55 protein-coding genes, 1 tRNA gene and 1 pseudogene (1 of these 57 only partly in view) are annotated in these 54,665 nt (G+C 64.9%); 23 read left to right on the forward strand and 34 right to left on the reverse strand.

Going from position 1 to position 54,665, the window contains the following annotated elements; all coding sequences use genetic code 11:
- A protein-coding gene (locus U5919_RS12140) for a formate/nitrite transporter family protein (protein WP_336024649.1) crosses the window boundary here: on the forward strand, positions 1-678 show its 3' portion. 168 nt of this gene lie to the left of the window's left edge; 678 of the gene's 846 nt are visible here — the last part of the coding sequence; its start codon lies off the left edge, out of view; its stop codon occupies positions 676-678.
- A gap of 128 nt (positions 679-806) precedes the next feature.
- On the opposite strand, the gene U5919_RS12145 is transcribed toward U5919_RS12140, so the two are convergent.
- Complete coding sequence (locus U5919_RS12145; RefSeq protein ID WP_336024651.1) at positions 807-1,997, reverse strand: ABC transporter substrate-binding protein; 1,191 nt, start codon at positions 1,995-1,997, stop codon at positions 807-809.
- A 217-nt stretch (positions 1,998-2,214) separates the two neighbouring features.
- On the opposite strand from U5919_RS12145, the gene U5919_RS12150 reads away from it, so the two are divergent.
- Entirely contained in the window at positions 2,215-3,468 is a 1,254-nt protein-coding gene (locus tag U5919_RS12150) for a tRNA (N(6)-L-threonylcarbamoyladenosine(37)-C(2))-methylthiotransferase (protein ID WP_336024653.1), read from the forward strand.
- An 8-nt stretch (positions 3,469-3,476) separates the two neighbouring features.
- On the opposite strand, the gene U5919_RS12155 is transcribed toward U5919_RS12150, so the two are convergent.
- From U5919_RS12155 to U5919_RS12175, 5 genes are all read right to left on the reverse strand, one after another.
- Complete coding sequence (locus U5919_RS12155) at positions 3,477-4,544, reverse strand: cation diffusion facilitator family transporter (protein ID WP_336024655.1); 1,068 nt, start codon at positions 4,542-4,544, stop codon at positions 3,477-3,479.
- 439 nt (positions 4,545-4,983) lie between these two features.
- Positions 4,984-5,565: an HIT family protein gene (locus tag U5919_RS12160; protein ID WP_336025586.1), complete on the reverse strand. Its 582-nt coding sequence runs from the start codon at positions 5,563-5,565 to the stop codon at positions 4,984-4,986.
- A gap of 11 nt (positions 5,566-5,576) precedes the next feature.
- Positions 5,577-6,467, reverse strand: a complete 891-nt coding sequence (gene map / locus U5919_RS12165; protein ID WP_336024657.1) for a type II methionyl aminopeptidase — start codon at positions 6,465-6,467, stop codon at positions 5,577-5,579.
- Between the two features lie 136 nt (positions 6,468-6,603).
- Positions 6,604-7,254 (reverse strand): alpha/beta hydrolase, encoded by a 651-nt coding sequence (locus tag U5919_RS12170; protein WP_336024659.1) that lies wholly within the window; start codon positions 7,252-7,254, stop codon positions 6,604-6,606.
- Positions 7,251-8,285: a ring-cleaving dioxygenase gene (locus tag U5919_RS12175; protein WP_336024661.1), complete on the reverse strand. Its 1,035-nt coding sequence runs from the start codon at positions 8,283-8,285 to the stop codon at positions 7,251-7,253. Before U5919_RS12175 ends, U5919_RS12170 begins: the two co-directional genes overlap by 4 nt.
- A gap of 50 nt (positions 8,286-8,335) precedes the next feature.
- Between U5919_RS12175 and U5919_RS12180 the strand changes: the two genes are divergently transcribed.
- Positions 8,336-8,791 (forward strand): winged helix-turn-helix transcriptional regulator, encoded by a 456-nt coding sequence (locus U5919_RS12180; protein ID WP_336024662.1) that lies wholly within the window; start codon positions 8,336-8,338, stop codon positions 8,789-8,791.
- 31 nt (positions 8,792-8,822) lie between these two features.
- Here the strand turns inward: U5919_RS12180 and U5919_RS12185 are convergent, their stop codons facing one another.
- Entirely contained in the window at positions 8,823-9,479 is a 657-nt protein-coding gene (locus tag U5919_RS12185; RefSeq protein WP_336024663.1) for a DsbA family oxidoreductase, read from the reverse strand.
- Between the two features lie 139 nt (positions 9,480-9,618).
- Between U5919_RS12185 and U5919_RS12190 the strand changes: the two genes are divergently transcribed.
- The 3 genes from U5919_RS12190 to U5919_RS12200 all read left to right on the forward strand — a co-directional run bounded on the left by U5919_RS12190 (position 9,619) and on the right by U5919_RS12200 (position 12,393).
- On the forward strand, positions 9,619-10,479 hold the full coding sequence (locus tag U5919_RS12190) for a hypothetical protein (RefSeq protein ID WP_336024664.1): 861 nt from the start codon (positions 9,619-9,621) through the stop codon (positions 10,477-10,479).
- Positions 10,480-10,650: 171 nt separating this feature from the next.
- A complete protein-coding gene (gene icd, locus U5919_RS12195) occupies positions 10,651-11,913 on the forward strand; it encodes an isocitrate dehydrogenase (NADP(+)) (RefSeq protein WP_336024666.1) in 1,263 nt (420 codons plus the stop codon).
- A 165-nt stretch (positions 11,914-12,078) separates the two neighbouring features.
- Positions 12,079-12,393, forward strand: a complete 315-nt coding sequence (locus U5919_RS12200; RefSeq protein ID WP_336024667.1) for a thiamine-binding protein — start codon at positions 12,079-12,081, stop codon at positions 12,391-12,393.
- Between the two features lie 11 nt (positions 12,394-12,404).
- Here U5919_RS12200 and U5919_RS12205 read toward each other — a convergent pair whose 3' ends face one another.
- Both U5919_RS12205 and U5919_RS12210 read right to left on the reverse strand, forming a co-directional pair.
- Complete coding sequence (locus U5919_RS12205) at positions 12,405-13,514, reverse strand: thiamine ABC transporter substrate-binding protein (RefSeq protein ID WP_336024668.1); 1,110 nt, start codon at positions 13,512-13,514, stop codon at positions 12,405-12,407.
- 83 nt (positions 13,515-13,597) lie between these two features.
- Entirely contained in the window at positions 13,598-15,373 is a 1,776-nt protein-coding gene (locus U5919_RS12210) for an asparagine synthetase B family protein (RefSeq protein ID WP_336024669.1), read from the reverse strand.
- A 129-nt stretch (positions 15,374-15,502) separates the two neighbouring features.
- Between U5919_RS12210 and U5919_RS12215 the strand changes: the two genes are divergently transcribed.
- Positions 15,503-16,042 (forward strand): DUF5817 domain-containing protein, encoded by a 540-nt coding sequence (locus tag U5919_RS12215; RefSeq protein WP_336024671.1) that lies wholly within the window; start codon positions 15,503-15,505, stop codon positions 16,040-16,042.
- A gap of 6 nt (positions 16,043-16,048) precedes the next feature.
- On the forward strand, positions 16,049-16,429 hold the full coding sequence (locus U5919_RS12220; RefSeq protein ID WP_336024673.1) for a hypothetical protein: 381 nt from the start codon (positions 16,049-16,051) through the stop codon (positions 16,427-16,429).
- Between the two features lie 11 nt (positions 16,430-16,440).
- On the opposite strand, the gene hmgA is transcribed toward U5919_RS12220, so the two are convergent.
- Positions 16,441-17,700, reverse strand: coding sequence for a hydroxymethylglutaryl-CoA reductase (NADPH) (gene hmgA / locus U5919_RS12225; RefSeq protein ID WP_336024674.1), 1,260 nt, complete (start codon positions 17,698-17,700; stop codon positions 16,441-16,443).
- Between the two features lie 137 nt (positions 17,701-17,837).
- On the opposite strand from hmgA, the gene pyrF reads away from it, so the two are divergent.
- Positions 17,838-18,644, forward strand: a complete 807-nt coding sequence (gene pyrF, locus U5919_RS12230; protein WP_336024675.1) for an orotidine-5'-phosphate decarboxylase — start codon at positions 17,838-17,840, stop codon at positions 18,642-18,644.
- A 39-nt stretch (positions 18,645-18,683) separates the two neighbouring features.
- On the opposite strand, the gene U5919_RS12235 is transcribed toward pyrF, so the two are convergent.
- Positions 18,684-18,872, reverse strand: coding sequence for a zinc finger HIT domain-containing protein (locus U5919_RS12235; RefSeq protein ID WP_336024677.1), 189 nt, complete (start codon positions 18,870-18,872; stop codon positions 18,684-18,686).
- 125 nt (positions 18,873-18,997) lie between these two features.
- Between U5919_RS12235 and U5919_RS12240 the strand changes: the two genes are divergently transcribed.
- The 3 genes from U5919_RS12240 to U5919_RS12250 all read left to right on the forward strand — a co-directional run bounded on the left by U5919_RS12240 (position 18,998) and on the right by U5919_RS12250 (position 19,932).
- A complete protein-coding gene (locus U5919_RS12240) occupies positions 18,998-19,243 on the forward strand; it encodes a glutaredoxin family protein (RefSeq protein WP_336024678.1) in 246 nt (81 codons plus the stop codon).
- The gene (locus U5919_RS12245) at positions 19,240-19,773 is read left to right on the forward strand and encodes a cob(I)yrinic acid a,c-diamide adenosyltransferase (protein WP_336024679.1); all 534 of its coding nucleotides are present in this window, start codon (positions 19,240-19,242) and stop codon (positions 19,771-19,773) included. The genes U5919_RS12240 and U5919_RS12245 overlap by 4 nt, the downstream gene beginning before the upstream one ends.
- 84 nt (positions 19,774-19,857) lie before the next feature.
- Positions 19,858-19,932: transfer RNA gene (locus tag U5919_RS12250), tRNA-Val, on the forward strand.
- Positions 19,933-20,186: 254 nt separating this feature from the next.
- On the opposite strand, the gene U5919_RS12255 is transcribed toward U5919_RS12250, so the two are convergent.
- The gene (locus tag U5919_RS12255; RefSeq protein WP_336024680.1) at positions 20,187-20,483 is read right to left on the reverse strand and encodes a hypothetical protein; all 297 of its coding nucleotides are present in this window, start codon (positions 20,481-20,483) and stop codon (positions 20,187-20,189) included.
- 242 nt (positions 20,484-20,725) lie between these two features.
- Here U5919_RS12255 and U5919_RS12260 point away from each other — a divergent pair.
- Positions 20,726-21,510: pseudogene (locus U5919_RS12260) on the forward strand (IS5 family transposase).
- A 227-nt stretch (positions 21,511-21,737) separates the two neighbouring features.
- Positions 21,738-23,798: a PQQ-dependent sugar dehydrogenase gene (locus tag U5919_RS12265; RefSeq protein ID WP_336024681.1), complete on the forward strand. Its 2,061-nt coding sequence runs from the start codon at positions 21,738-21,740 to the stop codon at positions 23,796-23,798.
- Between the two features lie 93 nt (positions 23,799-23,891).
- Here U5919_RS12265 and U5919_RS12270 read toward each other — a convergent pair whose 3' ends face one another.
- From U5919_RS12270 to U5919_RS12285, 4 genes are all read right to left on the reverse strand, one after another.
- Positions 23,892-24,137, reverse strand: a complete 246-nt coding sequence (locus tag U5919_RS12270) for a hypothetical protein (RefSeq protein WP_336024682.1) — start codon at positions 24,135-24,137, stop codon at positions 23,892-23,894.
- A 144-nt stretch (positions 24,138-24,281) separates the two neighbouring features.
- Positions 24,282-25,217, reverse strand: a complete 936-nt coding sequence (locus tag U5919_RS12275) for a PD-(D/E)XK nuclease family protein (protein ID WP_336024683.1) — start codon at positions 25,215-25,217, stop codon at positions 24,282-24,284.
- A gap of 143 nt (positions 25,218-25,360) precedes the next feature.
- Entirely contained in the window at positions 25,361-25,939 is a 579-nt protein-coding gene (locus tag U5919_RS12280) for a hypothetical protein (protein WP_336024684.1), read from the reverse strand.
- Between the two features lie 357 nt (positions 25,940-26,296).
- Positions 26,297-27,163: a tyrosine-type recombinase/integrase gene (locus U5919_RS12285; RefSeq protein ID WP_336024685.1), complete on the reverse strand. Its 867-nt coding sequence runs from the start codon at positions 27,161-27,163 to the stop codon at positions 26,297-26,299.
- 377 nt (positions 27,164-27,540) lie between these two features.
- Here U5919_RS12285 and U5919_RS12290 point away from each other — a divergent pair, with 377 nt between their 5' ends.
- Positions 27,541-28,104, forward strand: a complete 564-nt coding sequence (locus U5919_RS12290) for a hypothetical protein (RefSeq protein ID WP_336024686.1) — start codon at positions 27,541-27,543, stop codon at positions 28,102-28,104.
- A gap of 165 nt (positions 28,105-28,269) precedes the next feature.
- The gene (locus U5919_RS12295) at positions 28,270-29,064 is read left to right on the forward strand and encodes a CBS domain-containing protein (protein ID WP_336025587.1); all 795 of its coding nucleotides are present in this window, start codon (positions 28,270-28,272) and stop codon (positions 29,062-29,064) included.
- A gap of 14 nt (positions 29,065-29,078) precedes the next feature.
- On the opposite strand, the gene U5919_RS12300 is transcribed toward U5919_RS12295, so the two are convergent.
- On the reverse strand, positions 29,079-30,224 hold the full coding sequence (locus tag U5919_RS12300) for a cobalamin-independent methionine synthase II family protein (RefSeq protein ID WP_336024687.1): 1,146 nt from the start codon (positions 30,222-30,224) through the stop codon (positions 29,079-29,081).
- A gap of 172 nt (positions 30,225-30,396) precedes the next feature.
- On the opposite strand from U5919_RS12300, the gene U5919_RS12305 reads away from it, so the two are divergent.
- From U5919_RS12305 to U5919_RS12320, 4 genes are all read left to right on the forward strand, one after another.
- Positions 30,397-30,618 carry a DUF1328 domain-containing protein gene (locus U5919_RS12305; protein ID WP_336024688.1) on the forward strand — a complete coding sequence of 74 codons (222 nt, stop codon included), beginning with the start codon at positions 30,397-30,399 and terminating at the stop codon, positions 30,616-30,618.
- Positions 30,619-30,776: 158 nt separating this feature from the next.
- Positions 30,777-32,084: a DUF389 domain-containing protein gene (locus U5919_RS12310; RefSeq protein WP_336024690.1), complete on the forward strand. Its 1,308-nt coding sequence runs from the start codon at positions 30,777-30,779 to the stop codon at positions 32,082-32,084.
- Between the two features lie 100 nt (positions 32,085-32,184).
- Positions 32,185-34,416: a hypothetical protein gene (locus U5919_RS12315; protein ID WP_336024691.1), complete on the forward strand. Its 2,232-nt coding sequence runs from the start codon at positions 32,185-32,187 to the stop codon at positions 34,414-34,416.
- Positions 34,417-34,724: 308 nt separating this feature from the next.
- Positions 34,725-35,027, forward strand: coding sequence for a DUF8011 family protein (locus U5919_RS12320; protein WP_336024693.1), 303 nt, complete (start codon positions 34,725-34,727; stop codon positions 35,025-35,027).
- 20 nt (positions 35,028-35,047) lie between these two features.
- Here U5919_RS12320 and U5919_RS12325 read toward each other — a convergent pair whose 3' ends face one another.
- From U5919_RS12325 to U5919_RS12360, 8 genes are all read right to left on the reverse strand, one after another.
- Positions 35,048-35,656, reverse strand: coding sequence for a translation initiation factor IF-2 subunit beta (locus U5919_RS12325; protein ID WP_336024694.1), 609 nt, complete (start codon positions 35,654-35,656; stop codon positions 35,048-35,050).
- 80 nt (positions 35,657-35,736) lie between these two features.
- The gene (locus tag U5919_RS12330) at positions 35,737-36,894 is read right to left on the reverse strand and encodes a deoxyhypusine synthase (RefSeq protein ID WP_336024695.1); all 1,158 of its coding nucleotides are present in this window, start codon (positions 36,892-36,894) and stop codon (positions 35,737-35,739) included.
- Between the two features lie 75 nt (positions 36,895-36,969).
- The gene (locus U5919_RS12335; protein ID WP_336024696.1) at positions 36,970-37,740 is read right to left on the reverse strand and encodes a Nif3-like dinuclear metal center hexameric protein; all 771 of its coding nucleotides are present in this window, start codon (positions 37,738-37,740) and stop codon (positions 36,970-36,972) included.
- Between the two features lie 36 nt (positions 37,741-37,776).
- The gene (locus tag U5919_RS12340; protein WP_336024698.1) at positions 37,777-38,619 is read right to left on the reverse strand and encodes an arginase family protein; all 843 of its coding nucleotides are present in this window, start codon (positions 38,617-38,619) and stop codon (positions 37,777-37,779) included.
- Positions 38,620-38,625: 6 nt separating this feature from the next.
- The gene (locus tag U5919_RS12345) at positions 38,626-39,000 is read right to left on the reverse strand and encodes a translation initiation factor IF-5A (RefSeq protein WP_336024699.1); all 375 of its coding nucleotides are present in this window, start codon (positions 38,998-39,000) and stop codon (positions 38,626-38,628) included.
- A gap of 126 nt (positions 39,001-39,126) precedes the next feature.
- On the reverse strand, positions 39,127-39,579 hold the full coding sequence (locus U5919_RS12350; protein WP_336024700.1) for a DUF5518 domain-containing protein: 453 nt from the start codon (positions 39,577-39,579) through the stop codon (positions 39,127-39,129).
- A gap of 135 nt (positions 39,580-39,714) precedes the next feature.
- Positions 39,715-41,397, reverse strand: coding sequence for an ABC1 kinase family protein (locus U5919_RS12355; RefSeq protein ID WP_336024701.1), 1,683 nt, complete (start codon positions 41,395-41,397; stop codon positions 39,715-39,717).
- Between the two features lie 7 nt (positions 41,398-41,404).
- The gene (locus U5919_RS12360; protein WP_336024703.1) at positions 41,405-41,773 is read right to left on the reverse strand and encodes an Hsp20/alpha crystallin family protein; all 369 of its coding nucleotides are present in this window, start codon (positions 41,771-41,773) and stop codon (positions 41,405-41,407) included.
- 210 nt (positions 41,774-41,983) lie between these two features.
- Here U5919_RS12360 and U5919_RS12365 point away from each other — a divergent pair, with 210 nt between their 5' ends.
- Positions 41,984-43,354 (forward strand): molybdopterin molybdotransferase MoeA, encoded by a 1,371-nt coding sequence (locus U5919_RS12365; RefSeq protein ID WP_336024705.1) that lies wholly within the window; start codon positions 41,984-41,986, stop codon positions 43,352-43,354.
- Positions 43,351-45,297: a molybdopterin biosynthesis protein gene (locus tag U5919_RS12370; RefSeq protein ID WP_336024707.1), complete on the forward strand. Its 1,947-nt coding sequence runs from the start codon at positions 43,351-43,353 to the stop codon at positions 45,295-45,297. The genes U5919_RS12365 and U5919_RS12370 overlap by 4 nt, the downstream gene beginning before the upstream one ends.
- Before the next feature lie 27 nt (positions 45,298-45,324).
- Here U5919_RS12370 and U5919_RS12375 read toward each other — a convergent pair whose 3' ends face one another.
- The 8 genes from U5919_RS12375 to U5919_RS12410 all read right to left on the reverse strand — a co-directional run bounded on the left by U5919_RS12375 (position 45,325) and on the right by U5919_RS12410 (position 51,617).
- Positions 45,325-46,041: an HAD family hydrolase gene (locus U5919_RS12375; RefSeq protein WP_336024709.1), complete on the reverse strand. Its 717-nt coding sequence runs from the start codon at positions 46,039-46,041 to the stop codon at positions 45,325-45,327.
- Positions 46,042-46,125: 84 nt separating this feature from the next.
- On the reverse strand, positions 46,126-46,503 hold the full coding sequence (lwrS, locus tag U5919_RS12380; RefSeq protein WP_336024710.1) for an LWR-salt protein: 378 nt from the start codon (positions 46,501-46,503) through the stop codon (positions 46,126-46,128).
- A gap of 11 nt (positions 46,504-46,514) precedes the next feature.
- Complete coding sequence (locus U5919_RS12385) at positions 46,515-46,790, reverse strand: 4a-hydroxytetrahydrobiopterin dehydratase (RefSeq protein WP_336024712.1); 276 nt, start codon at positions 46,788-46,790, stop codon at positions 46,515-46,517.
- Between the two features lie 78 nt (positions 46,791-46,868).
- Positions 46,869-48,236 (reverse strand): glutamyl-tRNA reductase, encoded by a 1,368-nt coding sequence (hemA, locus tag U5919_RS12390; RefSeq protein WP_336024714.1) that lies wholly within the window; start codon positions 48,234-48,236, stop codon positions 46,869-46,871.
- Positions 48,221-49,012: a precorrin-2 dehydrogenase/sirohydrochlorin ferrochelatase family protein gene (locus U5919_RS12395; protein ID WP_336024716.1), complete on the reverse strand. Its 792-nt coding sequence runs from the start codon at positions 49,010-49,012 to the stop codon at positions 48,221-48,223. Before U5919_RS12395 ends, hemA begins: the two co-directional genes overlap by 16 nt.
- 28 nt (positions 49,013-49,040) lie before the next feature.
- Positions 49,041-50,111: a siroheme decarboxylase subunit beta gene (gene ahbB / locus U5919_RS12400; protein ID WP_336024717.1), complete on the reverse strand. Its 1,071-nt coding sequence runs from the start codon at positions 50,109-50,111 to the stop codon at positions 49,041-49,043.
- A 46-nt stretch (positions 50,112-50,157) separates the two neighbouring features.
- On the reverse strand, positions 50,158-51,099 hold the full coding sequence (locus U5919_RS12405; protein ID WP_336024718.1) for a methyl-accepting chemotaxis protein: 942 nt from the start codon (positions 51,097-51,099) through the stop codon (positions 50,158-50,160).
- Positions 51,100-51,218: 119 nt separating this feature from the next.
- Positions 51,219-51,617, reverse strand: coding sequence for a DUF5778 family protein (locus U5919_RS12410; RefSeq protein WP_336024719.1), 399 nt, complete (start codon positions 51,615-51,617; stop codon positions 51,219-51,221).
- 79 nt (positions 51,618-51,696) lie between these two features.
- On the opposite strand from U5919_RS12410, the gene U5919_RS12415 reads away from it, so the two are divergent.
- Positions 51,697-52,605, forward strand: a complete 909-nt coding sequence (locus U5919_RS12415) for an MBL fold metallo-hydrolase (protein ID WP_336024720.1) — start codon at positions 51,697-51,699, stop codon at positions 52,603-52,605.
- Between the two features lie 47 nt (positions 52,606-52,652).
- Here U5919_RS12415 and U5919_RS12420 read toward each other — a convergent pair whose 3' ends face one another.
- On the reverse strand, positions 52,653-54,590 hold the full coding sequence (locus tag U5919_RS12420; RefSeq protein WP_336024721.1) for an aldehyde ferredoxin oxidoreductase family protein: 1,938 nt from the start codon (positions 54,588-54,590) through the stop codon (positions 52,653-52,655).
- Between the last annotated feature and the right edge of the window lie 75 nt (positions 54,591-54,665).

The following is a 54,665-nucleotide window of genomic DNA, read 5'->3' on the forward strand; positions in this document are numbered from 1 at the left end:
GGGATGGCGCTAACGTTCTCCGGCGGTTTCGAGTCGACGCTCGTTCAACAGCTCACTCTCGGTGGCGTCTCCTCGATCGCGTTCTTGTTCGTCGTCATCGGTCAAACGGAACTGTTCACGGCCCATTCGACGATGGCGATTTTGCCGGTACTCGACGGCAGAGCCTCGTTGAAAGAACTCGGACGCGTGTGGGGTGTAACGTACACGTCGAATCTCGTGGGCTGTGCGCTATTCGCTGGCCTCATTACGATCCTCGGGCCAGCGCTCGGAATTCTCGACGCGGACGCGTTCGGCACGTTGGCCTCTGCGCTGCTTCCGTTTCCGTGGTGGGTGATTTTCCTGAGCGGTGTGATCGCCGGCTGGCTAATGGGCCTTGTCACGTGGCTCTCTGCGGCCAGTCGCGACACCGTCAGTCGGGTTCTCTTCGTGCTGATCGTCACGGCCGTAATCGGTTTCGGACCGTTCCACCACAGCATCCTCGGAACGACGGAGGTCCTTTCAGCGATGTTTCTGGGCCAAGGCGTCGCTCTCGGGGAGTTTGGCCACTTTCTTCTCTGGACGACAATCGGCAACATCGTCGGTGGAGGTGTCTTTGTCGGCCTGCTCAACTATGGCCACGTTGCGTTGGCCGGGGAGAAGCAGGACGTCGACTTCGAGGCCGCAGATACGAACGAGTGAGTGGTCACGGAACGAGACACCGTCGCTCGCGCCTTCGCGAACGTGACGCTCTGAACAGGCAGTTGCAAAACGTGTCGGCGTGCCGTCCGATTGACCGCTTCGCGTGAGTGGGTTCTTTCAGTACGTCCTCAAATCGCTCCGTTGACGATATCTGCCACCCGCTGTCGGTCGAACAGCTCCGAATCACTCGTCACTGCGCCGAACACGTCGGGATAGAGCTGCTTCGCCGCCCGTTCGGTCAGGAACAGGTTGTGGATCGGTCCCTGATTGAGGTAGCCACCGCGGTAGACGCGTGCGTTCTTCACGGCGGTTAGTTCACCGCCGACCGGGTGGTCCTGCATATACGCGAGCACCGTCTCGCGGAACTCGGATGCCGACTTCCGTTCGTGTCCGCGAACGAGGATGACGTCCGGACCGACCTCCAGCAGATTCTCGTAGTCGAGTTCGCCGCGATTCGTGGTGCTGAGGTTCTGGATGTCCGTTCCCGCCAGTGCGTCGCTGACTCCGAGGTCGCGCCACTGCTTCTTACTCGTGCCCTTGTCGTTGAGGCGGTACGGCGAGAAGGTCTCGGGTTCGGTGGTCCCCTCGTAGGTGAGAAACACGTTCGGTCGCTCATCGACCGGTGGTAGCTGTCGTTGAATCTCCGCGATGAAGTCGTCGTGGAGTCGCTCGAACGCTTCGTAACGCTCCTGCTCTCCGAACACCTCCGCTACCTTCTCGAAGGCCTCATACAGGGTGTAGTACCGATAGTCGTGCCATCCATCCGACCGGCGGAAGATCAGGTTGCCCAGAAACGGGGCGACGTTGTCGGCGATCTCCTCGACGTCTGACTGCCCCCAGTCGAACCAGTGGACGAGCATGTTCGGATCATACAGGTGGACGTCGTTGTCGAGTTCGTAGAACTGCTCTTTCGTCCGTACCTCGGGATTCGCCTCGATTCGCTCTCGGTCCACGCTTACGCCGGGAAGTTCATCGTAGACGTAGGTGTAGTAGCGGTCGGCACCGCCGATACCCGTTATTCCGTCTCCTTTGCCGAGTGCGACGCCCATATCGGCGTAGCCTCCGTCGTACGCGATCCACCGCTTAGGGACCGACTCGAATGTCACAGTTCCAACTGGCTCCATCGAGACGGTGTAGGACTGATCGTCGGCTGTCGGTTGTGCGGTCTCCTCGGCTGAGGCGTCGGTCTCGGTCGACGCCGTACTCGCTCCCGAACCACCGGTGCAGCCGGCGAGTAGTCCGCCACCGACGACTGCGCCGCCGTATCTTACGTAGTCACGTCGCGTCAGTGCCGCGTTCCGCTTCGGTTTACGGTTCACATTTTTAGGCCTACCTAATACTACAAATGGCTTCCTATTTTTAGGTGTGCCTAAACAGGCTGCACGTGCCCCATCTGTAGCCTCCTGTAGCGGGAGCATCGCGGACTGTTCTGGCGGGGGCTGCACTGTGCTGGGTCGCCTGCTCCCGCGTTCGCATCCGAACTCCGCTCGAACCGTCGCGCTTTTGCCCGCGGATCGGATACCTCATACCGACTGAATGGCCCGATACCACATCGAGACGTACGGTTGCACCTCCAACCGCGGCGAGAGCCGGCAGATCGAGAGCGCGCTCCGCGACGCCGGCCACTACCCCGTCGACGGTCCGGAGGCGGCCGACGTCGCCATTATGAACACCTGCACGGTGGTCGAGAAGACGGAGCGCAATATGCTTCGTCGGGCCAAAGAACTGCAGTCGGAGACGGCTGATCTCATCGTCACGGGCTGTATGGCGCTCGCACAGGGCGAGGAGTTCCGCGAGGAGGGTGTCGACGCACAGATCCTCCACTGGGACGACGTCCCCGCGGCGGTCACGAACGGCGAGTGCCCGACGCCCGGACCGGGGACCGAACCGATTCTCGACGGCGTCGTCGGTATCCTCCCCATCGCTCGGGGCTGCCTGTCGAACTGCTCGTACTGCATCACGAAGTTCGCGACCGGCCGCGTCGACTCCCCGCCCGTCGAGGAGAATGTCGAGAAAGCTCGCGCGCTCGTCCACGCGGGCGCGAAAGAACTCCGGATCACGGGACAGGACACCGGTGTCTACGGCTGGGACACCGGCGAGCGCAAACTCCCCGAACTCCTCGACCGAATTTGTACGGAGATTGAGGGCGACTTCCGCGTCCGCGTGGGGATGGCGAATCCCGGCGGGATCCACGGCATCCGCGAGGAACTGGCCGCGGTGTTCGACCGTCACGACGAGCTGTACAACTTCATCCACCTACCGGTCCAGTCGGGCTCCGATACGGTCCTTGAGGATATGCGCCGACAGCACCGCGTCGAGCAGTTCGTCGAGACCGTCGAGACGTTCGATCGAAAACTGGACTACTGGACGCTCTCGACGGACTTCATCGTCGGCTTCCCGACTGAAACGGACGCGGACCACGCCCAAAGTATGGCGCTGTTCCGCGAGGTGAAGCCAGAAAAGGTGAACGTCACCCGGTTCTCGAAGCGCCCCGGCACCGACGCCGCCGAGATGAAAGGCCTCGGCGGGACGATCAAAAAGGAGCGCTCGAAGGCGATGTCAGAACTGAAGCGGGAGATCGTCGCCGAGGCCTACGAGTCGATGATCGGCGATAGGCATCGGGTAATGGCCGTCCGCGAGGGAACGGGCGACTCGATGAAGTGCCGCGACGAGGCCTACCGACAGATCATCGTCCGCAACGCGGACGAGCAGGAAATCGAACCCGGTGACTTCCTCGATGTCGAGGTCACGAGTCACCAGACGGTCTACGCGTTCGGCGATCCGGTCTGACCGGCGGTTCACTGTTTGTCGTTGTCGACATCGCGAGCGCCACCGCTACTGTCATCGTCAGCGGTGTCGCTATCCTCGCCGCCAGTGCCATCGCTATCTTTGGCGCGGTCACCGTCCGACCGTCGCTCTCTGGGCACGTTGCCTCGCTCTCGCGCGATTGCGGTCCCGATGAGCCGCTTCGCCTCGGCGTTCTCCTTCCACTCGCCGAGTTCCTTCGGGTCGACGTGGACGAACACGTCATCGACCTCCGGCATCTCCCGGATCGACTGGACGACGGCGGACTCGATATTGTGGGCCTCGAACAGCGTCATATCGCCCTCGACCTCGATGTGGAGACTCACGTCGACCTCGGGGCCGACGTAGTGGGCGACGACGTCGTGCGCGCCGCGGACCTGCGGGTGCGCCAAGGCGCGTTCGAGGATCTCGCGGCGGAGTTCCTCCGGCGGGGCCGCGCCGACGAGGTAGTTCACGTTGTCGCGGACGATCTCATAGCCCGTGTAGAAGATGCCGAGCGAGACCACGCCGGCGGCGATCGGGTCCAACACGGGCGCGCCGACGGACGCGCCGACGACGCCGACGAGCGCCGCGCCGGCGGTGAGGATGTCGTTTCGGTTGTCGAGTGCGGCGGCGACGATGGCGGGCGAGTGGCGCTCTTCGCCGACTCGGAGACAGTAGCGGTAGAGGCCGTACTTCGCGCCCGCGGTTCCGAGCAGCACGGCGACGCCAGCCGCACCGGCCTCGACGCCGTAGGTGCCGTTGAGCACCGACATCGTCGCGTTCCACAGCACCGCCGCTCCCGCGGCGAAGACGCCGACGGCGACGAACAGCGAGACGAACGGCTCGATGCGTTCGTGGCCGTGCGGGTGCTCGAAGTCCGGCGGCTGCGTCGTCAGATAGAGTCCGGCGACGACGACGAGGCTGTACACGCTGTCGGCGAGGCTGTTGACGGCCTCCGACCCGATCGCGAGGCTGCCGGTGACGCCCCAGACGCCGCCCTTCGCGAGCACGAGTGCGAGGTTGACCGCGAGGATGACGAGCCCCACGCGGCGGACGGTTCGCCTCCGGTCGTCGCTCATCGTCTGAGCGTATTCGCGGGGGCGCTAAGTCGCTTCGGTCGCCATTCGAACCATTGGGAGACAGACCAGTTGCTAATGACACGGGGACGAGGAGGCCCCCGGAAGCCCCCGCGCTCTCGACTCACTCCGTTCGCTGCGGTGCTTTCGTCGCGCGCCGTCGTCGAGAGCGCGGCCCCTTCCATTCCCGCCCTGTTGTTTCTTGGACAGCAATCGCCTGCCGAAGGTACTCGTTTGTCGTAGAGCCGAGGCTGCGTAGTGGCGAACAGTCGGCACCCGCCGTCAACGACGTGCCCCTCCTCCCGTCGTCGCTATCGTTTCCCCGCGCCGACGTGCCGAACAACCGCTGCCCGGCGCGGGACTGTCGTCAGATCACGGGCCGTCTGGCCCCGTGTTCGTATATAAAGATTCGGCTGAATTGGAATCGGGAGCGGATGCCGGCTCAGTCGTCGAAATCGAGTCTGACGGCGCGCGTCGGGCCGTCGGTCTCGATATCGTGCTCACTCTCGACTTCGTCGGTCGCCGCCGGAAGCGACGCGAAGGCCTCGTGCAGGCGGTCGTAGGTGTCGTCGAGGGCCTCGACGATGACTTTCGTGTCTCCGATCACGGGCATAAAGTTCGTATCGCCGCCCCATCGGGGAACCAGATGCGTGTGGACGTGCGCGTCGATCGACCCGCCCGCGGCGCTGCCGCCGATGTTCTCGCCCGCGTTCACGCCGTCGGGGTTCAGCGCCGCGTCGAGGGCGTCGATCGCGGCGACTTTCAGCCGCGCGTGATCGAGGAGTTCCTCGCTCGGGAGATCGCCCCACTCGCCCGTGTGGCGATATGGGATGATCATCACGTGCCCCGGGTTGTACGGGTAATTGTTCAGGATGACGAACGCGTGCTCGCTGCGTGCGACGATCCGGCTTTCCCTATCCGCATCGCGCTCGGGCAGCACGCAGAACGGGCAGCCGTCGATGTTCTTCTCCTCGGGGTCGCGCTCGACCCACTCGATCCGCCACGGGGCGAAGACCTGCTCCATCGTTCTCTCGCTCACGCTGTCAGGATCTCACAGCCGTCCTCGGTCACGACGACGGTGTGCTCCGCTTGGCTGACGAGCTCGCCGTCGTCTTCCTTTAACACCGGATAGCCGTGGAGAATTCCCTGCTGTTTCAGCCGCTTGACGGCCATTTCCGCGCGTGGGTCGTCGAGCCAGCGGGCCGCGAACGGCAGCGTCTTGTACTCCTCTTTCACCTGTTCGAGGACGTTCCGTGCTGACCGATCTCTGACCGAGCGGTCGCGTTCGAGACTGTAGATCTCCTCTTTCGAGCCCTCGGTCACTTTCCCCCGGCCGGTCGTCGCGAACGGCTCGATGGCGACGACGTCGCCGACTTCGAGTTCGACGCCCCGCTCGGTGCCGCGGTTGGGGATCGTCGGCCCGGTGTGAGCGTCCCACTGCGAAACGCCGTGACCTGAGAGGTTCAGGACGGGCGTGTAGCCGTAGCCGCGGATCACGTCCTCGATCTCAGCGCCGACTGTTCCGCTCTGGACGCCCGGCCCCACCGCGTCGAGCGCGGCGTCGAGCGCCTCTTCTGCGGCTTCGACGAGTTCCGGATTGCCAGAGAGATCGACCGTTACCGCGGCGTCGGCGATGTAGCCATCGACGTGGACGCCGCAGTCCAAACAGACCATCTCCTCGCCGAACTCGGTGTCGTCGTCGCGTCCGGGGGAGGCGTGCGAGGCCTCCTCGTCGACGCTGATGTTCGCGGGGAACGCGCAGCCGTCGGCGAGTTCGCGGATTCGAGACTCGGCGAAATCGGCCACTTCCAACTGCGTGACGCCGGGTTCGACCTTCTCGGCGGCCTCGTCGAGCACCTCTCGGAGCACCGACCCGGCCTCTCGGTACTTCTCCAGCGTTTCGTCGTCGAGGGGTCCGTCGCTCATACCGGTCCCAACGGATGAGCGACCCAAAGAGGTTCCGAAGCAACCGGTCGTCACGCGACCGAGAGCGCTCGCTGTCACGCGGCCGAGAGTAGTCGGTCGCGTGATCGAAAGTGCTCGTCGTGCGAACCGATCGAGATCAGTCGTCGGCGACGAGCGCCGCGAGCAGTTCTTCCAGATACTCGATCTCCTCCTCGAAGATGCCGTGGCCGCGTCCCGTGTAGCGGTCGAAGCGCACGTCGGCGTTCAGGCGCTCGAAGACCTCCACGGTCTCCTCGGCGCGCGACATCGGGATGTGTGGGTCGTCGTCGCTGACGCCGACGAAGAAGGGCATCCCGTCGACATCGCCTTGGTGGTCGAACTCGGTTCCCTCCTCGCCGATCAGCCCACCCGAGAGGAGCACGAGGCCGCCGTAGCGCTTCGGCTCTCGCGCGACGAACTCGCTGGCGAGACACGCGCCCTGCGAGAAGCCGACGAGGAGCACCTTTTCGGTCGGAAGACCGCCGGACTGCGCCTCCTCGACCGCGCGGCCGACGTGCGCGAGTGCCGAGTCGAGATGGGGCTGGTTCTGCTCGATCGGCGCGACGAAGCGGTTGGGATACCACGTGCCGCGCTGTGCCTGTGGTGCGACGTAGTGGACGCCCTCGCGCCCGAACTCGCGAGCGAGCTGGAGCATTCCGTCCGCGCGAGCGCCGCGCCCGTGAACGAGGACGACGGCCGCGTCGGCGTCCTCCGGCGACGCGCCCGCGGTTCTGATCGGCTGGTCGCCGTGCGGGTCAGATCGGCTCATTCGGTCGTCCCTCCGTCGGCAGTCGTCTTGTCAGTTTCATTTTCTCCCGACTCGCTGCTCGCGTTGCCGACGGACCCGCCGCGGTCGACGGTGTCGTCCAGCGACGGCAGCGCCGACTCGATCCGCTCGCGCTCCTCTTCTAGCCACGACGGGAGTTTGAGCTCCGATCCGAGTTCTGCGACCGACTCGTCGACGTCGAATCCGGGGCCGTCGGTCGCGATCTCGAAGAGGATCCCGCCGGGCTCGCGGAAGTAGATCGACCGGAAGTACTGCCGGTCCTTCTGCGGCGTCACGAACTGTCCCGCATCCGAGAGGCGGTCGCGCCATTCCAACTGCTCTTCTTCGTCGCTCGCGCGGAACGCGACGTGGTGAATGGTCCCGACGCCGGGACGACCGCGCGGCGGCCCGCGGTGGAGCACGTCGACGACGGTGGCGTGATCGCCCGCCGCGGCGTATCGCACGCGCTCTGCGCCGTCGTCGCGCTCGGCCTCCGAGCCGACACGCCGGAAGCCGAGCACGTCGAGCACGTTCGCCGTCGCGTCGGGCTCTGCGGAGTGAAGCGTGACCCCGAAGAAGCCGCGGATGCCGTACTCCTCGGGAACGGGGCCGCCGGTCCACGGCTCGATCGGCGAGTCGTCGTCGGTTGCGACGAGTTCGAGCGGCTGTCCGTCGTGGTCCTCGAACGGGAGCACGGCCGCGCCGAAGCGTGTCCGCCGCTCGTGGACTGTCGCGTCCGACTCGCGGAGTCTGTCGGCCCAGTAGTCGAGGCTCCCTTCCGGGACTTCGAAGGCTGTCGCGACCGCCTGTCCGCGCCCGGGTCGCCCCGCTCGCGTGCCCTCGAAGGGGAAGAACGTGAGCGCCGTTCCGGGCGAACCGGTCTCGTCACCGTAGTACAGGTGGTACGTCGTCGTATCGTCGAAGTTGACCGTCTGCTTGACGAGGCGCAGGCCGAGAACCTCGGTGTAGAACCGGCGGTTCTCCTTTGCGTCGTCGGCGACGGCCGAGATGTGGTGGATTCCGTCTGTTCTCATTATTGGCTCCTCTGGTATCTCCTTGATACCTACTAAAGAAGCGAAACCATATGTACCTTCCCGGACCAACGTGTCACCAAGTGACGTCCGTGTCCCCAAACTCTGACGACAAATACGACGAGGAAGCGTGCTCGGTGATCGACTCGCTCGAACAGATCGGCTCGCAGTGGCGACTCATCGTCCTGCACGACCTCCAAGACGGGGAGAAGCGCTTCAACGAACTCAAGCGCTCGACGGACGCCAGCTCGCGGACGCTCTCGCGCGTCCTCGACGACCTCCAAGAGCTCGGGTTCGTCAACCGCCGACTGGAGGAGGACGCCCCGGTGGCGACGTACTACTCGCTGACGCCGAAGGGGCGCTCGCTCTGCCCGGTGTTCGACGAGATCGAGTCGTGGGCCGACGAGTGGCTGCACGCGACGCCGACGGGCGAGGACCCCGCAGCGGTCGCGGCCGACGGTGGGTCGTCGGATTCGGACGCGGAGACCGACGCCGAACCGGCCGAGTAGTTCGCTTCCAGCTACGTCGTCAATTCCGGACTCAGACGCCCTCGACGAGCCGTTCGAGCTGTTCGGGCGGGACGGCACCGCGCGCGGCGTGGTCGTCGTAGACGAACGTGGGAACGCCGGTGATTCTTCGCTGTTGCGCCTCGCGGAACTGTTCGCGTAGCGCCGCACGGCGGTCGTCGTCAGCTAAGGCGTTGCGGACGACGTCAGCGTCGACACCCGCGTTCTCCGCGATGTCGACGAGGACCTCCTCCTCGCCGATGTCGCGCCCGTCGTGCCAGAGCGCCGCGAACACGCCCTCGTCGAAACCGAGCCACGTCTCGTAGTCGTACCGCTCGCGGATCGCCACCGAGACGAGCTGTGCGGGCAGGGAATCGACGTCGGTGGCGAGTTCGACGTCCATCTCGTCGGCTCCGTACTTCTCTCGGAGTTTCTTCACGTTCGCTTTGGCTTGCTCGTAATACGCGTCGTCCTTGCCGTCGTCGGCGCCGTGATCGATCGTGCCGTCCGCGTTTCGCTTCCCCGAGCGGAGGTCGAAGGGCCGCCAGTCGATTTCTAGGTCTTCGTCGCGCTCGGCCTGATACGTCGAGAGCGACTCCCGCCCGAGGTAGCAGAACGGGCAGACGTAATCCGAGTAGATCGTGATTCGGTCGGTCTCCGACTCCGTCGTCTCGTTCGTGGCGTCGGTCATCAGTCGATCCAACGGGTCGCGCACGTAAGAACTCGTTCCGTCTGTGCGCGAGCGCGGCCCATCGTCGAACGCCGAGAGCGATGCACTGCTTCGAGAAGCAGTACACCTACGGTCTCCGAGTGAGAAGCGACGCCCGGTGATGAAAGCGCAGGATTTCCTCGCATCTGATTGGGATTACTGTCTAGTCCTCGATGCGTGCCGATATGATGTGTTCTGCGACGTCTATGACGAGTATCTCGACGGGACCGTCGAAAAGCGACGGAGCGTCGGGTCTTCGACGCCGGAGTGGGCGTACCGGACGTTCACGGACCGCCACGATATCGCGTATTTCTCCGGCAACCCCTTCATCAACGATCTCGGGATCCCGCTGAACGAGCTGAAGTGGGGGGCCAGCTGCGACTACGAGTGGACCGCAAACGAGCACATCGCCGACGTCGTCGACGTCTGGAAACACGGCTGGGACGACGACCTCGGAACCGTGCCTCCCGAAAGCCTCGAAGCGTCGCTCGACGAGCACCCGGAAATCGTCGAACGCAACGAGCGAACGGTTCTCCACTATATGCAGCCGCACGCGCCGTATCTCTCCCGCGGAGCGGGCCAGAAACTCAAGCAGATCCAGAAAGGCATCCGAAAGCAAGAAGAGCGTCAGAAGGCGGCGACCGACGGCAGCGGCCGGATCGCTTCGATCGGCGAGAGCGTCCGTCCGCGTATCGAGAGCGCGCTCGAAGGCAGCGAGCTCGCCCAGAAGGCGGGGCTGTGGCTCGAACTCGACCCCGTCGATCTGGTGCAGAACGGGACGCGCGAGACCGCCTTCGAACTCCACGAGGAGAACCTCCGCATCGCGCTCGAATCGATCGCGGAGTTGGTTCCGACGCTCGACGGAACGGTCGTCGTCACCGCCGATCACGGCGAGGCGTTCGGCGAGGACGGCGTCTGGGAGCACCACATCGAGACGCACATTCCACCGCTCGTCGACGTGCCGTGGCTCGTCGTCGAGTGACCACACGCCGCCGAGTAACGCGCATTGTTCCCGTCCAAAGACCGCTCACGTCGCGGTCGGCCGGACGCAACGTGTAATTCCCCGTTTCGGGCAGTATTTGCGGCAACAACGCCGTCTATCGGACCGATAACGGCAGTAATTTACGCCCGGTGCGGAAAGGGACGGATGTTTATGAGCTACGACCAGATCGAAGTCCCCGATTCCGGGGAGAAGATCACGCTCGCCGACGAGGAAACCGGAGAGTTGAACGTTCCGGACACCCCGATCATCCCGATCATCCACGGCGACGGGATCGGTACCGACGTCGGTCCGGCGGCGCAGAAAGTCCTCGACGCCGCCGCGGAGGCGACGGGCCGGTCTGTCTCGTGGATGCGTATGTACGCCGGCGCGTCCGCCCGCGAGAAGTACGGTGAGAACCTCCCTGACGACACCGTGAACGCGATCCGCGAGCACCGTGTCGCGATCAAGGGCCCGCTCACGACGCCCGTCGGCGCGGGCTACCGCTCGCTGAACGTCGCGCTCCGCCAGAAACTCGACCTCTACGCGAACGTCCGCCCGACCTACCACATCGACGGCGTCCCCTCGCCGGTCAAGAACCCCGAGGAGATGGATATGATCACCTTCCGGGAGAACACCGAGGACGTCTACGCGGGCATCGAGTGGGAGGCCGGCACCGACGAGGTCCAGCAGGTCAAAGAGTTCGTCGAAGACGAGATGGGTCAAGACGACGTGATGCACGACGGCCCTATCGGCATCGGCATCAAGCCCATCACCGAATTCGGCACGAAACGCCTCGTCCGCGAGGCCATCGACTACGCGCTCGAAAACGACCGCGATTCGGTCACGCTCGTCCACAAGGGCAACATTATGAAGTTCACTGAGGGCGCGTTCCGCGACTGGGGCTACGAGGTCGCAGAAGAGGAGTACGACGACTCGGTCATCACCGAGGACGAGCTCTGGGACGACTACGACGGCGAGGCCCCCGACGACGTGCTGGTCGTCAAAGACCGCATCGCCGACAACATGCTCCAGCAGCTGCTCACCCGGACCAGCGAGTACGGCGTCATCGCGACGATGAACCTCAACGGCGACTATATGTCCGACGCCGCCGGCGCGCAGATCGGCGGGCTCGGCATCGCGCCGGGCGCGAACTTCGGTGAGGGCCTCTGTCTGGCCGAACCGGTCCACGGCTCCGCGCCCAAGTACGCCGGCGAGGACAAGGTCAACCCGACCGCGATGATCCTCTCGGGTCGAGAGATGTTCGAGTACATAGGCTGGAAGGACGCCGGACAGCTCATTCGCGACGCCGTCGAGAAGACGATCTCGGAGGGCAACGTCACCTACGACCTCCACCGACAGATCGAGGGCGGCACGAAACTGGCGACGTCGGAGTTCGCCGACGCCGTCGTCGAGAACATCGAAGAGCTGTCCTAGACCGCTTTTCGAGCGCTCCAACAGACTTTTTGAGAATATCGACGAGCACGTCAGATCAACGCGACGTACTCGTTACCGTCCCGTTTTTTCCGTCCGTTAACGGCTCTCGGTGAGGCCGTAGCCGGGATAGCCACACCTAATAATCACTGGGTAATACTACTCGGTATGACCGTCTTTGGAATGCTGCGAGTTACGCCCGTCACGGAGGAGGACGTCACCGAAGAGATCGCGGCTGCCATCGATGCGTTGGAGGAGTACGACGTCTCGTACGAGACGAATCCGATGTCGACGGTCGTGGAGGCCGACGACGTCGACGAACTCCTCGCGGCCGTCGGAGCGGCCCATCGGGCGGTTCCCGGCGATCGCGTGAGCACGTTGCTGCAGATCGACGACTACCGGACCGACGAGCTCGAGGCCTGCGAGAAGGTATCGGCAGTCGAGTCGGCGCTCGGCCGAGAGGCGACGAGCGAACGCGAGTAACTGTCCTTCGATCAGGACTCGGCGATCGTTCGCTCCCAGCCACGCAGCCACTCATCGAGGTTGTCGGCGAGCGCTTCGTAGGAGTACATCTGTGGATTCGGCGGTTCCTTCGCGTGCTCTTCGAAGACCGACGGGACTGACGCGTGATCCGTTACCGGAAACGACACGTTGAGCTCCGCGAGCTTGCCTTGGGCTTCGGGACTCAGCATGAAGTCGAGAAACGCCTCGGCGAGTCGGTCTTGGTCGGACGGCGCGAACGTCCCCATCCCGCTCAGGTTCGTGTAGCCGTTATCGTTCGGGAACGCGACGCGATGTTTTTCGAGGTTCTGATCGCTCCGCTCGGCGTACACCCGATCGTTCGAGTAGGACGTGATGACGTCGACTTCGTCCTCGCTGAACGCCTGATAGACGCTTCCCCACGAGTCCAGCACTGATACGCCGTTCGCGAGTAGCTCTCGCCAGTAGTCGCGATAGCCGTCGGGTCCGAACTCCTTGATCGTCCACAGCAGGAAGTACAGCCCCGTGTTGTCGGACGTGGGGTTTTGAACCAACACGTTGTCCTCGTAGGTATCCGTCGTCAGCGCGCGGAGCGTCGACGGCTCCGAGACGTCGGTCCCGTCGTAGACGAAACTGCAGTAGCCCGTGAACACCGGGAGGAGTCGGTTTCGCTCGTCGAACTGTCTCGACGTGACGTGCTCCCAGTTCGAGAGGGCGTCGAGATCCGGCCGCTCGAAGAGCTCCCCGTCGGTCTGCTGGTCGACCCGAACCAACTCCGGTACTTTCAGTCCCACGTAGGCGTCGGCCTCCAGCGCCGCGTCGGCGTTGAATCGCTGGATGTAGTGATTGATTCCACTCTCCGGGGTCACCCATTCGAGCGTCGCGTTGGGATACCGCCTCTCGAACTCCTCTTTGAGCCACGGCCCCGGACTGCTCGACGGCGCGTCTACGAACGAGCCGTAGGTGGCCACGGTGAGCGTTCCGGACGGCTCGGTCGCTGTCGACGTTGCTGTCCCCGTCGACGCCGCTGACGACGTTTCGCCGGGACTGTCCGATCCGGTGCAGCCGGCGAGACCGAGCGCGCCGCCGACGGCTGTCGCGAGATACGTTCTCCGTTTCATCATTTGGTGGTATTACTAAGTAATCAACCGTCGAAAAATAAAGGTTCTCGTTCGGATTCCCGCAGTCACGTCTCGGGGCGTTGCAGTCACACAGGCGGCAACGGAAGCGACTCCGTCAGCGACACGTCGGACCGGGGCGGATCGAAAGCGAGCAGCCCCAGCGCGGCGAGCGTCCGCAGCGCGTAGAGGTTCTTCGCCGGTTCGAAGCAAGCGTCGGCCTCCGCGGGGTAGATCCCGTACCACCGGAGCGGATAGTTCCCCCGCGATTCGATGGCCGCGTCGGCGGCGGCCTGCGTGCCGAGCCACGCCTCGAAGCCTGTGCCCGTGTGATCTCCCTGCGCTGTGTGAATCGCTTCGGGTCGCGTCTCCAAAGTGCGCCGCACCTGATCGAACGGTGTCCAGTCGCGGTCCGTCCGATCGGCGACGGCCGCCGCGTCGTCTCCCACCTCGGCGACGCGCTTTCGAGCGTACTCCCGCTGGAGGGCCTTTTTGTGCCGATGAGCGAGCGGCACGGACGCCCAGAACTCGACGTACTCTCGATCCCAGAGCGGGAGCCACCAGTCGAAACCGAACCACTCGTAGAGCCGGCAGTCGCCGTTGGTGAACGTCGTCATCCGCGTCGCCCACTCCCACCGTTCGTAGGCCGCTACCGCCTCCGTGGCGTCGCGAACGGTCGTGAGCCCCGCTTCCGCCTTGATGCGGTCGACGAACCGTTCGCGGAAATCGGCGTCACTCCACTCCCAGAGGGAGTAGTGGGTATCGAGGATGTGTTCGACGACGTCCGCTGTCGTCGGCGCGTCCCCGCGCGTTCCCTCTTCGGCGGCCGTCACCCACGCGTCAGGAACGCGCTCGCTCGGCGTGGCGACGGTGTGTCCCGGACAGACCAGCGCATCCTCCGGAACGTCGCCCCGTTCGAGGAGCTCGGCGACGGCCGGCCACTCGGCGAGGAAGGGAAGCGAATCGAGGTTGAACGCGTACTCGTGGTAGCGCCGACGCGCGGGCGAGTGATACCAGTCGTGCCAGCGGTCGGTCGTGTACTCGACCCACTCCCAGTCGATCCCGAGTGCCGAGGCGATGTCTCGGCTGACTTCGACGTCACCGTGTCCGTGCGCGCCGAACGTGAACCCGACGACCTCGACGTCCCGCGCGACGAGTTCGGCCGCGACGAGACGCGAATCCCAGCCCCCGCTGAGCGGCACCAGCACCGGACGCCCGTCGGCGACACGGACGACCCGGTCGAAGACGCGGGCCATCGTCGACGCCAACGAGTCGTGCAGGTCCTCACGGGTCGACGAGTCCGGGTAGGACGATTCGCGGTCGGTCGATTCGCAGTCGGTCGGTTCACGGTCGATTGATTCGCTGTCGGTCGATCCGCGGTCAGCAGCGGTCATCGGCCGATACTCCGCATACTGCGAGCGCTCGAACCCCGCCGTCGACCCGCGAGGAATCGTCACGATCTCGCCGGCTCGAACCGCTTTGACGTCGTCTCTGAGTGTCTCTCCGCACGAGACGTACCGAGTCAGCGCGAACTCGCTCGCCGCCGTCGGGTCGTACGCGTCGGGTCGCTCCGGTTCGAGTTCGAGTGCCACGTCTCCGATCGCGGTCGGCGTCTCGGTCGTGAAGTAGAGCGGGATACTCCGCGCGACGTCACAGACGAGTATATCCGCGTTCGATCCGCGGACGATGGCGGCGAAGAAGCCGGACAGCTGGGCCGCCACGTCCGCCGCGGCTTCGGGAGAGTCGCAGCCGTCGAACGCCTCGGCGGGGTCGACGGCGCGGTCGTCGGCGTCGAACGCCAGTCCCCGGGCCGTGGCGTTCCCGACCCGCGTCCACGCGTCCGAGGCGAGACGGACTTCGGCCATACCACGGATGACTACCGACTCGACGAACAAAGCTTCGGTCGATCGGCGAGCGGGAGGGTGACGACGGTGAGGGTCGCGGATCGAGTTCCGAGCCGAACGTTCAAATCGGATCCCGAACAACGGGACGGTATGTACGCCGTCGTCGGCTGCACCGACTGCGAAAACCTGTGGCTCCTGAAGGACGCCCGCGCCGCGGAGACCGCGACCTGTCCGCGTTGCGGGCGGACGCACCAGACGAAGAAGCTCCGGCGCTTCGTCGAGGAGGAGAGCCGAGATGCCGCTCGACAGGCCCGCTCGGCGCTGCTCGCGAAGCAGGGCGGCAACAGCGAGGCGTTCGCGGAGACGGCCCACGTCGCGGAGCTGGAGCGCGAGATCGACGAACGGGGGGCCGCCGTCGACGACGACGAGTACCTGACGGGGTCAGGCCTCGACGCCGACGCGGTCGAAGCCGCGGGCGAGCGGGCCGAGGCGGGAACGAGCACCGGGTCGGGAAGTCAGATCGACGTCGTCCGCGGCGCGCTGCGGGAACTTGACGCGCCGACCGAGGACGAGGTCACCGAGTACGCGGCCGAACGCGGCGTCTCGGCCGAAAAGGCGCGGGATCTCCTCACCAAACTCGCTCGGCGCGGCGAGGTGACCGAATCCGGCGGCGTCTACCGCCCGCTTTGATCGACAATGTCAGCCACTACTCGCTCCGGAATCGTCGGCTGGATCGTCCGCATCTTCGTCGCCGTCTGCTTCGTCGGGGGCGCGGTCGCGGCCGTCTCGGGACGACTCGTCGTCGCGGGCGTCGCCTTCCTCGTCGGGCACACGTTCCTCGCGGGCGCGGCGGTCGTGGAGGGGCAGCGACGCCGCGGTCTCGGTCTCTCACTGTCGGGCGTCGGGTGGGTCGCGCTCGCGGTGGGTTTGGGCGCGAGCGGCACCGAGAGCGGTGCGGGCCTCCCGACGACGGCGCTGCTCATCACCGGGTTCGCGCTCGTGACGGTCGGGACGCTCTTGGTCCTCGTCGCGTTCGGGGCCGATGCGAGCGGACCGGAGCCGCCACTCGAACAGTAAGCTCTCGCCGTTCAGCGACCGAGCTCGGCGTGCGCGCTGGAGAGGTGCCGCGAGGCGAGCGCCGACAGTAGCGACAGCTCTCCCGCCAGCGTGCCGACGGCGATGTATTCCGCCAGCGCGTCGGCGTTCGAGCCGGCGGGGTCGCCGCCGCCGCGGACGCCCAGCACGTCGAGGCCCTCGGCTTGGGTGGGGAGCTTCGTCCCGCCGCCGACGGTGCCGACTTCGAGCGACGCCAGCGACACCGAGAGATAGAGGTCGCCGCCGGACGACGTCCGGCGAGCCTCCGAGTCGGGCGACTCGGAGACGCCGTCGCGCGCCTCCGCCGTGGTGATCGCGTTCGCGCCTTCGACGACCTGCGCCTCGTCCTGCCCGGTCGCGAGGAACATCGCGGCGACGACGTTGGCGACGTGGGCGTTGAACCCGAGACTGCCCGCCTTCGCCGACCCGACGAGGTTCTTTCTGGTGTTCAACTCCGCGATCGCCTCCGGCGTCGTGTGCAGGCGCTCTTCGACGATCTCGCGGGGAATCGTCACGTCCGCGGTGACCGAGCGACCGCGACCCTCGACGGCGTTGATCGCGGCGGGCTTTTTATCTGTACAGAGGTTCCCCGACAGCGCGACGAGGTCCGCGCCGGTCTCGCTCTCGACGACGTCGCAGGCAGCCTCGGTGGCAATGGTGGCCATATTCATCCCCATCGCGTCCTTCGTGTCGTAGCGGAATCTGAGATAGACGGAGTTGCCGACGACGTACGGCGTCACATCTAAGAGTTCGCCGTGGCTCGTCGTCGACTCCGCCGCCTCGATCAGTTCGGCGACGTTGTCGCGGACCCACGAGACCAGCGCCTCCGCCTCGACGACGTCGGCGACGCGGAACACCGGCGCGCGAGTCATCCCCGACTTGAGCACGCGAGCGTTCGCGCCACCCGCCGACGAGAGGACCGAGCAACCGCGGTTGACGCTCGCGAGCAGCGCGCCCTCGGTCGTCGCCAGCGGGAGGTACGTCGTCCCGGACGCGGCTCCGCCGTTCACGTCGACCGGACCGGCGACGCCGACCGGGACTTGGACCGTCCCGAGCATGTTCTCGATGTTCGATTCCGCGCGCTCGGCCGGGAAGCCGTAGTCGCCGACGGCGTCGAGCGTCGCGCCGGTCTCGCGCTCGACGAACAGCCGACGGGCCTCGGCGGCGGTGTCGGCGTCGGCGTGGTCGTCCAGTTCGTGAAGCCGGAGGTCGCCCTCGCGGACGCGTGCGGCGAGGTCGGCGGCGTCTGTCATACCGGCCCATTCCGCGGGGTGACCCTAACGGTTTCCGGTTTCTGCGACTGACGTGAGCCCCGCCCCGTTCGCACCGACGGGGGCCACACCGCGCACCGAAGGGAAACCTACTCCTTTCCCGGCGGGGAGCATCGACTATGACCGCGCCGTTCTTCCAGCGACTCGGCGACCGGATCGAACGGGTCGACAGCGTCGTCTCCGTCGGTCTCGACGCCGATCGCTCGCGACTCCCCGAGCACCTGCTAGACAAAGATCTCCCGCAGTGGGCGTTCAACCGCCGAATAATCGACGCGACCCACGAGCACGCCGCCTGCTACAAGCCGAACGCGGCGTTCTACGAGGACGCCGAGGGCTGGCGGGCGCTTCGAGAGACGATCGCTTACGCCGAGGGCAAGGACGTCCCCGTCCTCCTCGACGCCAAGCGCGCCGACATCGGCAACACGACGCGACAGTACGCGAAACTGCTCGACGACGTCGACGCGATCACCGTGAACCCGTATATGGGCCGGGACTCCCTGCAGCCGTTTCTGGATCGCGAAGACAAGGGCGTCTTCGTCCTCTGTCGGACCTCGAATCCCGGCGGCGCGGACCTGCAGGACTTGGAGCTGGAAAGCGGTGAACCCCTCTACGAGCGCGTCGCCGCGCTCGCGGACCTGTGGAACGAACACGGGAACGTCGGTCTCGTCGTCGGCGCGACCGCGCCCGAGGAGTTGGAATCGATCCGCGAACAGGTCCCGGACCTCCCGTTCTTGGTTCCGGGCATCGGCGCGCAGGGCGGTGATGCTGAGGCCGCTGTCGAGTACGGCCTCACCGATGGCATCGGCCTCGTCAACTCCTCGCGCGGGATCATCTTCGCCGGCGAGGACCAAGGAGAGGCGTTCGCGAAGGCCGCTGGGGACGCCGCGCGTCGGCTCAAGCGGCAGTTGAACCAGTACCGTGACTAACGCCGGAGCGACGCCGCGGCGTCGGTTCCCGCGCCGGGGCTACCGGAACTGCGGAACGTCGCTCTCGCCTTCGACAAAGATGTCGTCGGCACCGTCAGATCCCGCGCAGTTGACGCACACGCCTTGGTCCGTCTCGAAGTGGAGCGAGCAGACGGCCGCGCCGCAGCGGTGGCAGGCGTACTCGGCCTCCCGACGCTCACAGATCTGGCAGAGCCCCGTGACGCTCATACGAGAACTCACGCGGCGCGTTCACTTTAGTCACGGGGGCGAGGTGCGTAGTCACGGTGGCGACGTACGGCCTCCGAGCCCGCGAACGGGCAAACCTCTTTGCTGCGGCGTCCGCAGAGACGGCTATGAGCATCACGCTGTACGCGCTCGACGGCTGTCCGTACTGCATTGCGGTCCACGACGCGCTGCAGGAACACGATATCGACTACGAGACCGTCTGGGTCGACGGCCTGCACTCCGAGCGCGACGAGGTCAAGCGCGTCAGCGGCCAGCGCGCCGTCCCCGTTCTCGTCGACGACGCGCGCGGCGTCACGATGAACGAGAGCGAGAACATCCTGACGTACGTCGAACGCACGCTCGCCGGCCAATGAAGATCTACACCGGCCGCGGCGACGAGGGGATGACCGACCTGCGCGATATGTCGCGCGTCTCGAAGACGAGTCCGCGGATCGAGGCGTACGGTTCCGTCGACGAGGCGAACACGCTCGTCGGCACCGCTCGCCCGACCGGATACGACGATGTCGACGAGACGCTCGAACGGATTCAGAACCACCTGCACATCGTGCAGGCGGACTTCGCGAACCCCGATCCCGACGAGGGCGATCCGGTCGTCACCGCCGATCACGTCGAGGAGTTAGAGGACGCCATCGACGAGGCCGACGAGGAGCTCGATCCGCTGACATCGTTTATTCTCCCCGGCGGAAGCGAGGCGGGCGCGACGCTGCACCACGCCCGCGCGGTCGTCCGTCGGGCGGAGCGGCGGGCGGTCGATTTCGCGGCCGACGAGCCCGCGAACGCGGAGGCGATTCGATATCTCAATCGGCTTTCGGACGCCCTGTTCGTACTCGGACGACTCGTCAACGCCCGCGACGGCGTCCCCGAGGAGTCGCCGTCGTACTGAGCGTTCTCGGTTGTCCCAGTGTCGCGGTCGTCGACGCCCTGAAAAAGAACGCTTAAGTCCGGCCACGCGGAACGTTCAGTGCACGGGTCGGTGGTCTAGTCCGGTTATGACGGCTCCTTCACACGGAGCAGGTCGGCGGTTCGAATCCGCCCCGACCCATGTTTCTGCGGCGCACCGCGAGGAACGGAAGTCTCGACGTCGACGCGAGGCTCTCGAAGCGAACTTAGGGCAGTACGCGATCACAGATGGCGGCCAACGGATCGATCACGGTGATTGACAACGGTCGCTGAGCAGTTATTCATTGCCTGCTAACTCAGTCAGTTATCGATTGCAACCTCCGCAATAACTGGAGCGTGGTCGCTCCTGTACGTTCCCTTGCTTCGCATCCCGTTGGGTGAGCCCTTATGACCGTTTCAGATCTCACACTTATTCGCCGTGAAGTGGTCGGAAACGAGGATGTGATCTAATCGCTTCTTCGACGGGTTACCGTTGTGAACGATGTGTGTATACTCCTCTGTACTCGCCTCGTATGTCTCAGTAGGAGACGCCAGATACGTATCTCGCATATCCCACTCTCCGACGTCTTGGTCGAAGAGTTGCTTCTCTGCTTTCCGCCACCGCTGTCCGAACGTGTGCTCTACGGTCTCGTCCGTCTCTTCTTGGAAGTAATACGGGTGGCCATAGGGGATAGTTCGTGTACGCTGATCCACCGTGTGGAACGATTTGGCCATCATATGTCTCTTTCAACGGTGCGTTGAAGTCACCTCCCAGAATTACGGGGTGATCCATCTTTTTGCTCTGAAGGTAGATCCGGATCCTCTCAGTTGGATATTTTTCTATCTTACGAGCAAGAGTATCTCAGTTACAAAATGTTCGGCTCTGGTGAATGGCTGTACTGCGGCAGGATAGGTCGTCAAATCAAAAGAAGTGAAGCGGGAAATCCGCGGTGGTTATGTCGAAGATCTCCCGCTTCACAACGAAAGCGGTCACGTTAGCTAAAAATGTTGTTGGTGGCCGAGGCGAAGTCGCCGCCCCCGAAGGGGGTGGCGGCTTCGCCGATTACGCTCTTGTATCGCTACACTGTCTACGGATTTACCTCGATGAGTCGTACCGCAATACCCTCGATCTGCTGAGCGAGATGTCGCATATTTTGGCCGAGATCGGCCTCGAAGAGGGCGATCTCTCTGACCACTCGACGTTGGTAAAGGCGTTTGATAAGTTCGAGATGAAGGTCTGGCGAGTGCTGCTGCGCCTGTCGGCGCAGCTGCACGACACCGCCGATCACGCTGCGATGGACGCGACGCTTTTCGACTGTGAAACCGCCAGCAAGCACTACTGCCGCCGGACGAACTACCGCGTTCAAACGCTGAAAACGACCGCGCTCGTCGATACGAAAACACAAGCTGTGCTCGACGTTCACTGTACGACCGAGAAACGCCACGACACGCGGATCGGCTGGCAATCTCGCCGCTGACAAAGGCTACGATTGGATGCGATTACGCGAGAAATTGCGCGAAGAAGGCGTGAGACCGCTGATCAAGCACCGCGAGTTCCGACCCATTGATCGCGCGCATCGATGGGTCTCTGTATGGCCAGAGAGCACTGTCTGAGACCGGCTTCTCGACGATTAAGCGTACGCTCGGCCACGCGGTGCGTGCCCGAGCGTGGTACCGCGAATTTCGTGAGATCGTCCTGATGTGTGCGGTCTACAACATCAAGCGCGCCGTGAACCAGTGAAATCAAACGCCACCTGGCGATTCACCAGAGCCCATCAAGCATACGGTGAACTCGTGAAATCAAGCTACGTCTGGCGATTCACCACGGCCCTACATTCCTATCGTCGACGTGCAGCCACCCAGTTCCTGGAGGGGAGAACGACGCGCTTCCGAGTATTAACATCTTACTGAAGACCTCAGTTCGCTATCGTGATTTATAACAAAGTACGCTGGAGCAGTTGACGTCCTATGGTCGAATTAGACGAGCCTGTTAAGTCATCGGAGCCGGATCGACTGCAAGCGGGAGGGACAGCGTCTCGGCGACGCGTTCTCGCGGCCTTCGGTGGTGCAGGTGTCGCACTCGGGATGCCGGGATTGTTCGTTCAGCAGTCCCAGACGATCGAACTCGACGGAGATACAGCGGCGTGGATTGGTCGTGCGCCGGAGTCGATCGCTGGAACCGAAAACCCCACACTGGAACTGGAAGCCGGCCAAGAGTACGAAATCACGTGGGAGAACGTCGACGGACAGCCACACAACATTGCCATTCAGGACAGTGAGGGGGAGAACATCGAGGCTACAGAGACGATAAGCGAACAGGGCGCGACACAGACGTTGTCGTTCACTGCGAGCAGAGAGATGACCACGTACATCTGTGAAGTTCATCCTACGACGATGGTAGGTGACGTTTCGGTGGGTGGCGGAAACGGGGACCAGACGACACAGGAGGGGGACTCGACCGAAGAGCCACCTGACGCCGGTTTCTTCGAGGAGGGGACCGAAATCGGCGTCGAGACGGTCGCGGAGGGGATGACCGCGCCGACGGACTACGCGATCCCCGGCGACGACAGCGGGCGCCAGTTCGTCGCCGACCAGACGGGGGAGGTGTGGGTCGTCGGCGACGACGGATTGCTGGACGAACCGTTCATCGACGTGTCCGACCGTATGGTCACACTCGGCGAGTTCGACGGTTCCTACGCCAATCCCGAATCGATGTACGACGAGCGCGGCCTGCTCGGCGTAGACTTCCACCCGGAGTTCTCGGACAACGGCAGGTTCTTCCTCCATTACAGTGTGCCGCCGAACGACGAGACGCCGGACGGCTGGGATCACGTCGAGGTCGTCTCGGAGTTCCAGACGAGCGACGACGGCCAGTCGGCAGATCCGGAGTCCGAGCGCGTCCTCCTGGAGTTCCAGAAACCGCAGTACAACCACAACGGGGGACCGATGGCGTTCGGGCCGGACGGCTACCTCTACGTGCCGATGGGTGACGGTGGCGGTGCGAACGACGATATGTACGGTCACGTCGAGGACTGGTACGATCGAAACAGCGGCGGGAACGGCCAGGATGTCACGGAGAACCTGCTCGGTGACATCGTGCGCATCGACGTCGATTCGGAGGGCAATGACACTCCTTACGGGATCCCCGAGGACAATCCGTTCGTCGGCACCGAGGGCCGGGACGAGATCTACGCCTACGGGTTCCGCAATCCCTACGGCGTCTCCTTCGACAGCGAAGGGAACCTGTTCGTCGCTGACGCCGGCCAGAACCTCTTCGAGGAGATCGACGTCGTCGAACGCGGCGGCAACTACGGTTGGAACGTCAAGGAGGGGACGCACTGCTTCAGCACGGAGAGCTCGAGCGACCCGGACGCGATCACGGATTGCCCGACGAGCGAACCGGACGAGGCGCCGTACACCGGGCAGGAGTTCATCGACCCGGTCGCCGAGTTCCCTCGCGTGTATCAGGACGAGAGCGTCGGAATCGTGGCGATCGGTGGCCACCGCTACGAGGCGAGTGCCATCCCGGATCTCGAGGGGAAGTACGTCTTCGGTGCCTGGACGACCGACCCCGCGCGCGACGAACCCGACGGACGCATCCTCGCGGCGACGCCGCCCGAGGACTTCGGTGATGGAGAGATGGACGATCCCCCGGACGAACTCTGGGAGATGGAGGAACTCGTGGTCAGCGGCGGTCTCGGTTACTTCGTCCGGATGTTCGGTCAGGGAGCGGACGGCGAGGTGTACGTTCTCGCCAACCAGCGGGGAGTTCCGGAGGGCGACACTGGAGTGCTCCTGGAGATAGTTCCCCCGGAGGAGGAAAACGGTGATACTGAGACGGCGACGGAGGGGGACACTGCTACGGACACTGAAACCGAGACGGAGGGTACGGACGAAGCGACCGGTACGGACGGCGGGAATGGGACCGAAACAGAAACGCCCGGGTTCGGCGCCATCACGTCGGCGGTTGCCGTACTCGGCAGCGTGGGACTGATGCTCTGGCGTCGCAATAACAACGAAGACGACTGACGCTCGAGTCCCCCACCACTGCGGTTTTGACTTCCCAGCAACCGGGTGTCTACGGGGTGTGCGTATCTGTCCATCGAGCCTCAGTCGCCTCCTTCACCGCCGACGCATTCCGTGCCACTCGCAACACCGTCCCGAGTTCGTCGGCGAGGTCGTTCTCACCGGGTCCGACACTTCGAACCTGGTAGCTTCTATGTCCGTGCGTGCATATCGGGTCGTGCATCCCATCGGGCGACTGTCGTGACGGAGTTTCCGCAGGATGCTGTAGACGTGTTCGTATGCTTCGTCGACGAGTTCGTTGTTCTCTATAGCTCCTGTGATGGCGTACTTGAGGAATGTCATTCCTCCTTCAACGACCGGTGTACCGACGTATTCCGCTGCAGTCTAGTGTTTCACCACAGTCAAATGTTCGTTAACGCTTCAAGGAAACCACCTCAGTAACGATCGGCGTACCGAACGCAGTCATCAATAGGGCGAATAGAATGATCAATCACTCCCGAACGTCGCTGCGGGGCCGATAATCATCGGTTGGCTCATATCAGCTTTGGCGTATTGGATCATCTCCCGATAGTCCACTCGACTGTCTTCGCCATATCGATCACGGCGATAGAAGTCACCAATTATTGCGACAGGATCTTGGCAGACGACTGGAATAACTTTGTCCTCGGATAGATTCCATTCCGTAGCGAACAGAGTAGCATAGATAGCTGCCTGCCCTAGGCCCTTTAGAAACGGTCTAGTCGCTCTCTCAGGTGGACCTCGTTTAATTTCCACAACAAACCAGTGGTCGTCAGCCTTCACAAGTAAGTCTGCTCGCCGAGCAGATGGTCTCGACGACGAGAGCTGTGAGCCGATCGGAATTTCGCGATACGTACGGAGATCATTAAATCCGAATACATCTGACAGCAACGTACAGAAGTCTTGAGCAACCGACTCCTCAGCCTCACTCTGGAGCGTTTCACCCGATTCTGTCGCTAACCAAGACTCACAGGATGAAGTGTCTTCAGGCGCGCTCGGCGCAAACATACTTGGCGACAGTGTTCGCCACCGACCAGATTCGAGGTAGTCAACATCAATGCCGAGGTTGTGACACTCCGCAAGGATAGGCGCAGCAGCGGCGTCAAGGTTACAAACGACGAGTCGTTTGTCGATCCACTTGAGCTCCGGTTTTGGTCGATAGGTCTTCAGTGAATCTCCGTCAGAGTACTGGAAGATGTGAGACTCGAAACCACTAATCTCTCTCTTCGTCTCCCAGTCGGTACCACGATCGGCGTACCACTTTCGGACAATGTCTCGGTCACGCTTCCTGAGATACGAGTAGATGAGTAGTTGTCCGATTCCAGTAAATGTGGGAGTGCGCTTACACTCAATGAGTGTTTCCTCAGCACTATCAGAAGCAGACTGAATTCCGTCAGCGCTCATAGCGAGCGGACCCTGAGAGCCTCTAATTAATGACTTCTCATCCTTCAGGAGACAGTTCCCAATCGGTACTTCACGCAGAACTTGCGTCGTCTGAGCATCTATGTATGCTGTACAACACTCTTCTTCGGATCGCGATTGCTTTGTCATTTCGCTGGCTTCACCTCTTCGTACTTATATGGTGAATAGACGTCCCGTGTCTCCCAGAGCGGATCAGGTTCTTTCCTTGCTTCCGTCGGTGGTTCATCCGCCACAATCAGTTCTGACCGGGTCGTGCTCTCGGTGCTATTACCCCAGGGAATCATAGTTTTGGTCGGGAGAGTATATGTGGGTGGTGGCGTCTCCTTGGGGAGGCTCGTTTTGCCCGTTTCAGTCGAATTTCCAGCCGATTCTTCGTAACTAATCGAAATATCGAGTGTATGTGATCCTTTGGACAGAGGATCTCTCAGAGTCCAGTATTCGATTCCGTATCCTGAGTGGACCTCATCCAGAAGCGGAATTGGCTCGCCGTCAATGCAAACCGTAAGTTCGCTACGGCGCAGAAGTCGTCGCTGGAATGCCAGAAGCTCACGGGCAGTCGCTGACATATCTTTGTCGAAGGGGGGATATGGTAGGGGTTGCAGCGCACACCAGTACATAATATGAGTGTCGCGAGGAACCGTAATCTGCGTCGGATCCCCCGGCTCTAGCGGGACAGCTACCGGGACCACGCCGGTCAAATCCATACTTGGAGTCGATGACTTGAGTCCTAATATAGTGTGTGTCACTGGTAGAGGAGTATTCGTACTACGCTCTAATGGTAGCTTCACCGAAGCAACTTGCCAAGTATGTAGTCTATTCTATGGCTTCTCCCGAATGTTCTGTGGAGTTTACAAAAAGACGCTATGAGTCTTCTTCAAGTGTTTCTGGAGGGTCTGACTCCTCACAACTGGCCCACTATTATTGAGTTATTCAGACGTTGTCTAGGTATCCTCTCCGCTGCTCAAGTTTGACCTCTTCTGAACGCTTGTCGTAGTGCTGGTCAAGCACGTCTCGACTGACATTCATCCGATCACTCACGGCCTCTGCAGGGACGTCCTTCGTCAGGAAGTGGGTGATGCTCCCTCGTCGAATTGCGTGAGGACCAACTGCCTCCGGACACTTCTTGTCGAAACTGTCGACGCAGTCCGGACAGGGTTCTCCTTGGAAACAAGGTGCGGTCGTGTCGTAGGTGATTCGGCGGAACGAGTTTCGAGACAGGCGTCCGAACTTACTCGTGACGAGCGGCTTTCGACCTGCGTCGTCGACTTTGTCTTTCCGTGTATTCTCGATGTACTCATCCAGCAATTCGACGAGGTCCTTGGTGATGGCAATCGGTCTCTCACCGCTTTTGCCGTTTTGAGTGTCGTCCCGTTGTCTGAACGGTGTACCAGCTCGATATACCCTTCGTCGAGATGTACGTCCTCCAGATCGATAGAGTGCGCTGCTCCGGTCCTAATTCCCGTCTCCCAGAGCAGGGCGATGATAATGTGCCGTCGAGATGCGAAGTGATACTTTTCCAGGTACTGCAGAAGCTCCTGTGCCGTCTCAGCGTCGAGCATATCATCACGCTGGCGCTCTCCGCGACCGACTTGTGGAACCATTACCTTATCATAGAGATCTGGAGGGACTGCCTCGATAGAAGCCGCCCACTTGAGGAAGACACGCAGCGTACACATATGCTGGCGGAGCGTGACCTGATTGATGTCGCCGCGGTCCATATGCCAGAGTCGGAACTGGTGGAGATCCCTCCCAGTGAGTTCGTTTAGATTGTCGATGTCGTTCTCGTCGCACCAGTTGATGATGTGCCTGGTCCGGTAGTCGTGGCTCTGGACTGTTGCTTCGCTACAGTGGGTCGCCTTGTGGTCGAGGTATAGCTCGCGCGCGGTTCTCGGATCGATGGGTTCGAGTTCATCTCGGTGTGCTGTCATAAGCACTCACGAGCCCCGTCGAGAGAGCGAGGCATTGCCAAACTCGGGTCGAAGAGACCGCAACAGTAGCGTTCTGTGTCCGCCCCGACCCACTTTTTGACGGCGCAACCCGACGAGCGGGGCGTGGCGCGAAGCACCACGGCGGGCGAGCGGCGAAGGCCGCGAGTCGGCGAGGAGCCTGCGCCGTCGAAGTGGGCACGCGGGGTCGAAGCGGGGAGGTCGCGCGCAGCGGAGCGAGCACGTCCGCGGGTCGAATCCGCCCCGGCCCGTCTCTGATTTCTCGCGACGACGAGCGACAGCTAGGTCTATGGCATCGGGCTCATCGACCTCCGGATCGCCCGAAAATATTGAGTGCCCGCCAAACTACGATAGCGATCGTGGACGTTCTCATCTCCGACCTCCATCTCGATCACGACAACATCATCGAGTACTGCGACCGGCCGTTCGATTCGGTCACAGCGATGAACGAAGCACTCGTCGAGAACTGGAACGCGACCATCGATCCCGGCGATGAGGTGCTGTACGGTGGCGACCTCACCATCCGCTCGTCAGCCGCCGCTCTGCTGGATTGGCTTGAGGAACTCAACGGCGAAATCGTCTTTCTGTTGGGAAACCACGACGAGACCGTGCTACCGGAGTTAGCCCACGTCCGGTTCGTCGAGGAGTTCCGGTTCACGCACCGGGACGTCCCGTTTCACGCCGTGCACGACCCGGCAGACGGCCCCTCGAACCCGTCGGGGTGGCTCCTCCACGGTCACCACCACAACAATTGGCCCGCTCAGTTCCCGTTCGTCGACCACGACGAGCGCCGCGTCAATTTCTCGATCGAGCTGCTGGACTACCGGCCGCTGTCGATCGACCGCCTCGTAGACTACCTCGCTTGCGGTGAGCGGTTTCCCGACCGAACTACCGCTGAGGACGTTCTGGGACGCCGAGAGTGATCACGGGTTCCAAGTAGCGGATTCCGGGGGTGCGAATTCGACCGTGACGTCTGTCGACTCCCGACGTTTCCGTCCGTATCGTTTATCAAACCACCGACCGATTAGTCGGTAACCGAATCCGGTCCCCTCGAGATGACTACAAACCCGAATCGAGACCACCCGCTGATGGCGTTCGACGAGGTCGAGGTCAGCGAGTATATGACGACCGATGTCGACACCGTCAGTCCGGGGGCGTGGGTGACCGACGTGGTGGATCAATTGAAAAGCGGCTCGCGGTACAGCGGACTCCCGGTCGTCGACGCGGACGGGCACCTCCTCGGATTCGTCGGCGCGATCGACCTCCTCGAAGTGAACGGCGACGAGCTCGTCGAGGAGGTGATGACGCGCGAACTCATCGTGGTCCGCCCGGAGATGACCGTCAAAAACGCCGCGCGCGTCATCTTCCGCACGGGACATCAGTTCCTGCCCGTCGTCGACGACGAGCGCAGGCTCTTGGGGATCTTCTCGAACGGCGACGCCGTCAGGAGTCAGATCGAACGGACGACGCCGACAAAGGTACAGAGCACTCGCGAGATGCTCGAACGGCGCTACGACACCGCCGTCGATGTGACCGAACGGGAGGTCGCCGTCTCCGAGTTGATCCCGACTCAGCGCGAGGTGTACGCCGACGAGCTTGAGGGGCGGACGTACGAGCTCGAACACGACCTCGCGGAGCCGCTCATCGTCGTGTCGTACGGTTCCGAAACCTACCTCGTCGACGGACACCACCGCGCACTCGCGGCCCGAAGCCTGGGTATCGACCGCGCGCTCGCCTACGTGCTCTCGGTCTCGCCGGACGACGTCGAGGAACTGGGGTTCGCGACGGTCGCTCGCCGAGGTGGGCTGCGCTCGCTCGAGGACGTCGCGGTCAACGACTACGTGCACCACCCGCTCATCGAGAAGACAGAACCGGATCTGTAAGCGGGACTGCCGCCTCAGAACAGCCGTTCCGTGGCGACTTCCGCGCCGTCGACGACCGCCTCCAGCTTCGCCCACGCGATCTCGGGGTGAACCATCGCCATTCCGGCCTGCGTGTCGAAGCCGCAGTCGGGTGCGGCGACGATCCGGCTCGGGTCGCCGACGGCGTCGGCGACGCGCTCGATGCGGTCGGCGACGACCTCGGGGTGCTCGACGACGTTCGTCTTCACGTCGACGACGCCCGGGATGAGCGTCCAGTCCTCGGGCAGCGGGTGCTCGCGGAAGACGCGGTACTCGTGTTGGTGTCGCGGGTTCGCCTCCTCGATCGAGAGCCCGCCGATGTTCAGGTCATAGAGGATCGGAATGATCTCTTCGAGCGGCTTGTCGCGGTGGTGCGGCCCCTCGTAGCTCCCCCAACAGGTGTGGACGCGGATCTGCTCGTCGGGGATGTCCTTCGTCGCCTCGTTGAGCGCGTCGACGTGCATTCGGACGATCGGTTTGAGCTTCTCGATCGGGCGGTCGCCGAAGCCGCGGTGGCCGGTCGTCAGCAGGTCCGGCGCGTCGAGCTGGAGCGTCGCGCCCGTCTCGGCGATGAGCTCGTATTCCTTCTTCAGCGCCTCGCCGACGACCGAGAGGAACTCCTCGTGGGAGTCGTAGTAGTCGTTGACGAGCGTCGCCCCGGCGATGCCGGGAGAGGCCGCGGTGATGAACGTTCCCTCGAAGTCGTGCCCGCTCGCTTCGAGCAGCTCGAAGAACGTCTCGATCTCCTCGCGGGCGGCGTCCTCGCCGACGTATTCGACGGGTCCCGTGACCGACGGCTGTTTGGTCAGGTCGATTCCTTCGGCGTGGAACGCGTCCTCGGCGTACTCGGGGTAGTCCGCCAGATCGTCCCACAGCGGGGCGTCTCGCGTGTCTCCGATACCCGAGAGACGATTGGCGACGTACCAGTTAAAGGAGACGCGCGGCTGTTCGCCGTTGTTGATGATATCGAGGCCGATGTCCGCCTGCCGCTGGATGACGGTCTCGGTCGCGTCGACGACGGCGTCGTGCCACTCGCCCTCGTCGACCTCCTCGCCGTCCTGTCGGCGCGTCAGGAGTTCGAGCAGTTCCGGCGTTCGTGGGAGACTTCCGATGTGTGTCGTCTGGATGCGGTCGCGAGTCATTCGGTACTCGAAGCAACCACGTGGCCATTAATATGACTTGTGGTTACTATCTGTACAATAAATATGTCCATAAGTTATCTTACGATCGGGTTCGAGTGCATAATACCGGCTTACTCCGGATTCAGCGGGTTGGCTGCGTATAACTAATCCGCCCGCTCCCCTCCAGAGTGGTATGCTGCTCAACACAGCCTCGCTCGTTCCGACGCCGACTTCGCTTACGTCCGTCCCGCTCCAGTTCTCCGGTGAGTTCTTAGAGTGGGCGATCGTGTTCTTTCTGATCGCCATCGTCGCCGCCGTCGTCGGTGCTCGCGGCGTCGCCGGCGTGACGATGACCGTCGCGAAGTGGTTCGTAATTATCTTTCTCATCCTCGCGGTCGTTTCGATTCTGTTGTGAGGTCGTGACAGAGGCGTTCGCCGCGGCACGGATTGGAACGCTCGCGTCCGACCATCTCTCCAGCACACCTCGATTCCGCCTCCCGGTTTCGCTTCGGTCTCTCGATGATCCCCCGTTACGCGCCGCATAGCAATACGCCGGCGAACCGCAGCAGGGGTATGCGACTGGTACAGTTGCTCCTCGCCGAAGAGGACACAGAACGGATCCTGTCGATTCTCGACGACGAGGGGATCGATTACCTCCTCTTCGAGACCGCCGGTTCCGACGGCGAGGGCGTAGACGGCGATAAGTCTGTAGACGGCGACGTGCTCGTGGAGTTTCCGCTGCCCGATCAGGCCGTCGAGTACGTCGAAGACAGGCTCGGCGAGGCGGGAATCGAACAGCGGTACGTGATCACCCTCGCCGCCGAATCGGCACGGACGGAGCGCTTCGCGGAGCTCGAAGACCGCTTCATCACGGGTACCGAGGAGGGTGACAGCATCTCGCCGGCGGAACTCCGAACGACCGCCTTGAACCTCCACCCCGATCCGCTCCCGTACTATTCGATGACGGTCGTGAGCGCCCTCGTTGCGGTCGCGGGACTGCTGGTCGACTCCGCCGCCCTTGTCGTCGGCGCGATGGTCATCGCCCCGCAGGTCGGCTCCGCGCTCACCGCGAGCGTCGGCGCGACGATCGGCGACTGGGAGATGCTCGACGACGGCGTGCGCGCACAGCTACTGAGTCTCTCGCTCGCGGTTCTCGGTGCCGCCGCGTTCGGGGTCGCATTACAGTTCACGGGATTCGTCTCCCCGACAGTCGACGTCGAGACGATCGCACAGGTCGGCGAGCGGACCTCGCCGGGGCTGCTCACGCTCGCGGTCGGGCTCGCAGCCGGCATCGCTGGTGCAGTCGGACTCGCCACGGCGCTTCCCGTCTCGATCGTCGGCGTGATGATCGCGGCGGCACTCATCCCCGCGGCCGCCGCCGTCGGGATCGGCATCGCGTGGAGCGAACCGGGCGTCGCAATCGGCGCGTCCGTCCTCCTCGTCGCGAACCTCGTGTCGGTCAACGTCGCCGGCTTCGCGACGCTCCGCGCGTTCGGCTACCGATCGGCGGATACGGACACGTCATCGGGGCCGCGACTCGGTCCCGTCCTCCTCGCGCTCGCGCTCGTCGCCGCGGTCCTCGCGTCGGGAGCGCTCTTCACCGCGCAGGCGTCGTTCGAGAACGAGGTCAACAGCGCCGTCGGCGACGTCCTCGACGACGAGGCGTACGACGACCTCGAATTAGTCCAGACGCGCGCGGAGTTCGTCGTCGTTCCCGGGTCGTCGCCGCCGGACGTCCGGGTCGTCGTGCACCGACCGGCCGACGAGCCGTTTCCGGATCTCGCCGCTGATCTCGGGGGAGTGATCGAGGACAGAACGGGTCGGGAAGTGAACGTCGGGGTCGAGTTCGTCGAGGTGCAGCGGTACGAGGCGGAGGGGTGAGAAGTGCCCGAAACGTCTACGTTCCCTATCACGTCGCAGTCATCTTACTTGTGGATGGGTAACGCTTAACACATTCTGCAGCCCTCTATTCATAGATCTGATGACTGACTCGAACGGGGAGCACGCGGACTTCCCCGAGGACGACGGACGCCGCCGTGTGTTGGGATATGCGGGGCTCGCGGCACTCCTCGGAAGCGGTGGGGCCGGTTCGTGGTACGTTTCGCGGCGGGAAGACACTGGTAACGGGGACAGCGAGGGATACGTGTCGACGCCCGGCGACGACGAAGGCGTGGTCGACGCCCCCGAAGGGATTCCTGCGATCGTTGAGCGATACGCGCCCGACCTGTACTTCGGCGCGTTGGAGAAGTGGTATCCGACTGATCCGCGGCCGTATGTCGTCGAAACCGACGACGGGTCGGTCGTAGACGGGTTCGCCGCGCTCGAGGAGTACTCGGCGGCGTTCCGCGAGGCGGGCGCTCCGCCCGCGCCAACCGTGTTTTACAACGTCGTCGAGGCGGCAGCGGGGATCGACGCGGTGCAGTACTGGCTCTACTTCGCGTTCGATCAGTTCACCGTCAATTTCCACTGGCACGATTGGGAGCTGTTGCAGGTGTTCGTCGACCGGCAGACCGGCGAGCCGCTGTTGCTTTCGGCGAGCGCGCACTCGCGGAAGAGTCCGAACAACGAGTTCCTCGATCCGGCGATCCCCGAGGGATCGCGCCCGGGGATCCTCTCGGAGGTCGGCTCGCACTCCAGCGCCAGCGAGGTCAACGAACTCGTCCCGAGCTTCGAGCGGCTCCCGACCGCCGACCTCACCTCCGACGTGACCAACGACGTCATTGACGTCTCGTCATCGCTTCGCGGCCCGTTCGCGTACGGACTCCCGCGCGATGAGGGCGCTCGCCTCCCCTTCGTGCTCCCGGAGCTCGATGGCGTCCCACTCTACGAACACCCGTCGTTGTCGATCGATCGAGCCGACCTGATCGACGAACGCGTAACCGTCGGTTCGTGGCGTGGACTCCCGACGCCGCCTGCGGACCTCCCGTTGCGCGAGCCCGGACTCGTGCTCGCTCATCCCGACAGCGCGATTGCGACCGACGAGGCGGATGCGACCTACGTGCTCGAACCGCTCGCTTCTCTCCAAGACGTCATCGACGATTTCGTCGGCCCGCAGTTGAGCTTCGAGTTCGCGATCCCAGGATTCGTCGAGGACGCGATCGCGAGCCACATCACGTCGGTCGGCATCCCGTGGGAACAGGAACGCTTCACTGACCCGCTCGCCGACGTGACCGATCCACGTCACCGGCGTCGGATCGACGGTGCCGAGCCTGCAGGGTTGCGGAACCGGCTCGTCGGACGGGTCCGACAGCTTCGCAGCGGTGTCGACGGCGCGCTCGACGGGATCAGCGATGGGGCACGGGACGCGGTCGCCGACGTCGCCAGCGTCTCGTTGTACGCGCCGCCGGTGGAGTTGGCCGCTCGCCTCGCGAGCGACGACCCGACCGCGGTGGTGACCCGTGGCGGGTCCTTCGGCTATCTCCACGTCGAGTCCGGGCCGCATCTGCTCGTCGTCAACGGCCCGGGGATCGCGCCGCTCGCGGAGCGATTCGTCCACGAGGGCGGGCTCGTTCGAGCCGGCGACGACGGCGAACTCACGGTGGTTGCGACCGAGGACGCCGGGTGGATCCGAGGCGAGGCCCGGGAGACGACCGGGGTCTCGCGCGTCCGCGTGATCGAGGACTACGCGGGCGTCGTCTACGACGGCGAGCCGGTCGAGTCGGATCGCTTCGCGGTCGCGGTCCACCGCGAGGGTCGCTACACGGTGGAGGTCGTCGACCGCGACGGTCGCCTCGGAGCGTATCGAGTCACTCCAGACTCCTTCGACGACGACGGGAACGCGATTCGAGCGGGGATCCGGACCGGTAAACTGTCTCTCACGAGAACGCTTCGGGACGAACTCGACGAGTTGTACGTCCTCGCAGAGACGTTGGCGGGGGCCGACGCGGATGAGACGACCGATACAGCCGAGACGACTGATACGGCGGACAGCGACACCGATCGCGACCGCACTGGAGATACCCAAGATTCGGTGCTCGATCGCCTCCGGCGTGCCGTCTCTCTCGCCGATGAGGCGGTCACCGCCGCCGAAAACGGCGACGAGGGGACCACGGACGAGCGGCTCTCCTCGGTCGTTTCGGTGCTCTGGGACGTCCGTGAAACCCTCGTCGACGAGGGGCAGGGCGGCTACGACGACGAGGCTGTCGCGGCGATCGAGCCGAAAGTGGGTGCGGGGATCGACCGCGCGAACGTCGCGCGGGATGCGGATCTCTGATACGGACTGTCCGTTCTATTCGCGGCACTCACAATCGATGAGCGTTCCGACCGTCCCGTCGAGCGGAGTATCACGCTGGTTCTACGGACGTAATCGGTCGTCAACGCGACCTTTGCAGATCTAAGATCAGGTATGAGGCCTCGGCACTCATAGGGTTCGTCGTCGCCGAGTGCCACCCCGGCTCGGAACGGTGCCGTCGTCATCGGCCGGTCGGCTATTGAAAGTCGGCTTCAAAGAGCGTTGCGAGGTCGCGACGAACTGTCGAAGTCGACAACACCTATTTACTGGTCGAAATAATCGTTCCATCGATGCCCTCCAAAATCCGCGACGTCCTGTTCAGCGAGCCGTCCGGCCGGCGAACGGCGGCGGTGATGTTCGCCGGCTCGCTCGCCTTCGTGGCGCTCTACGCCTACAACTGGATCGTCGGCGAGTCCGTGTTCGTGGGCGGGCTCTTCCTGCTCGTCGGCTCCGGGGTATCCGGCATCGCGGAGTCACTTCCGAAAGACCGGCGACGGGCCGCGGGCGTCTTCCGCATCGTCGCGATTCTCGTCTTGCTCTCGCTGATCGCCATCGTCGTCTTCGCTCCGCAGTTAATCGTCGGTAGTCGATGAATTCCGCAGTGAACAGCCTCTCAGACGACGCGGCCGAACGCCAGCGTCCCGCTGGTCCGTTCGACGATCGCACGGACGGTTTGGCCCTCTTGCGCGCCGGAGATGAAGATGGTGAACTTGCCTTTCTCGGCGACGCCGTCGCCCTTGCGACCCGTGCCGGTGATCTCCAGTTCGTAGGTCTGGCCCTCTTCGACGGCCGGACCGGACTGGGTCTGCGTCTTCGCGGCGCGCTTTGCGACCGGGCGGAACGCACCGCAGGCCTCACAGCGGAGCATATCCACGCCGTCCTCGGTGACCAGTCGGGTGTCCGGCAGGCCGCACTCCGTGCAGGTGACGTACTCGGCGACGTACTCGTCGATGGCGGCCTCGAAGTCCGCGACGCTGAACGAGCCGTTGTAGCGCGCGCGGTCGTCGTCGAGCTGGCCGTTCGTCCCGAGTTCGCGCTGGACGTTCCGGTGGACGTGTTCGACGTCGCGACCGAGCGCGTCGGCGATGTCACCGAGGTTCGTCAGCCGGGTGAACGCGCCGTCCGTCTCGCCTTGAGGATCGGGGATGCTGAGCCGTGACTGCTCCTCGTTCCGCTCCGGAAGGGCCTCAAGCGCCCTGTCGAGAGAGTCTGCGTAGTTCATACCTCCAAGAATGGGTGGGGCCGTAAAGCCGTTCCGTGTGTCGCGTTCGCGCACGATGCCCACGTGAACGATTCTCCTACTTACTCCGGCGGTTCGCCCGCGCGCTCTCGCGCGGCCGCGACGACGAGCGGCAGCGTGACGGTCGCGTCGCCGACGACGGTGACGTTCCGCGCGGACTTCTCTAATTTGCCCCACGAGCGCGCCTCATCGAGCGTCGCCCCGGAGAGCCCGCCGGTGTGATCCGGATCCATCGTCAACTGGACGGCGTAGTCGTACGCGCCGGGGATCGTCAGCATCGTCTGCAGCACGTAGTTCTTCGGGACGCCGCCGCCGACGACCATCGCGCCCGCCTTCTCGGCGTCGAAGGCGAGATCGGAGAGGTGCGTCATATCGCCCAACGCGTCCAACCCGAACTCGGAGGTCTGCGAGTACACCCACGCTTGGATTCCCAACACCGAGTCCTGAATCGCCGGGCAGTAGATCGGCACGTCGTTCTCGTACGCCGCGGCGGCGATGCCGGCGTCCTCGTCGACGTCGCGCTCGCGGTTCTGCTCCGCGTTCGCGCGACCCAATTCTTCGGTGAACTCTTGGATCGACACCCGGCGCTCGACGTTCGGAAAGACGTTCTCGCGGAGGTGCGACTCGAAGAGCGCGAAGTGCTCTTGGGGGAGATACACGTTATAAATCCGATCGACGCCCTCGTCGCGGAGCGACTCGTCGTGATCGCGAGGAGTTTCGCCCGTCGGCTCTGCGTCCGGTGCGGCGGGGTGGGGGTCGTGCGGCTCCACGCGGCCGTGGTGGTGCTTGCCGCCGATCGCCTCGATGGCGTCGTGCGTCAGGTTCGCGCCGGTCGTCACGAGGGCGTCGATGTGGCCGTCGCGAATGAGGTCGACGACGATCTGTCTCATTCCAGCGGGGACCATCGCGCCCGCGAGCCCGAAGAGGTTCGTCACGTCGTCGTCTGCGAGCATCTCCGCGTAGACGTCGACGGCGCTGTCGACGCTCGCCGCGCCGATGCCCGCCTTGCCGTACTCCTCGGCCAGTTCGCCGACGGTCATCCCGGCGCGAACCCGCGTGTGGCCGATCGGTGCCTCGTGGAACTCCTCGCGGTGCGGCGAGTGCTCGTCGCTCGCGTCGGCCTCGCCGTCTGCTCCGCGCGTACCGTCATCGGTTCCGCTCGCACCCTCGTCGCCTCCGGGTTCGTCGCCGTCGGCTCCGTGCTCGTGGTCGTCGGTCATACCGGTTCCTGTGCGACCCGATCGGTTATGTCTCGCGATCCGTCGTTTCTCCCTTTCGCCGTCGGGACCGACCGCTCACAGCCCCGTCGGATGCGACAGTACGGTCGTCTCGACCCCCCACTCCGAAACGAGGTCGGCGAGGGCTTCGACGCCGAACGTCTCGGTCGCGTAGTGACCGGCGAGGAAGACGTTGATTCCCGCCTCGCGCGCCTCGTGGTAGACCTGCTGCTTTCCTTCGCCGGTGATCAACGCGTCCGCGCCGGCGTCGACGGCCTCTTCGAGCCAATCGACCCCCGAGCCGGTGACGATCGCGACGTCGCGGATCTCGTCGGGACCGAAACCGAGCACGTGAGGCTCTCGACCGCCCGTGTCAAGCCCCGCGAGCCGGTCGCGGACGGCGTCGACAGACCGGGGCTTCGAGAGTCGTCCTCGCTGTCCGATCGTGACCGGTCCCAGCTCGCCGAACGGCTCTCTGGAGTCCTCGTCGAGCCCGAGGTGGTCGGCCACCCTCGCGGCGTTGCCCAACTCTTGGTGCCCGTCGAGCGGGAGATGCGAGACGTAGAGCGCGATGTCGTTCTCGACGAGCGCGGAGACGTTCTCGTACTCGCGGTCGGTTACCCGATCTAACCCACCCCAGACGAGGCCGTGATGGACGACGAGGGCGTCGGCACCAGCGTCAGCGGCGTCCTCGATCGTCGCCGCCGCGGCGTCGACTGCGAACGCGATGTGGTCGATTTCACCCTCCTCGGGGCCGATCTGCAGGCCGTTCGGGCTGGCGTCGACGTCGGCGTACGTGTCGGTGTCAAGTCGATCGTCGAGTCTGTCGGCGAGCGTCGAGAGTTGCATACCCCGAGCGAGGTGCGCCGGGTGCTTGTATCTGTATCAATCCGCTGTGCCGGCGTGAGAGAACACGAACTCCCGCGTGAGCTTCGCCGCGAGCGACGCCGCTTGGCCGTCGTCGCGGTCGTTGACCTCCACGACGTCGAAGCCGGCGGCGTGCGGCGCGACCGTCCGGACGACGTCGCGCATCGTTCGCGGATCGAGTCCGAACGGTTCCGGGGTCCCCGTCCCCGGCGCGAACCCCGGATCGGCGGCGTCGACGTCGACGCTCAGGTACGCGCTGCGACCGTCGAGGTGGGATTCGAGGTCGAAATCAGCGACTTCTTCGGGCGCGACGACGGTCACGTCTTCCCCCTCGGCGCGCTCCCACTCCTCGGGAGAGCCGGTCCGCGCGCCGAGGATGATCGCCTCGTCGACGTCGGCGTCGACACCGTCCGCTCGGTCGTCTCCGTCCAGAACCCGCCGCGTCACGGTCGCGTGACTGTACGGGTTCCCGTCGTATGTCTCACGGAGGTCGAGGTGTGCGTCGAGACAGACGAACACGTCGGGATCGGCGGCCGCCACTCCCGCGGCGGTCACGGTGTGTTCGCCGCCGAGGACGAGCGAGACGGCGTCGTCGGCGACGACGTCTCGGAGTTCGCCCGCGAGCCACGCGAGGTACTCGGGGGCGTCGTCCCACGCGCGGACGTCACCGTGATCGTGGACGGAACAGTCGGAAAAACGCAGGTCGGTTCGCCGGTCGTAGTCGTCGAACGGCCGGGCGAACCGCCGGATTCTCTCGGGACCGAAGCGGGTCCCGGGTCGAAACGAAGTCGAGATATCCAGCGGCGCGCCCACGACGACGTACGCGGCGTCGGTCCGTGATGCGGTCGCCCCTGGGAACATCTCCGATCAGATGATCTTCCGCTGGCCCTCGTAGTCGAGGTATTCGATCTCGTCGTCGGGGTTGAGATCCTCGTCCTCGGGGATGCGCATCGTGAACGTCTGGTAGGTCTCGAGGTCCATAATCTGGGCGTCGTTATCGGTGACGGAGACGACCTGCCCCTGCTTGCGCTCGATGATCGGGACCCACACCTTCGCGTCGACGGGCTGACTCAGCGATCGCTTCTTGCCGTCGAAGACGCCGCGGCCCTCAATTCGGGCCTTCGCGCTGCCGTGCTTTCCGGGCTTTGCGGTGCTGTAGGCGTTGATTTTACAGGGCGACTGATCCATCATCACGTAGCTGCCTTCCTGCAGTTCGCGGACCTGCTTCTGCTCTTTCGGCATACGTCGGGATTGACGTGTGGTCGGTATAAACGGTTTGGAAACGCCGCGAGGATCGGTGAAACGCCGGTCCCACTCGTCGGTCGGGGATCGGTCGCGCGACGTCGACCCCTTCGCGACGACTGACTGTCAGACGTCCTCGGCGTCGCCGTCGGTCGGACGGGGGGTAGGTCGCGCCACCGATTGTTCCTCCGAGTTCTCGCTCGGCCCGTCCTGCCGTCTGGTCAGGCTTCCGAGCACGCCCGCGACGACGTTCGGGAGGCTCGCGCTCAGGAGAATGGCTGTCGTGGCTTCGCCGGCGGTATCGAGCAGCGGCAAGATTAACTCGATCGGAAACGGCAGCGGGGCGTCGGTGACGACCGATAGCGCGACCAAGCCGGGGATGAGGACGATCCCCCACGCCATCGCCGTCAGAAGCCCGTGCCACGCGCCGTCTGCGAGTTCCTCGCCCGCGAGGTAGCCCGCGAGCGCGCTCCCGGCCAGACCGCCCACGAGCGTCACGCGCCCCGTCACCGCGAAGACGAGTGCCTCGCTACAGGCCGCGAGTGCGAATCCGCCGGCGACGGCGCGCCACCGCGTCATACGTGACGGTCCCGCTACCCGCCGATAAACCTACGTGTCAAATCCTCACCACTGATAACGTGGATCTCGGCCGTCGAGTCCGTGTTTTCACCGCCGAGTCGGCGCTTCCGGCTGCCGCGGCAGCGACGAAACCCGCTACCGCTCTCGATCGCGACGCTCGCGCATACTCTGCCGCGTGAACTGCGGCTTCGCGCGGATACCCTTTCTCGTCCGGAACGACCGATACAGCGCGACGAGCGGCGGTAGGGTCAACACCGCCGCGACGGCCGCCGGGAGCACGCTCGACGGCTCGAACGCGTAGAGGATCGCCGTCGAGAGCGCGCCGACCGCGGCGAAGAGCCCGTAGACGATCCGCCGGGCGAGCCGGTCGAGCACGTCGTTCTCGTCTTCGAGTCGCACGTTAACCGCGAGGTTCTCGTTCTCGACGCGGTCCAGCGCGCGGTTCAGTTTCGGCGGCACCTCGAAGAGCGCACGCGAGGTCTCTCGGACCTGTTTCCCGCCCTCTTCGATCAGTTGTCGGGCGGTCTCCTCGTAGTAGCCCTCCTCTCGGAGGTAGTCGGTCGCGACCGAGATGAAGTCGAAGTCGGGGTCGAGCGTCACGCAGACGCCCTCGACGACGGTCGCGACTCGCAGGACTAAGGCGAGGTCGCGGGGCAGCCGCAGCGGGAACTCGTAAATCGTCGATTCGACCTGCTCGATGATCTGCTGGACGCGGTACTGTTCGATGTCCTCCCCGCGCGCGTCGGCGATGGCCAACTCCATCACGTCGCCCATCACCTGTCGGTCGGCCTCCGGCGACAGCGTCCCCATCTCGATGAGCGTGTCGAGGATCGCGTCGATGTCTTGGTTCGCCACGGCGACGTAGAAGTCGATGATCTTCTCTTGGATGAACGGCTCGACCGTCCCCGACATCCCGAAGTCGTAGAAGATGATCTCGCCGGTGTCGGTGACCGCGAGGTTCCCGGGGTGCGGATCAGCGTGGAAGACGCCGTCGTCGACGATCATCTGCAAATAGACCCGCTGGAGCGTCGTCGCTAGCTCGGTCCGGTCGATTCCCTTCTCGTCGAGCGCGTCGACGTCGTTGATCTTCGTCCCCGGGAGGTACTCCATCGTCAGCACGCGCGGTCCCGACCGCGCCTCAATCGGTCGCGGAATCCGGACCGTCGGATTGTCGGCGAAGTTGCCCTTGATCTCCTCGAGGATCCGTTTTTCCCGACTGTAGTCCATCTCCTGTCGGATCGTCTTCGCGAACTCGTCGGCGAGGTTGTCCAGCGAGAACGCGCGACCCTCCCCGATGAACCGCCGGATGATCGGGATCGACCACCGAAGCACGCGGAGGTCGGCCTCGACGAGTTCCTCGATACCCGGTCGTCGAACCTTCACTGCGACGGGTTCGCCGTCGTAGCGGGCGGTGTACACCTGCCCGAGACTCGCGCCGCTGATCGGCTCGCGGTCGAAGTCGTCGAACGCGTCGTCGACGGGGCCGAGTTCCGCTTCGAGCACCTGTTTCGATTCGGCCCACGGCGCGGGCGGAACGTCGTCTTGGAGGCTCGACAACACGTCGATGTACTCTTTCGGGAGGATGTCCGGGCGCGTCGACAGCAGCTGTCCGAGCTTGATGAACGTCGGCCCCAGCGTCAAGAGCGAATCGAGCAGCACTTCGGCGCGTCGGATCCGCGTCTCCTCGCCGACCCTCCGACGGCCGCCGAACAGGACGTACCGTCGACGGTCGCGAGTGTAGGCGACGATCAGCGGGAAGAACTGCCGGACGACGAGGAAAAACCGCCAGTACGCACGGAGGTTCACCAACCTAGCCACCCGGCGATTACGCGTCGTCTCCGGCGGTCGTGATCGGAATCGTTCGCTCCGGGGCAGACTCGCGTTTCGGAAGGGTGACCGTGAAGACGCCGCGGTCGACTTCCGCGGACGCTCCCGCTCCGGTCGCGTCCGGCGGCAGCGGCAGTTCGGCGTCGACGAACAGCGACCGCTCCTCTTCGAGGTAGGTGAATTCGGGGGGAACCGACTTCTCGCGTCTCGCCTCAACGACGAGTCGGCCGCGTTCGACGCGCAACTCGGCGGTCTCGGCCGTCACTCCGGGGAGATCGAGGACGATCCGGTAGGCGTCGTCGGACTCCAACAGATCGGCGAACACCGACTCCGGCAGTTCTCGGAGCGCGTCCCGCAGTGCTGTCATACCTTTCCCTAAGGATAGCGGATCGAAAAAGGCCGCGGTTGATTTTCACGAATTCGGCCACAAGAGCTATGATCGACTGCCAGCGCGGCTTCTGTTCGTCAGCGCCGCCCGCCCCCCGGTACTCTCGACTCATCGGAGCAGTCTCCCCCGTCCGAACAGTACCCGGTCGCGTGCCGCGGCTCTTTTTGTACTTCCGGCCATACGTCGGGTATGGATTCTGCGGACACCGACGAGACGTCGGACGGCGACGACACGCCGCCCGAGCGGCACTCGGCCGGGTTCAAACACCGCACCCGGATCGACGAGGCCCGCCGCACGCTGCTCGACGCAACGACGCCACACGAGAGAACCGAACGGCTCGCGCTCGTCCCCGCCGACGGCAGAGCGCTCGCCGAGTCCGTCTCCTCGCCGCGGGCGGTCCCCGACTACGAGCGCTCGGCGATGGACGGCTGGGCAGTCCGGGCCCGCGATACCTTCGGGGCCTCGGACCGCTCGCCGGGAATTCTCCGCGTGGCCGACGAGGAACCCCGGTCGGTCCCGGAGACCGACGTCGCCCCCGACTCGGCCGTTCGCGTCCACACCGGCAGCGAACTCCCGGCGGGCGCGGACGCCGTGGTGATGATCGAGCACGCTGACCACGTCGGCGACGACCTCGAAGTGTTCGACGCCGTCACGGAGGGTGAGAACGTCGCGCCCGCCGGCGAGGACGTCGCCGAGGGGCAGCAGCTGTTCGAGCCGGGACACCGCCTCCGGCCCTCCGATTTGGGCCTGCTGAAATCCGTCGGCATCGACCGCGTGAGCGTCTACGAGCGGCCGACCGTCGGCGTGATCCCGACCGGTGAGGAGTTGGTACAGGAGAATCCCGGCCCCGGCCAAGTCATCGAGACGAACGGGCTCACGGTCTCGCGGTTGGTCGATCGCTGGGGCGGCGAACCCACGTACCGGAACGTCGTCACCGACGACGAGGCCGCGCTGCGGGCGGCGATCCAGCGCGACCTGACGAAGGATATCGTCGTGACGACCGGCGGCTCCTCCGTCGGCGAGCGCGACCTCATCCCGGAGGTCGTCGACGAGTTGGGCGAGGTGCTCGTCCACGGCGTCGCGCTCAAGCCGGGCCACCCGGTCGCGCTCGGAATCGTCGAGGAGACGCCCGTGATTATGCTGCCGGGCTACCCGGTCGCCGCAATCATCAACGCCGTGCAGTTCCTGCGCCCCCTTCTCAAGCACGTCGGCCACTTTCCGGAGGCCAAGTCGCCGACCACGCGAGCGAAGCTCGCGCGCAAGATCCCGAGCGAGCCCGGCGTGCGAACGTTCGCGCGGGTTCGGCTCTCGGACGAGGGCGAAGCGGGAGTCGATGCCGATGACGACGGTGACGACAGTGCTGACGCCGACGCTGACGACACGACCGACACCGAGACCGACACCGACGGCGCGGCCATCGCGACGCCGACGCGTGCGTCGGGCTCCGGCGTCCTCTCTTCGGTCGCGCTGGCGGACGGTTGGGTCGCCGTGCCCGAAGGTAGAGAGGGCTACGACGAGGGCGAGACCGTGACTGTCGAACACTGGGAGTGGTCGCCGTGAGCGACCGTCGGGAGTTCCACGACCTCGTCGATCCCACGGTCGCCCACGAGACGATCGAATCGCTGGACCTCGACCCCGAGCCCGAATCCGTCCCACTCGCCGACGCCCGCGGCCGCGTCCTCGTCGAGCGCGTCGACGCCGACCTCGACGTCCCGGGATTCGACCGCGCGACGATGGACGGGTACGCCGTCCGCGGCCGCGACACCTTCGGCGCGGACGAGGTCGACCCGGTCGAACTCGACCTCGTCGGGACCGTTCACGCGGGCGTCGAACCCGACGTCGTCGTCGGCGAGGGCGAGGCCGCGGAGATCTCGACCGGCGCGGTGATGCCCGATGGCGCGGACGCCGTGGTGATGGTCGAACGGACCGAAGAAGTCCGCTTGGGCGACGACGCCGAGAGTCAGGACGATCCCGGGCGTCAGGGCGACGACCCCGACGGCCCCCCGTCGGCCGTCGCCGTTCGCAAAGCCGTCGCCCCCGGAGACAACGTGATGCTGGCGGGGTCCGACATCGCCGCCGGTGCCCGCGCGCTCGGCCCCGGAACGCGACTGACGGCGCGCGATATCGGCCTCCTGTCGGCGCTCGGAATCGACGACGTGCCCGTCCGCGGCAAGCCCACGGTCGGCATCGTCTCGACCGGTGACGAGCTCGTCCGTCCGGGCGAGGAAGTCCACAGCGAGCGCGGCCAGATCTACGACGTCAACAGCTACACCATCGCCGCGGGCGTCGAGGAGGCGGGTGGCGAGGCGAAACTGTACCCCCACGCGGGCGACGACTACGACGAGATGGAACGGCTGCTCGTCGAGGCCGCCGACGAGTGCGACCTCGTCCTCTCCTCGGGGTCGACCTCGGCCTCCGCGGTCGACGTCATCTACAAGGTGATCGAAGAGCGCGGCGACCTCCGCTTACACGGCGTCGCGGTCAAGCCCGGCAAGCCGATGCTCGTCGGCGAGGTCGGAAACAGCGCGTACGTCGGCCTCCCCGGCTACCCGGTCTCGGCGCTGACGATCTTCCAGACGTTCGTCGCGCCCGCGATCCGCGACGCCGCCGGACTACCAGAGCCGCAGACCGCCACGATCCGCGGGAAGATGGCCCTCCGTGAACGGTATGCCGAGGGGCGGCTCCGCCTGATGCCCGTCGGTCTCGTGACCGACGAGCGGGGCGAGACGCTCGTCTATCCCGTCGACAAGGGCTCGGGCGCGACCACGTCGCTCGTCGAGGCCGACGGGGTCGTCGCGGTCGATCCCGACACGGAGTACCTCGGCGAGGGCGAAGAGGTCGAGGTCCAACTGTTCTCGCCGGACGTCCGCGCGCCCACGCTGTTCGCCGTCGGTGAGGCGGATCCGGCGCTCTCTCGGCTCCTCGACCGACTCGAACGACCGCGGTTCCTCCCGGTCGGCAGCCGCGAGGGCCTCCGACGCCTCGGCGGTGGTGTCCCCGACGTCGCCGTCGTCGCCGGCCCGGTCGACCGCGACGTCGAGAGCGTCGATCTCGGCGGCTGGACGCGCGAGTGGGGGCTGGTCGTGCCGGCGGGTAACCCCGAAGAAATCGAGGGGCTCGACGACCTCGTCGAACGCGACCTCGCGTTCGTCAACCGCAACCGCGACGCCGGGCTCCGCGCGAGCCTCGACGAGGTCGTCGACGCGCGCGGAGACGACGCTGCCCGACGGGACGTCACCGAGTCGATCCGCGGCTACGAGGTCGGCACGAAAGGCGTCGAGAGCCCCGCCCGAGCGGTCGCGCGAGGCGACGCAGACGCGGGACTGGGCCTCCGCGCGACGGCCGAACGGCTCGGCCTCGGCTTCGTTTCGCTCGGAACCGAGTCGGTTCGGGTCCGCGCGAACCCGGAGCGAATCGAGAAACCCGGCGTCAAAGAGTTGCGGACGCGATTGGCGGCGGCTGCCGACATTTTCGCATCGCTCGACGGCTACGAGACCGACTAGCCGCCGTCGAATCAGATCGCTCGTAGATCACTCGGCGGGCGAGGATTCGCGCCCGCCGTCGGTTGCGACGCCGCAACCGTCGGTCATCGGTAGTTCGTCGAACGAGCCGATCCGGTAGTCCGCGAGGACGCACCGCCCGCGGCGCTCCGGCGGGTGGCGCTCGACGTGGATTCCGTCCAGTCCGGCGTTCCACGCCGCCCCGATGTCGCTCGCGCCGTCACCGGCGAGGACGCCCCGACCGGGTCGCGCCGAGTCCACACCGAGCCCTTCGATCGCGTGATAGACCGGCGCGGGGTCGGGTTTCCAGCCGACGTCCGCGGTACAGGAGACGAACGTATCGAACCAGTCGCCGACGTCGAGGCGCTCGACGACCGGCTCGGCGAGGAACTCCTGACAGTGCGTCACGACGCCGATCGGCACGTCCGCGGCGAGGAGATCGCCCACGAGCGCCGCGGCGTCGTCGTGGAGGTACGTCGCCTCCGCGCGTGCGGTCGGGTCCTCGACGTCGTGAAAGGCCGGCCAGAACGTCTCGGGGTCGATCCCCCACGCACGGAGTTGGGGGTCCCGCGCGCCGCCGAGGCCGTGCCAGATGACTTCGGCCTCCCGATCGCTGAACTCCCGACCCAGCCTGCGGCCGACGCGATCGAACACCTCGCGAGTGTAGGACCACTCGGCGTCGACGAGCGTCCCGTCGAGATCGAACAGCCAGAAGTCGTATTCGAGTGTGTCGGCGTCGCCGGGCATCGAGAGAGTCTACGGCGCAGCGCCGTAAGTGCATTTCGTCGGTCTGTAGTCTTCGACCCGGTCATCGGTCGCCGGACCGCACGTTCACGACCCGTCGTCGACGACCCGAATACTCGAGCCGAGATGCCTGTGAAGCACGTCGCGCGGGTCGCCGCCGTCGAACGCTTCGGGCGTCGATTCGATCGCCTCCTCCAGCGCTTCGCGGTAGGCCGCATCGAGCCGCAGTTCGGCGAACTGCACGTCGTCGACGGGGATCGACAGCCACGACGCCGCGAGCTCGCGAGCGTGGCGTTCGTCGCCGACGTTCCCGCGCCAGAGGACGTCCCGGAAGAACAGCCACTCGCCCTCGCCGGGCGGGTCGGCGTCGACTTCGACGACCGTCTCGACCGTCTTCGGAGAAACAGCGACGCCGGGAGCGGGATCGAACCGGACGGTCACGCGGAAGACGTAGACGGCATCCATCGTCGGCCCGCTCAGTATTCGGCGTTGAAGAGGTTCGCGAGGCGGATGTCCTTCTCGGTGATCCCGCCCTCCTCGTGGCTCGTGAGCCGGACCTCCACCTCCTCGTAGCCGACGCGGATCTCCGGGTGATGAAACTCCTCTTCGGCGACTTCGCCGACCTGCGTCACGAAGGCGATTCCCGCGAGGTAGTCGTCGAACGCGTACATCCGCGCGATCTCGTCGCCGTCACGCTCCCAGCCGTCCGGTAGCCGCGTCTGAATATCGTCGTCGTCGAGTAATTGGGCCATACGCCGTATGTCTCTCGCCGTCTGCATAACGTTTCTCCCGGTAGAACTCCCGTCGCCCGTCACCACACACGCGGCCGATCAGTCGTCGGAGACGCTTTCGAGAACGTACTGCGGGACTTCCTTCTCGGAGCGCTCTGTCACGCTGTCGTCGGCCTCGGGGTTCGTCGTCTCGCGTCCGTCCCGCCGGGAGATTCCCGCCCGGTTCGTGCCGAAATCGGGATCGAAAAGCGCCATCGCCGTCTGAATCGTCGACCAGTCGTCTTCGATCGCGGCCTCCCGGAGGCTCTTCGTCGGCGGGGAGAGCAACTGGCCGACGAGCGCGTCGGCCATCGCTTCGACGGTCTCGCGCTGCTCGTCGGTCAACTCGCCCTGAGACTCCAACCGCGAGATAGCGGTGTCGACCTCGCGGGCCTTCACCCGCTCGGCGGCCTCGTACATCGTGCTGATCGCCTCGTCAGCCTGCCGCCGCTTGTAGGCGTCGAGCAACCGATCGAACTCCTCGTCGATCATCGCTTCTACCTCCTCGGCCGCGGTCTTTCGGGCGGCTCTCGTTTCCTCGGTGACGGACTCCAAGGCGTCGATGTCGTGGACAACGACCTGATCGACGCTCGCGGCCTCGGGATGGACGTCCCGCGGTTGTGCGAGGTCGATCACGAGCGTCTCGCCCGCGTCGTCGACGTCGCTCGTTCCCAGTAGGTACTCCGACGTGCTCGTCGCGGTGACGACGATGGCAGCCTCCGAAATCGCCTCGGACACCGACTCGAGCGCGATCGCCTGCGCGGGGATCTCCACGCTGTCTGCGATGTGCTCGGCGTGGGGGACCGTCCGGTTCGCGACGACGAGTTCGGTGATACCGGCGTCCGTCAGCGCCTCGGCGGCAAGTTTCCCCATCTCGCCGGCACCGACGACCAGCGCCGTCTCCCCGTCGAGATCCAGTTCCGTCTCGGCGAGCCGTGCGGCGGCCGAGCCGATCGACATCGCGCCCTCGTTGATTTCCGTCTCAGTCCGCGCGCGCTCGCCGACGTGGACCGCCTTCGTGAGTCCGGTCTCAAGCGTCGGGCCGAGCGCGCCGGCGTTCCGCGCGATGTCGATCGCGCGCTTGAACTGTCCGAGGATCTGATCCTCGCCGAGGACGAGCGATTCGAGCCCCGCGGCGACCCGAATCAGATGCCGGAGGCTCTCCTCGTGTCCCATCTCGACGCGGACGTCCTCGCGTGCGTCCCCGTGAACGCGTTCGAGCGCCCGCCGTCCGACGTCGGCGCTGTCGGCGACGACGTACGCCTCCGCGCGGTTACACGTCTGGATGGCGAACGCCTCGCTGACGCCGTCGCCGTCGAGCAGCGTCTCGATGACCGCGCGCACGTCCTCACCTGCTGCGTCCTCGATGTCCTCGACGCCCGCTCGCTCGTGCGACACACGGGACCCACAGATCACTCCCGCGTCCATCGGTCACCCCCAATCGTGTTCCGTATCACGCGTGTCGCCTCTCGACGGGGATTGGACGCCCCCGTACGTAAAGTCTTCCAAACCAGCGGGTCTCGAACCACCGCTCGGATCGCATCACGACGCGCCGACGGATCGAGTTCGGACTCTCGGAGCTCGGCGCGGAGTTCGGCCGTCAACGCCGCCATCTCCTCTGCGCCCTCGATCTCGGCTTCGATCCGCTCGCGCAGGTACTTCGCCAGTGCCGGACTCCGCCCGCCCGTCGAGACGGCGACCCGCACGTCGCCGTCGGCGACGGTCGCCGGGACGACCACGTCTCTCGCCTTCGCCTCCGCTTCCGTGTCCGACTCGCGCGCTGTCGTCTCATCGGCCGTCTGAACCGCACTGCTGTCGGCGCGGTTGACGAGCAGGCCGCGTTCGCGACCCGCCGCCGCGACCGCCTCGTTCACCGCCTCGTCGTCGGTCGCGGCCACGACGAGCGCCGGTTCGACCCGTTCGATCCATTCGTCGACGCTGTCCGCGTCCGGGCACGCTCGTACCAGTTCGATCTCGGCGTTCGGCGCGCCACCGCGCTCGTCACCGAGGCCGCGCTCGCGGGCGTCGCTTTCGCCGTTACCGAAGTTATTCTCGCCGTTGCCGAAATCATGATCGCCGAAGTCGGGGCTGATCACGACGACGCGGGCCTCCGCGGCGAACCGCCGGGCCTTCCGCGCGCCGACGGCCCCGCCGCCGAAGACCAGTACCGTTTCGTCGGTGAAATCGTGGTATAACGGAATCATCGTCCTCTCTCTGCGCGATCGATTCGAGTCACTCGGTGTTCGCCGTGGCGCGTTCGTCCAGTCTGATTCCGGTCTTCTTCAGAATCCGCGTCGAGAACAGCGAGTCCCAGTCGCCCTCGTCGACGTCCCAGTACTCGGCCATCGTCTCGCGCACCTGCTCGATCCGCCGATCGCTCTCTTCGACCGATCGGCCGTGCGTCATCGCGAAGAAGTTGTACGGCCAGACGTCCCCGTGTCGCGGCCGCTGGTAGCAGTGCGTGACGAACGGCAGCGACGCCACCGCGGGGCCGACCGCCCCGACGAGCTCGTCGGGGACGTTCCAGACGGTCATCCCGTTCTCCGTGTACCCGAGCGCGTAGTGGTTCGGGACGACGCCGACGCGACGGACCTTCCCCTCGCGCTCGAAGCGCTTGATCGTCTCGACGACCCACGCGGTGTCGGCGTCGGTCGCGGCGGCGACGTCCGCGTACGGCGTCTCGGTGATCGGCAGTCCGCCCTGAATCTCGACGACGAGGTCGCGTTCGTCGGGCGTCAGCGTCCGTCGGTCTGTGGGGCTGACGTCCGGGCCGAGGTACGAGAGGTCGACATCGCCCTCGGAGACGGGGCCGTCGACGAGGAACTTCGCCTCGACGCGAAACTCCCGCCGTTTGGGCATATTGTACGTCTTCTCGCCGGTCTCTTCCTCGATTTCGGCGAGCACCTCTTCGACGCGGTCCTCGTCGGCGACGCTGACGACGAACCACATATTGAGATACGGGTGCTCGCGCTCGTAGTTGTGCGCGACCTCCCGGTGGGCGTTGACCGCCTCGGCGACTTCCTCGAATCGGTCTTCTGGGGCGTGGATCGCGACCAGCGTGGCCGTGCCACCGATCTCCTCGGCGTTCACCAAGGCTCCGAACCGACTCAGCGTGCCCGCCTCGTCGAGTTCGCGGACCCGCTCGAGGAGTTCCGCGGCGCTCACGTCGACGCCGCGCTCGCGCAGGGCGGCCGCGGCCGGCTCGAACGGTCGCTCGACGACGGGGAATCCCCCCTGAAAGGCGTTGATGACGGCGCGATCGAGGGCCGACAGCTCCGGCCCCGCCGCGTCTGCCTCACTCATACCCACGCTGGGGCCGCCGGAAGGATAAGCGTCTCGAACGAGGCGCTTACTCGCTGAGGAACGCCTGAAAGCCGTCGTTAACCTCCGAGACCATCGCGGCCTGCTCCTCGACGGCGGCGCTGATCGCGTCGGTGTCGTCGCTGATACTCTCGGCGTTCGCGGCGGTCTGATCGATCATCGAGGCGATCTCCTCGGTGCTCGCGGCCTGCTCGTCGGTGGCGTAGGCGACCTCCTCGACGCCGGCGTTCAGTTCCTCGATGGAGTCGTCGATGTCTTCGAGCCGCGATAGTGTCGATTCGACCTCCTCGATACCGTCTTCGACGGCGACCTCGTTGTCCGCCAGTCCGTCGACCGCTTGCTCGGTGTTGGCCTGTACGCGATCGACCAGTTCCTCGATTTCGTTGGCGTGCCGCTGGGACTTCTCCGCCAGCGCTTTGATCTCCTCGGCGACGACGGCGAACCCCGCTCCCGCTTCACCCGCTCGCGCGGCCTCGATGGAGGCGTTCAGCGCGAGCAGGTTGGTCTGATCGGCGATGTTGTTGATCACCGCGACCATCTCGTCGATCTCCTCGACGCTGTCGTCGATGCGGCGGACGCGGCCGTCGACCTCGTCGGAGGCGGCGTCGATGCGCTGCATCGCATCGCGGGTGTCGCGGGCGGACGACCGGCCCTCGGAGGCGAGTCGGTTCACCTGCTCGCTCTCGCTCGCGACCTCCTCGGCGGAGGAGGCGATCTCCTCGACCGCGGCGCTCATGTCCGCCACCTCGCTCTGTACCTCGTCCATCCCCTCGGCCTGTTCCTGGGAGAGCGTCGCGATACCCTCGGTTCGCGTGGCGATGTCGTCCGCGGCGCTGTGGAGTTCGACGAGGGCGTGCGCCGCCTCCTCGATGTCGTCGTCACCCTGCGACTGCGCGACGTCGACCGTGTCCTGCGTGTCTCTGACGTCCTGCGTATCCCTGACCGTCTCTTGTGGTTTCTCTGTTGACATTCACACGCACAGTCGGTCGTACGTCGCTTAAAGCTCGGCCCGAAAGTATTAGGGCTGATATTGCCAAGCCGGTGTTTTCTACCGATAGGCGGTTCGAAACTCGCGTTCGATACTCAGCGTCACGGGACGGGCGTCACGCGATCGACGTGATCGAGCGATTCGAGATCGTCGGCGAGCGCCGCCTGCTCGGGGCCGGCCTCGTAGTAGAACACGAGATCGAAGGTCCCCTCCCGAAGCAGTTGCTGGCACTCCCAGACGAACGACTCGTCGTCCAGCGTGAGCCCCTGAAACTGGTTCGAGGCGAACTCGTCGGTGTCGTTGCCGGCGTAGATGTACGTCTCGCCCTTCTCGGCGTGCTCGGCGAGGAGGTCGTTGATTTCGACAGTGAGTTCCTGCATTTCCAAGTCCTCGTCGCTGCCCAGATCGGTGTGCACGATCGCCCCGACGAGTTCGATCTCGCCGGGTTCCAAGAGCGCGAGGGTGCGCTGATAGAGGTCGTCGTCGATCGTCTCGCTCATACCCGATCGTCGGCGGCGCGGAATATACGGGTGGCGATTCCGACGGAACGCTTTTTCCGTCGCACCCCGGCCATCGAGTATGGCTATCGGCGACCGCTTTCGGGTTGACGGAACGGACGACGTCCACTACGTCGACGTCGGGCTTCACGGGGTCCCGCGGCACGGCGCGGTGTACGTCGCCGACGGCGACGAACCGGCGATCGTCGAGACGGGGACCGGACAGAACCGCGAATACGTCTTCGACGCGCTCAACGAACTCGACATCGATCGGGAGACCATCGAGCACATCCTCATCACGCACGTCCACCTCGATCACGCCGGGGGCGCGGGATACTTCGCAGCCGAGTGTCCGAACGCGACGGTGTACACCCACGAGATCGGCGCGCCGCACCTCGTCGACCCCGAACGCCTTATCGCGGGGACGAAAGACGCCGTCGGCGATCAGTGGGACTTTTACGCCGATCCGAAGCCGATCCCCGCCGAACGCGTCGAGTCGCTCGTCGACGGCGACAAGGTCGATCTCGGCGATCGGACGCTCTCGGTGATCCACGCGCCCGGACACGCCCCGCACCAAGCGATGTTCTTCGACCCCGACGACAGCCTGCTGTTCCCCGGCGACGCCGCCGGCGTCTACGTCCCCGAGCGCGGCGTGATCAACGAGACGTCGCCGCCGCCGCAGTTCGATCTCGAAGGCTGTCTCGACGACATCCGAACGGTCGAGGAGATCGCGCCCGAGACGCTCTGCTTCACGCACTTCGGCGACGTTCCGTACGATCCCGACCTGTTGGAGGCGTACAAGCGGACGCTGGTCGAGTGGGTCGAGGCCGTCCGCCGGAAGTGCGCGGAGCTCGGCGACGACGAGGCCGTCGTCGAGCACTTCGAGAACCACTCCGAACTGGTCGAGGTGTGGGGCGAGCGGAAGGCGCGCGCCGAGGCGAGCCTGAACACGCGGGGCGTGCTCACGTCGCTCGACAGGCAGTCCGAGTAGCCGCCAAAAAAACGGGTTCGCGTGGTTCGACGCTGTCGCGACCGCGCTCAGTCGTCGGCCGGTGCCGGGCTGTCGCCGCGGGAGACGCCCGTTCCGGGGCCGATGTCGATTTCGAGCTCTTCGAGGCGCTCGTCGGGGACGACTCCGTCGACCCATCCCCGCCGCTCGTAGTACTCGGCTTTCATCTCTTCGAGTTCGCAGAGCTCCCCGTCGGCGGCACCCTGTCCGGGGATGGCTTCCTCGCCCTCGACGAACCGCCCCGGCAGCGAGTCGTCGTCGCCGTCGAAGCCGACGAGGTTGTTGTAGTAGCGTTCGAGCGTGTAGATGCGGTCGCCCGCCGCCATCAGCTCGTCCTCGGTGACGTCGCGGCCGGTCATCCCGTTGTACTGGGCGACGTACTCGTCGATTCCCTCCGCGAAGGCGTTGAACTTGCAGATGTCGAAGGAATCAGAGATGGCGTGAAGGTCCTGAAAGAGCGCGCACAGCTCGCCTTTGCCCTCCCACTCGCTTGGATCGACCTTCTCCGGAATGCCGAGGATCTCCGCCGACGGCGTGTACCCGCGGAGGTGACACGCGCCGCGGTTCGAGGTCGCGTACCCGATGCCCATCCCCTTCATCGCACGGGGGTCGTAGGCGGCGATCGTCTGCCCCTTGACCGCCAGCGAGTTGTCGTGGGCGTCGCGCTCCTCTGCGACGCGGCGGGCACCCTTCGCGAGGAGCTCGCCGAGGTCGGAGTCGTGGTGTGCGATCTCCTCGAGCAGGTCGAGCATGTGCTCTGTGTCGCCCCACTCGACGCCGTCGCCGAGGTCGTCGAGCTTGCCCTGCTCGGTCATCTCCATCGCCATCGCGATCATGTTCCCGGCCTCGATGGTGTCGATTCCGAGGTCGTTGCACATATTGATCATCACGGCGATACTGTCGCGGTCGTCGTTCATCGAGTTCGGGCCGAGCGCGTACGCGGACTCGTACTCGTAAGACTCGCCACGGACGTTCAGCTCCTCGCCCTTCCGCTCGTAGGTGACTTCGACTTCCTTCTTGCAGGCGACCGGGCAGGAGTGACACGTCGGCTCGTCGACGAGGATGTTCTCGCGGACGTTCTCGCCGGAGACCTTCTCCGCGTCGATGTTTGGATCGCTCGGATCATCCTCCGCCTCAGAGTGCGCCGAAGTGTATTTCCCGTTTCGGGTCGGTAGCCCGTCCATCTCCTCGGTCAGGTTCATTAGGACGTTCGTGCCGTACAGCGACAGCCCGCCCTCGTTGGGTCCGGTGACGTCGGATTCGCGGATGAGCTGCATCGCCTGCTGGTAGCCCTCGGTAAACGTCTCCGGTTTCTCGGGCTTCGGCATCTTCGTGCCGGACTTGATGACGACGGCTTTCAGGTTCTTCGAGCCCATCACGCAGCCGGTTCCGCCGCGGCCCGAGGCGCGGTCGTCCTCGTTCATAATACACGCGTACTTCGTGCCGTTCTCGCCGCCCGGGCCGATGGCCATCGCCGAGAGGTTCTTTCCGAACTGACCGCCGTGACTCTCCTCGATGGCGTCCATCGCGTCGTGAACGCCGAGGCCCCACAGCTCGGAAGCGTCGCGGATCTCGACCTCACCGTCTTCGACGAAGGCGTAGACCGGCTCGTCGGCCTGTCCCTCGAACAGCAGGCCGTCGAAGCCCGACCACTTGAGCCGCGCTCCGGACCACCCGCCTTGGTGGGAGTCGGTCACGGTGCCGGTCAGCGGCGATTTCGTACAGACGGCGATCCGCCCGCTCATCGGCGCTTGCGTGCCCGTGAGCGGTCCGTTCATAAACGCGAGCAGGTTCTCCGGCCCCTCCGGATCGACGTCGGGCCCCTGATCGAACACGTATTTCACGCCGAGGCCGCGCCCGCCGATGTACTTTCGCGCGTCCTCCTCGTCGATTCCCTCGTAGCCGACGTCCCCGCTCGTGAGGTCGATGCGGGCGACGCGGTCGTTGAACCCTCCCAAATTGCTCATAGTTAATGTCCATCAATTAGTACGGCCCGAAATCTGTTAGTCGTTATCGCTCCCGGGTAACTGGAACCAGTTACC

It is taken from the genome of Halobellus sp. LT62 (genome assembly GCF_037031285.1).
Lineage (GTDB): Archaea > Halobacteriota > Halobacteria > Halobacteriales > Haloferacaceae > Haloquadratum > Haloquadratum salinisoli.

Excerpts from the sequence above, each read along its gene's own strand:
- U5919_RS12150 (WP_336024653.1), top strand. The coding sequence starts at position 2,215 with ATGGCCCGATACCACATCGAGACGTACGGTTGCACCTCCAACCGCGGC.
- U5919_RS12155 (WP_336024655.1), bottom strand. The coding sequence starts at position 4,544 with ATGAGCGACGACCGGAGGCGAACCGTCCGCCGCGTGGGGCTCGTCATC.
- U5919_RS12160 (WP_336025586.1), bottom strand. The coding sequence starts at position 5,565 with ATGGAGCAGGTCTTCGCCCCGTGGCGGATCGAGTGGGTCGAGCGCGAC.
- map (WP_336024657.1), bottom strand. The coding sequence starts at position 6,467 with ATGAGCGACGGACCCCTCGACGACGAAACGCTGGAGAAGTACCGAGAG.
- U5919_RS12170 (WP_336024659.1), bottom strand. The coding sequence starts at position 7,254 with ATGAGCCGATCTGACCCGCACGGCGACCAGCCGATCAGAACCGCGGGC.
- U5919_RS12175 (WP_336024661.1), bottom strand. The coding sequence starts at position 8,285 with ATGAGAACAGACGGAATCCACCACATCTCGGCCGTCGCCGACGACGCA.
- U5919_RS12180 (WP_336024662.1), top strand. The coding sequence starts at position 8,336 with ATGTACCTTCCCGGACCAACGTGTCACCAAGTGACGTCCGTGTCCCCA.
- U5919_RS12185 (WP_336024663.1), bottom strand. The coding sequence starts at position 9,479 with ATGACCGACGCCACGAACGAGACGACGGAGTCGGAGACCGACCGAATC.
- U5919_RS12190 (WP_336024664.1), top strand. The coding sequence starts at position 9,619 with ATGAAAGCGCAGGATTTCCTCGCATCTGATTGGGATTACTGTCTAGTC.
- icd (WP_336024666.1), top strand. The coding sequence starts at position 10,651 with ATGAGCTACGACCAGATCGAAGTCCCCGATTCCGGGGAGAAGATCACG.
- U5919_RS12200 (WP_336024667.1), top strand. The coding sequence starts at position 12,079 with ATGACCGTCTTTGGAATGCTGCGAGTTACGCCCGTCACGGAGGAGGAC.
- U5919_RS12205 (WP_336024668.1), bottom strand. The coding sequence starts at position 13,514 with ATGATGAAACGGAGAACGTATCTCGCGACAGCCGTCGGCGGCGCGCTC.
- U5919_RS12210 (WP_336024669.1), bottom strand. The coding sequence starts at position 15,373 with ATGGCCGAAGTCCGTCTCGCCTCGGACGCGTGGACGCGGGTCGGGAAC.
- U5919_RS12215 (WP_336024671.1), top strand. The coding sequence starts at position 15,503 with ATGTACGCCGTCGTCGGCTGCACCGACTGCGAAAACCTGTGGCTCCTG.
- U5919_RS12220 (WP_336024673.1), top strand. The coding sequence starts at position 16,049 with ATGTCAGCCACTACTCGCTCCGGAATCGTCGGCTGGATCGTCCGCATC.
- hmgA (WP_336024674.1), bottom strand. The coding sequence starts at position 17,700 with ATGACAGACGCCGCCGACCTCGCCGCACGCGTCCGCGAGGGCGACCTC.
- pyrF (WP_336024675.1), top strand. The coding sequence starts at position 17,838 with ATGACCGCGCCGTTCTTCCAGCGACTCGGCGACCGGATCGAACGGGTC.
- U5919_RS12235 (WP_336024677.1), bottom strand. The coding sequence starts at position 18,872 with ATGAGCGTCACGGGGCTCTGCCAGATCTGTGAGCGTCGGGAGGCCGAG.
- U5919_RS12240 (WP_336024678.1), top strand. The coding sequence starts at position 18,998 with ATGAGCATCACGCTGTACGCGCTCGACGGCTGTCCGTACTGCATTGCG.
- U5919_RS12245 (WP_336024679.1), top strand. The coding sequence starts at position 19,240 with ATGAAGATCTACACCGGCCGCGGCGACGAGGGGATGACCGACCTGCGC.
- U5919_RS12265 (WP_336024681.1), top strand. The coding sequence starts at position 21,738 with ATGGTCGAATTAGACGAGCCTGTTAAGTCATCGGAGCCGGATCGACTG.
- U5919_RS12270 (WP_336024682.1), bottom strand. The coding sequence starts at position 24,137 with ATGACATTCCTCAAGTACGCCATCACAGGAGCTATAGAGAACAACGAA.
- U5919_RS12275 (WP_336024683.1), bottom strand. The coding sequence starts at position 25,217 with ATGAGCGCTGACGGAATTCAGTCTGCTTCTGATAGTGCTGAGGAAACA.
- U5919_RS12280 (WP_336024684.1), bottom strand. The coding sequence starts at position 25,939 with ATGGATTTGACCGGCGTGGTCCCGGTAGCTGTCCCGCTAGAGCCGGGG.
- U5919_RS12285 (WP_336024685.1), bottom strand. The coding sequence starts at position 27,163 with ATGACAGCACACCGAGATGAACTCGAACCCATCGATCCGAGAACCGCG.
- U5919_RS12295 (WP_336025587.1), top strand. The coding sequence starts at position 28,270 with ATGGCGTTCGACGAGGTCGAGGTCAGCGAGTATATGACGACCGATGTC.
- U5919_RS12300 (WP_336024687.1), bottom strand. The coding sequence starts at position 30,224 with ATGACTCGCGACCGCATCCAGACGACACACATCGGAAGTCTCCCACGA.
- U5919_RS12305 (WP_336024688.1), top strand. The coding sequence starts at position 30,397 with ATGCTGCTCAACACAGCCTCGCTCGTTCCGACGCCGACTTCGCTTACG.
- U5919_RS12310 (WP_336024690.1), top strand. The coding sequence starts at position 30,777 with ATGCGACTGGTACAGTTGCTCCTCGCCGAAGAGGACACAGAACGGATC.
- U5919_RS12315 (WP_336024691.1), top strand. The coding sequence starts at position 32,185 with ATGACTGACTCGAACGGGGAGCACGCGGACTTCCCCGAGGACGACGGA.
- U5919_RS12320 (WP_336024693.1), top strand. The coding sequence starts at position 34,725 with ATGCCCTCCAAAATCCGCGACGTCCTGTTCAGCGAGCCGTCCGGCCGG.
- U5919_RS12325 (WP_336024694.1), bottom strand. The coding sequence starts at position 35,656 with ATGAACTACGCAGACTCTCTCGACAGGGCGCTTGAGGCCCTTCCGGAG.
- U5919_RS12330 (WP_336024695.1), bottom strand. The coding sequence starts at position 36,894 with ATGACCGACGACCACGAGCACGGAGCCGACGGCGACGAACCCGGAGGC.
- U5919_RS12335 (WP_336024696.1), bottom strand. The coding sequence starts at position 37,740 with ATGCAACTCTCGACGCTCGCCGACAGACTCGACGATCGACTTGACACC.
- U5919_RS12340 (WP_336024698.1), bottom strand. The coding sequence starts at position 38,619 with ATGTTCCCAGGGGCGACCGCATCACGGACCGACGCCGCGTACGTCGTC.
- U5919_RS12345 (WP_336024699.1), bottom strand. The coding sequence starts at position 39,000 with ATGCCGAAAGAGCAGAAGCAGGTCCGCGAACTGCAGGAAGGCAGCTAC.
- U5919_RS12350 (WP_336024700.1), bottom strand. The coding sequence starts at position 39,579 with ATGACGCGGTGGCGCGCCGTCGCCGGCGGATTCGCACTCGCGGCCTGT.
- U5919_RS12360 (WP_336024703.1), bottom strand. The coding sequence starts at position 41,773 with ATGACAGCACTGCGGGACGCGCTCCGAGAACTGCCGGAGTCGGTGTTC.
- U5919_RS12365 (WP_336024705.1), top strand. The coding sequence starts at position 41,984 with ATGGATTCTGCGGACACCGACGAGACGTCGGACGGCGACGACACGCCG.
- U5919_RS12375 (WP_336024709.1), bottom strand. The coding sequence starts at position 46,041 with ATGCCCGGCGACGCCGACACACTCGAATACGACTTCTGGCTGTTCGAT.
- lwrS (WP_336024710.1), bottom strand. The coding sequence starts at position 46,503 with ATGGATGCCGTCTACGTCTTCCGCGTGACCGTCCGGTTCGATCCCGCT.
- U5919_RS12385 (WP_336024712.1), bottom strand. The coding sequence starts at position 46,790 with ATGGCCCAATTACTCGACGACGACGATATTCAGACGCGGCTACCGGAC.
- hemA (WP_336024714.1), bottom strand. The coding sequence starts at position 48,236 with ATGGACGCGGGAGTGATCTGTGGGTCCCGTGTGTCGCACGAGCGAGCG.
- U5919_RS12395 (WP_336024716.1), bottom strand. The coding sequence starts at position 49,012 with ATGATTCCGTTATACCACGATTTCACCGACGAAACGGTACTGGTCTTC.
- ahbB (WP_336024717.1), bottom strand. The coding sequence starts at position 50,111 with ATGAGTGAGGCAGACGCGGCGGGGCCGGAGCTGTCGGCCCTCGATCGC.
- U5919_RS12405 (WP_336024718.1), bottom strand. The coding sequence starts at position 51,099 with ATGTCAACAGAGAAACCACAAGAGACGGTCAGGGATACGCAGGACGTC.
- U5919_RS12410 (WP_336024719.1), bottom strand. The coding sequence starts at position 51,617 with ATGAGCGAGACGATCGACGACGACCTCTATCAGCGCACCCTCGCGCTC.
- U5919_RS12415 (WP_336024720.1), top strand. The coding sequence starts at position 51,697 with ATGGCTATCGGCGACCGCTTTCGGGTTGACGGAACGGACGACGTCCAC.
- U5919_RS12420 (WP_336024721.1), bottom strand. The coding sequence starts at position 54,590 with ATGAGCAATTTGGGAGGGTTCAACGACCGCGTCGCCCGCATCGACCTC.